Source organism: Streptomyces sp. NPDC031049 (assembly GCF_055571015.1).
Window position 1 is genome coordinate 226,652 of record NZ_JBVIGC010000010.1, and the last position, 57,052, is coordinate 283,703.

Genomic DNA, 57,052 nt, shown 5'->3' on the forward strand with positions numbered 1-57,052 from the left:
CAGCCGGGCGGCGAGCACCTCGCAGATCAGGTCGGGCACCTGGCCGCGGGGCCGCTGGCCCTTCAACCACCGTGCGACGGCGGTGTGTTCGTATCTGAGCGCGAGCCCGCGTGCCCGTCCCGCCTGGTTGACGTGGGCGGCCAGGCCCGCGTGCGAGATCCCGGCCTCGTCCAGGATCGCGTCGAGCAGAGTGTTGGGCTGCATGGGTGCTCCCCGATGGCTCGGTGCCGTAGAGCGTAGTGCGGGCGTCTTCACACGGGGTGTGAACGGAGTGCGCGAATCCGCAGCGTGCGCGCGCTGTTGCGGAGAGTTCCGAACCGGTTGACTGAAATGCCTCGCAAGAGGCCGGCCGGGCCGCCGGCTCCCCCTCGTACAGTGCGGTGGCCCGTTCTCAGAGCCGTCCGTCCGGCTGCCTGCCCGACACTCCGTGGCCGGACGGACGGCGGCCGGCGCCCCCGGACAGGGCCTGGGGCCGCGCGCCGTCGGCCAACGGCGGCCCGTCGCCCACGGGTGCGCCGTGGTTCCTCGCGCGGTGGTCGGCGCCGCTGCCGGCACCGTCGTCGGCCAGCACCAGCAGGGCGACGTCGTCGCCCGGCGCACCGCGCGTGTGGTGCAGCAGGGCGGTGAACGTGCGGTGCAGGACGGCAGCGGGCGAGCCGGGCTCCGCACGCACGGCGTCGGCGAGTACGTCCGGCAGGGGAAAGAACCGGCCACGCGCGTCGCGGGCGTCCTCCGCGCCGTCGGTGTGGAGAAGGAGGGCCTCGCCGGGCCCCAGGCTCCCGCAGGGGACGTCGGCCAGGTCGACGGGGAGCGGGAGGAGACCGAGCGGCGGCAAGGGGTCGGCACGGGCCACGGGTTCGACCCGGGTGCCGTGCAGCAGATACGGCCACGGATGGCCGCAGTTCAGCGCCCGCACCACCCTGTCCGGGCGGATCTCCAGCAGCAGGACGGTCACGAACTCCTCGGCCGCGGTACCGGCCGCCGTCTCGCGCAGGTACCGGGCGTGGGCGCGTTCCAGCCGGCGCAGCACACCGCCGAGGTGCGGCTCGTCGTGCACGGCCTCGCGGAAGCTGCCGAGGACGGCGGCGGCCGGGCCGGCGGCACCGAGCCCGTGCCCGCGCACATCCCCCATGATCACCCGCACGCCGTGCTCGGTGCCGACGACGTCGTAGAGATCACCGCCGATCCGCGCACCGGGGTCGGCGGAGAGCTGTGCCACGGCGACGTCCAGACCGCCGACGCGCGGCGGCAGCGGGCGCAGCAGCACCCCCTGGGCGGCGCCCGCGACCCGGCGTGCCTGCCGCAGTTCGCGCAGCAGAGTGCACCGGACGTGGAGCACCAACCCCGTGCCGACGGCGAAGAACACCGCGCTGGTGACGATTCTCGCCCCGAGCCCGTCCTGCTGGGCGAGCGGGCAGGCCAGGTTGTACGTGACGGCCGTGGCGCCCCAGACGGTGGGCAGCCCGAACGCGAGCACCCGACCCGGAGCCCTGGCCCTGAGGTGAATCATGCCGTGGCCCCCCAGTCAGGCCCAGACAGAATCGGACCGGCCCCGTGGGGCCGGTCCGATTCTGTCCATGGGCCGGCCCGAGAGGGCCAGATCACCGACGAAGCTCACCCGGACGAGTGACGTGCCCCCAACGGGGCGGCCGGGGCCCGGGGAACCGCGCGCTCACCCACCGCCCGGCGGCACCGGCGATCCACGCGGTCCCCCACGGCGCTCACCCGCGCAGCACGGCCCCCGTACGCTCGCCCGCGAGCGCCACCGCCGCGTCCCTCGCGGCCGACGCCTCGTCCACGGTCAGCGTCCGGTCACCGGCCCGGAACCGCAGCGCGTACGCCAGGGACTTCCGCCCCTCGCCCAGCTGCTCGGCGTTCTCGTACACGTCGAACAGCCGGATGCCCTCCAGCAGTTCGCCGGCCCCGTCGCGCAGCGCCGCCTCGACCTCCGCGGCCGGGACGAAGGCGTCGACGACGAGGGCGACGTCCTGCGTGGCGACCGGGTACGTGGAGATGCCCGGCGCCTGCGGGGTGTCGTCACCGGCCCGCGCCACGGCGTCGAGGTCCAGCTCCATCGCGCAGGTGCGCGACGGCAGGCCGAGCGTCTTGAGCACGCGCGGGTGCAGCTCGCCCGCGTGGCCCACCACCCGCTCGGCGCCGTCCACCACGACCGTCAGCTCGGCGCAGCGGCCCGGGTGCCACGGCCCGTACTGGCCCTTGCGGACGATCAGCTCGGCACCGGCCTCGCGGGCGACGGTCCGGGCGGCCTCGACCGCGTCGGCCCAGTCGGCCGGGCGGCCCTTGCCCCACCAGCCGGCCTGCTCACGGGCCCCGGCCAGGACGACGGCGACGTGCCGCGGCTGCTCGGGCAGCGCGGCGTTCAGCGCCGCGAGGTCCTCCTCGCCGGGCCGCCGGTCGACGGGCAGGGCCGCGGCGACGCGGCGCTCCTCGCGCGGCCGGAAGACCAGTCCGGTCTCGAACAGCGCGAGGTCGTGGCTGCCGCGGCCGTCGTTGCGGCGCAGCGCGCCGAGCAGGCCCGGCAGCAGCGACGTACGCAGCGCGGGCTCCTCGTCGTTGAGCGGGTTGACCAGCTTCACGACGCGGCGCGCCGGGTCGTCGGCCTCCAGGCCGAGCTGGTCGAAGACCTGCTCGGAGACGAACGGGTAGTTCGGCGCCTCGACGTATCCGGCGCCGGCCAGGGCCCGGCCGACGCGGCGGTGCAGCCGCTGGCGCCCGGTCAGGCCGAAGCCGGCGGGCGGCTTGGGCAGGGTGGAGGGCAGGTTCTCATAGCCCTCGAGCCGGATGACCTCCTCGGCGAGGTCGTTGGGGTCGGTGAGGTCGGGCCGCCAGGACGGGACGGTGACGATCAGCTCGTCCTGCCCGTACACATCGCAGCCGACCTCCTGGAGGCGGCGTACGACGGTCTCGCGGCCGTAGGTCACGCCCGCGACCTTGTCGGGGTGGTCGGCCGGGACGGTGATCGTGTGCGGCGCGGAGGGCGCGCTGACCTCGGTGACCCCGGCCTCGGCGGACCCGCCCGCGAGCAGCACCAGCAGGTCGACGGTGCGCTGGGCGGCGGCCGCCGCGGCCTGCGGGTCGACGCCGCGCTCGAAGCGGCGGGAGGCCTCGGAGGACAGCTTGTGGCGGCGGGCGGTGCGCGCGACGGACACCTGGTCGAAGTGGGCGGCCTCGATCACCACGTCCGTCGTGGCCGCCGCGGCGCCCTCGGCGTCCGTGCGGTCGGCGATCTCGGTGTTGGCGCCGCCCATGACGCCGGCGAGGCCGATCGGGCCGCGGTCGTCGGTGATGACCAGGTCCTCGGCGTGCAGCGTCCGCTCGACGCCGTCGAGGGTGACGATCTTCTCGCCCTCCTCGGCGCGGCGTACGCCGATCGTGCCCTGGACCAGGCCGCGGTCGTAGGCGTGCAGCGGCTGGCCCAGCTCCATCATCACGTAGTTGGTGACGTCGACGGCGAGCGAGATCGGGCGCATGCCGACCTTCTGGAGGCGCCGCTGGAGCCAGATCGGCGAGCGGGCCTCGGGGCTCAGGCCGGTGACCGTGCGGGCGGTGAAGCGGTCGCAGCCGATGGGGTCGGCGATCTTCACCGGGTAGCCGTAGGCGTTCGGGCCGGGTACGTCGAGCAGGGCCGGGTCGCGCAGCGGCAGGCCGTAGGCGATGGCGGTCTCGCGGGCGACGCCGCGGATGGACAGGCAGTCGCCGCGGTTGGCGGTGACGGCGATGTCCAGGACCTCGTCGACCAGCTCCAGCAGTTCGATGGCGTCGCGGCCGACCTCGGTCTCCGGCGGCAGCACGATGATGCCGTGCGTCCCGTCGTCGCCCATGCCCAGCTCGTCGCTGGAGCAGATCATGCCGTGCGAGACCTTGCCGTAGGTCTTGCGGGCGGAGATCGAGAAGCCGCCGGGCAGGGTGGCGCCGGGCAGGACCACGACGACCTTGTCGCCGACCGCGAAGTTGCGGGCGCCGCAGACGATCTCCTGCGGTTCGCCGGTTCCGTTGGCCTGCCCGACGTCGACGGTGCAGAAGCGGATCGGCTTCTTGAAGCCCTCCAGCTCCTCGATGGTCAGCACCTGGCCGACGACCAGCGGGCCCTTGAGGTCGGCGCCGAGGTGCTCGACGGTCTCGACCTCCAGGCCGGCCGAAATCAGCTTGGCCTGCACGTCCCGACCGGTCTCCGTCTCCGGCAGGTCGACGTACTCCCGCAGCCAAGAAAGCGGGACCCGCATCAGATCTCCATCCCGAACGGCCGGGTGAACCGGACGTCACCCTCGACCATGTCTCGCATGTCTTCGACGTTGTGGCGGAACATCAGCATCCGCTCGATGCCGAACCCGAAGGCGAAGCCGCTGTACTTCTCCGGGTCGACACCGCAGGCCCGCAGCACGCGGGGGTTGACCATGCCGCAGCCGCCCAGCTCGATCCAGCCCTCGGACGAGCAGGTGCGGCAGGGCCGGTCGGGGTTGCCGACGGAGGCGCCGCGGCAGACGTAGCACACCATGTCCATCTCGGCGGACGGCTCGGTGAAGGGGAAGAAGTTCGGCCGCAGCCGGGTCGTCATGCCCTCGCCGAACAGCGACTGGACCATGTGGTCCAGGGTGCCCTTGAGGTCGGCCATGGTCAGGCCCTCGTCGACGGCGAGCAGCTCGACCTGGTGGAAGACCGGGGTGTGCGTGGCGTCCAGCTCGTCGGTGCGGTACACGCGGCCGGGGCAGATCACGTAGACCGGCAGCTCGCGGTCGAGCAGCGAGCGGACCTGCACGGGCGAGGTGTGGGTGCGCAGCACGACGCCGGACCCGGCGCCCTCGGGGCCTTCGACGAAGAAGGTGTCGGCCTCACCGCGGGCGGGGTGGTCGGGGCCGATGTTGAGGGCGTCGAAGTTGAACCACTCGGCCTCGGCCTCGGGGCCCTCGGCGACCTCGTAGCCCATGGCCACGAAGATGTCCTCGATCCGCTCGGACAGCGTCGTCAGCGGGTGGCGGGCGCCGGCCGGGACACGGTCGTAGGGCAGCGTGACGTCCACGGCCTCCTCGACCAGGACGCGCGCGTCGCGCTCGGCCTCCAGCTCGGCCTGGCGGGCGGCCAGGGCCTTGTTCACCGCGCCGCGGGCCTGGCCGACGCGCTTGCCGGCCTCGGCCTTGGCGTGCGGGGGCAGGGCGCCGATCTCACGGTTGGCCAGCGCCAGCGGGGAGGTGCCGCCGGTGTGGGCGACCTTGGCCTCCTGGAGCGCGTCGAGGGAGTCCGCGGCGGCGAAGGCGGCGAGCGCCTCGTCCCGCATGCGCTCGATCTCTTCCGGTTTCAAGGCCTCGACCTCGACAGGGTCGTACGACTTATTGGGTGCCGACATCTCTTCCCGTGCTTCCGATTGTCCCCCAGCTACCGCTGGGAGGTGCCCCCGGCTGACGTCCTCGTCACCGGCTGGCCACCAGGCGTGGGCCGTGTGCAGGACACAAAGGTGCCAAAGGCCGAGTCTAACGGGGCGGGGGTGTGCGGATGAGCCCGCGGGCCTCAGGCCAGGTAGGCCGGAGCGCTCACGGGCAACGTAAATCGGAACTCGGCGCCGCCGCCGGGGGCGCGGCCGACCGTGATGGTGCCGCCGTGGGCCTCGACGATGCCCTTGACGATGTACAGCCCGAGGCCGGTGCCGCCGCGCTTGCTGCCCCGCCAGAAGCGGGTGAAGACGCGGTTCATGGACTCCTCCGGGATGCCGGGCCCCTCGTCGCTCACCGTGACCGACGTGCCGGCGTCCTCTCCCTCGCGGGGTGACGCCGTGGCCGTGATGTCGATGGTGACGGTTCCGTCGCCGTGGCGCACGGCATTTTCCAGGAGGTTGCTCAGCACCTGGTCGATCTTGTCGGGGTCGGCCCACAGGGTGGGCAGCGGCTGGGAGAGCCGGAGCAGGAAGCGGTCGGCGGGCTGGCCGGCGGCGACGTAGGCCTGGATGTGGCGGCCGACGGCGGCCCCGATGTCGACGGGCTGGCGGCGCACCTCTAGGCGTCCGCTGTCGATCCGCGAGATGTCGAGGAGTTCGGCGATGAGCCGGGTGACCCGGTCGGCGTCGGCGTCGACGGTCTCCAGCATCAGCCGCTTCTGGTCGTCCGTGAAGCGCTCCCACTTGGCCAGCAGGGTGGCCGTGAAGCCCTTGACGGAGGTGAGCGGGGAGCGCAGCTCGTGGGCGACGGTGGCGATCAGCTCGGCGTGGCTGCGCTCGGTGCGACGGCGGGCCTCGGTGTCGCGCAGGGTGACGACGAGGCGGTGCAGGGGGCCGGTGGGGCGGGTGCGGACGTAGCGGGCGGCGACCAGCACTTCCCGTCCGCCGGGCAGGAGCAGGTTCCGCTCCGGCTGCCGGACCCGGATGGCGAGGCCGCCGTAGGGATCGGTGAGCTGCCACCAGCGCCGCCCCTCGAGGTCCTCTAACGGCAGGGCCGCCTCCAGGCGCCGGCCGAGGGTGTCGGCGGCGCGCCGGGCGGTGATGCGCTCGGCGGCGGCGTTGAAGCAGATCACCCGCCCGTGCTCGTCGGCGACGACGAGGCCGTCGGGCAGCTGGTCGGGGTCGAGACCGAGGTCGGCGAGATCACCGTGCCGGCGAGGCGTGGGCGGGCGCCGCGCCTGACGTGCTCCCGGTGCGCTGCTCGTGCCGACGTGCATCCCCGTACCCCACCTCTCGACCGCGCAGGGGCCCCGAGCTGGTCACCCTACTAGCTCCCGGTGACGGAGCGGCACCCTCCGGCGGCGCGCTGTGCACGCGCCGACGCGTAGAGACATACGGCGGCGGCGGTCGCGAGGTTCAGGCTCTCGGCCCGGCCGTGGATGGGGACCCGGACGACGGCGTCGGCGAGGGCGCGGGTCTCCTCCGGCAGCCCCCAGGCCTCGTTGCCGAAGACCCATGCCGTGGGCCCGCCCATGGTGCCCGCGTCCAGCTCGGCGTCGAGGTCGTCCTCGCCCGCGCCGTCGGCGGCGAGCACCCGGACGCCGGCCTCCCGCAGCCCGGCGACGGCCCGCTCGACGGGGACGCCGACGGCGACGGGCAGGTGGAAGAGGGAGCCGACGGAGGCCCGGACGGCCTTGGGGTTGTACAGGTCGACGGAGGCGTCGGTGAGGACGACGGCCTCGGCGCCGGCGGCGTCGGCGCAGCGCAGCACGGTGCCCGCGTTGCCGGGGTCGCGTACGTTGGCGAGGACGGCGACCAGCTTCGGGCGGGCGGCGAGGACGTCCTCGAAGGGCGTGTCCAGGAACCGGCAGATCCCTACCAGGCCCTGCGGGGTGACGGTGGTGGAGATGTCGGCGATCACCTGCTCGGCGGCGAGGTGCACGCGGGCCCCGGTGTCCCGGGCCGCGCCGATGATGTCGGCGTAGCGCTCGGCGGCCTCGACGGTGGCGAAGAGTTCGACCAGCGTGTCGGCGTACGCCGCCGCCTCCCGTACGGCCTGCGGCCCCTCGGCCAGGAACAGCCGCTCCTTGCCCCGGAAGTTCCGCTTGGCCAGCCGCCGCGCGGCGGAGACCCGGGGGGAACGGGGGGAGATCAGCTCAGGAGCAGCAACCATGGCGACGTACCTCCGGGGAAGCGCCCCGGAAGGGGCGCGGGGAACTGCGCGAGAAACCACGACGGACCGGCACCCGCGAGACGGCAGAAGACGGCAGACGCAAGCGGACCCGCGGGTGATCCCACGGGTCCGCACACTCACGTCGGCTCAGAGCCAGCGCAGCGTCACGCGGCCTTCGGCGCGTTGACGTCGCTCGGCAGCGCCTTCTGGGCGACCTCGACGAGCGCGGCGAACGCGTTCGGGTCGTTGACGGCCAGCTCGGCGAGGATCTTGCGGTCGACCTCGACGTTGGCGGCCTTCAGACCCTGGATGAAGCGGTTGTACGTGATGCCGTTGGCGCGGGCAGCGGCGTTGATGCGCTGGATCCACAGCTGACGGAAGTCGCCCTTGCGCTTCTTGCGGTCGTTGTAGTTGTAGACCAGCGAGTGGGTGACCTGCTCCTTGGCCTTGCGGTACAGGCGCGAGCGCTGACCGCGGTAGCCGGAGGCCTGCTCGAGGATCGCCCGGCGCTTCTTGTGGGCGTTGACTGCCCGCTTGACGCGTGCCACTTGTTAACTCCTTGTAGCGGGGCCGTGGGGGTCTTCACACGGCCCGAGAACGACTGGGTCCCGGTCCTGACGTACGGCGCTCACTGATCGGACGATCAGGCGCCGGGGCGTCACTTGCCGAGAAGCTTCTTGATCTTCTTGGCGTCGCCCGGGGCCATCTCGGCGTTGCCGGTGAGGCGACGCGTCACGCGGGACGACTTGTGCTCGAGCAGGTGGCGCTTGCCGGAGCGCTCACGGAGCACCTTGCCGGAGCCGGTGATCTTGAAGCGCTTACTGGCACCGCTGTGCGACTTGTTCTTCGGCATAGCGCCGTTCTCTCCTCGTCGGTGGCGCTCCGATGCCCGGTCGTGAAACCGGGCACGGTGGAGCGTCGCTCTTGTTTCGGTTACTGATGCCTGGGACTGGCGTCCCGGGGATCACGCCTCGGCAGGCTCCTCGGCGTCCGCAGGGTTCTGCGAGCGGCCGGGGTTGGCCTTCGCCTCCGCCTTGCGGGCTTCCTGCGCCTGACGGGCCTCGGCCATCGCCTCGGTCTTCTTCTTGTGCGGACCGAGGACCATGATCATGTTGCGGCCGTCCTGCTTCGGGTTCGACTCCACGAAGCCGAGGTCCTGGACGTCCTCCGCGAGCCGCTGGAGCAGCCGGTAGCCCAGCTCGGGCCGGGACTGCTCGCGACCACGGAACATGATCGTGATCTTGACCTTGTCGCCCTGCTTGAGGAACCGGACGACGTGACCCTTCTTGGTGTCATAGTCGTGCGGGTCGATCTTCGGCCGGAGCTTCATCTCCTTGATGACCGTGTGCGCCTGGTTCTTGCGCGCCTCACGGGCCTTCATGGCCGACTCGTACTTGAACTTCCCGTAGTCCATGAGCTTGCACACGGGCGGACGGGCGTTCGCCGCGACCTCTACGAGGTCGAGGTCGTACTCCTGCGCAAGCTCCAGGGCCTTGGCAAGCGGGACAATCCCGACCTGCTCGCCGCTGGGACCGACAAGTCGCACCTCGGGAACGCGAATCCGGTCGTTGATGCGGGGCTCGGCGCTGATGGATCCTCCTCGGTAGCACCACGCGACGGTCTGGCGGACAGCCGCGTAACGTCTGTGTTGTGAGACCTGACCGAGCCGAGGCAGCAAAAACGCCCCGGACGATCACGGGCGGGGCTCCTCGAACTACCGGAGCACCGCCGCGGGGATCGCGGGGCGCGCTTTCAAGGTCGGCCGCCGCCTCGGGGACGTCTGCCGCCTGACCGGTGACCCGCCGTCCGGAGGACGGCAAGGTGGGAGTTCGAAAGCCTCCACTTTGTGGGCCGGGCCCGCTGCCATGAGGCACGCGCGTCCGACCGGTCGTTGCTCCAGATTAGCAGCTCGCCGGGGGAACGGCGAACCGACACTGGGTGCGGGTCCGGCCCGGCCTGCGCCTATCGTGTGCGGCATGAGTGAGACCCCTCCTGAGAACCCCGACTTCGACGCCATGACCCGCGACATCGCCGAGGTCCCGGCGGTCGAGGTGATCGTGACGGTCGCCGTCAACCTGATGAGCGCCGCCGCGGTCAAGCTCGGTCTGACCGAGGAGGGGGATCGGCACAAGGACCTGGACGAGGCCCGCAAGCTGGTGCACGCGCTGGCCGGGCTGCTGGACGCGAGCGCGACCGAGATCAGCTCGTTCCACGCGGCGCCGCTGCGCGACGGCCTGAAGTCGCTCCAGCTGGCGTTCCGCGAGGCGTCGCTCGTGCCGGACGAGCCGGGACAGGGACCGGGCGAGAAGTACACGGGTCCCGTCTACGGGGGCTGAGCCGGCCGCCGGGCGGTCACAGGCTCGGGCTGAGCCGTTCACAGGGCCGGGCTGGGCCGTCACAGGGCCGGGCTGGGCCTTCGCGTACGGCTAGGCCTTCACGTACGTGTACGGCTAGGCCTTCACGTACAGGGGCTCGCCCGGTGGGACGGCCTCGGCCGGCAGCACCGCCAGGTCGAGGCCGCGCACCAGGCGGGCCCTGAGCGTCTCGTCGGCGGCGAGCCGCCGTGCCACGGCGCGGGCGGCCCCGGCGGCGGACGCGGCGGGGTCGAGGACGAGGGCGAGAGTGCCGTCGGCCTGTCCCGGCGCGAGGTGGGCGCGGAGCACGGCGGGCTCCGCGGCGACGGCGGCGCGCACGGCCGCGACGACCGCCGGGTCGGCGAGCGGGTCGACGGTCGTGCGTCCTTCGGCGAGGGCGAGCAGGACGGGGCCGGTCAGCTCGAACGGCACCGGCCCGGCCAGGTCCAGCACGACCGTGTCCGCCTTCTCGTGCGCCGCCGCTCGGAGCGCCTGGTGCAGGGGTACGGCGACGGGGCGCGCCGCCGGGTCCCAGCGGGCCAGGGAGTCGGTGGAGGTGAACGCCGGCAGGGCGGTGCGGCCGGCCGCCTTGAGGGTGGGCACGGCCATGTCGCTGGTCTTCTCGCGGCGCAGCCCGTTCTCGTCCTCCTCCACCTCGCCGAGCACGGCGACGACGGGGACGAGCAGCCGGGCGCCCTTGAGCGCCTCCAGCACCGGCGGGACGGCGGTGCGGTCCTCGGCCCAGGCGGCGAGCGCGGCGCTCAGCCGGGGGTCGGCGGAGCCGTCGTCGTCGGAGAAGCCGGGGTCGGGGATGTTCTTGTTCACCACGGCTCCGACCCTATCGGGGCCCGCCGGTCGCCCCGGCGGGGGCCATGGCCCTCGCAGAAGGCCCTAGAGGTCCTGGAACTCCCCGAGGCGGCGGCGCCGGCCGCGCCAGAGGACCACGGACGCGACCAGCAGGACGCCGCCGGCGCCGCCCGCCAGCGGGGCGGCCCAGTCCGAGGGGTCGTCGCCGGGGGTGTCGGTGTCCGGGCCGGGGCCGAAGTACTCGTCGCCGTACGCGGCCGAGGTGAGGCCCTGCGGCTTCAGGCGGCCGGCCGCCTCGATGGCCGCGGCCGGGTCGACGAAGCCGGAGCCGCGGGAGTCGTCGCGGCCGCCTTCGGGGGCGTTGCGCGCGGTGTCCTCCAGCAGCCGCTTGATCTGGGCCGGGGTGAGGTCGGGGTGGGCCGCCCGGACCAGGGCGGCGGCACCGGAGACGAAGGCGGCCGCGGCGCTGGTGCCCCAGCCCTCGTAGTACTTGCGGTCGGGGTCGGCGATGATCACGTCGACGCCGGGGGCGCTGACCGTGGCGTACCAGCGGCGGGTGGAGAAGGAGGCACGGGTGCCGTAGCGGTCGACGGCGGTGGCGGCGATCACCCCCGGGTAGGCGGCCGGGTAGGAGATGTGGTCGCCCTTCTCGCCGCCGTTGCCCGCGGAGGCGACGACGACCACGCCCTTGTCCAGGGCGTACTGGATGGCCTCGTCCTCGGCGGCCTCGGCGTGGGCGGAGGCGGAGTCGTCGCCGAGGGAGAGGTTGATGACGTCGGCGCCCTGGTCGGTGGCCCAGCGGATGCCCTCGGCGAGGGCGTTGCCGCGGGTCTTGCGGGCCTTGGCGCGGGCCGGGTCGCCGTCCTCCAGGATGACGCGGACGGGCAGGATCTTCGCTTCGGGAGCGATGCCCACGACGCCGTCGGCGTTGCCCGGGCCGTGGCCGTGGCCGGCGATGATCCCGGCCATCGCGGTGCCGTGCCGGGCCCAGGCGCGGTCGCCTTCGCCGGCGCCGAACCCGACCAGGTCCTTGCCGGTGAGGACGTTTCCGGCGAGGTCGGGGTGGTCGGCGTCGACGCCGGTGTCGAGGACGGCGACGGTGACGCCGGCGCCCCGGGTGGTCTGCCAGGCCTCGTCGATGTGCATGGCGTCCAGCGACCACTGCTTGGCGCGGATGCCGTCGGCGTGCGCGGTGGTGGCCGGGGCGAGGGCGACGGCGGCGGCGACCAGGAGGCCGAGGGCCGTGCGGCGGCGGGTCCTGGCGGCTGTCACGACGGCTGCTCCGTGGCCGGTTCGGCGGTCTTGCGCAGGCCGCGTTCGATGCGGTCGGCGAGGCCCTGGGCCTCATGGCCGAGGCCGGCCTGGGCGGGGGCGGCGGTCTCGCCGGAGGCCATGGCCTGTTCGGCGGGCTGCGGGTCGTCGACGGTGCGGCCGTCGGCCCAGCCGGAGACGGCGTAGACGACGACGGGGGCGTCGGTGAGGACGGAGACGGTCCACGCGGCGCGCTGGGGTGCGGCGAAGTCCGCGGCGACGGTGTCCTTCGCGGCGTACGGCAGCGGCATCAGGTCGGTACGGCGGTCCAGGCCCTCCCGGTCGAACCTGCGGGCCAGGGTGGTCATGGCGGCGGCGTCGGCCTTGGTGAACAGCAGGCCGACGGTGGTGACGTGGCTCTGGGTGGCGTCGGTGTAGGTGGCGCGCAGCAGGCGGGCGCAGCCCACGGGGGCGAGGGCCTTGCGCAGCAGCGGGTCGAAGGCGTCCGCGCAGCCGCCGTCGGGGGCGACGGCGATCCGGGTCCAGGTGCGGTCGGCGCCGCCCGGGCCGGCGCCGCGGCCCTCCACGGTGGGCGGGAACAGCTGGTCGACCGGCACGCTGTGCCACAGCTCGCCGGCCGCCGCGAAGCCGCTGCGGGCGCCGTCCTCGCCGGGCTCGCCGGTGAGCCAGCTGCCGGTGACGGCTCCGGCGACGAGTCCGAGGCCGAGCACGAGGCAGACACCGGCGGCGACGGCCTGCCCGCGCATCCGCCCGCCGAACGCCCGTGCCGTCCGTCCACGGTCGTATCCGCCCGGTTCCTCGCCGGGCACCGTCGGTGCCCCCCAGGACAGCGCCGGGTCGGGCCCCGGGACCGCACTCCGTTCACCACGGGGGCCGGCCTCGGTCCCGAACCGCGGGGACGCCTCGTCCCCGGCCGGGAACAGCGCGGGGGCGTGGGGGGCGTCCCCGTGGCCGGGCGCCACCCCGTACCCGGCACGGTCCCGCTCCGCGCGGGACTCGCCGCCTCGCCCGCCGGGCTCCTCGCCCGCCGAACGCTCGGAGCGACGGGCCGCCGCTCGGCCGACGGGGCCCGGCCGGCCGGGGGTGACGGCCCGCGAAGTCCCGTACGACACCGAGTCGTCGTACGACGCCGGGGCCCTCTCCGCCGCGGGACGGCCCCGGTCCGGCGGCGAGGCCCCTTCCGGTGTCGGGCCCCCGTCCGGCACCGAGCGCCCGTCGGAGGCGGCAGCCGTGTCGGAAGCGGTAGCCGGCTCCGGGGCGGAGCCCGCGCCGGGGCGGCCGGCCGGCTCGGCCTCGCCCCGGGACCACTCCGCGCCGGACGCGGCACCCGGCCGGCCGGGCTGACCGGGTGCCGATGGGCCGGGACGGCCGACGGACGGGTGGCCGGGCTGACCCGATGCCGAAGAGCCGGGCTGACCGACAACCGGACGGCCCGGCTCACCCGATGCCGGACGGCTGGGATGACCGGTCGCCGGGCGGCCGGGCCGGCCGGGTGCCGAGCGGTCGGGTTGGGCGGGGGCCGGAGGGGCGGGCTGAGGCGTTGTCGGGCGGTCGGCGGGGTGGGGAGGGGGTGTGTTCCGGTCGTCGGGCGGCCCGGAGGGGGAGGCCGGTGGGATCGGGCGGAGGCGGGTCGTCGTCTCCGACGGGTTCTCGGCGGGGGGCGCCGGACGGGGGTGGGCCGGCGCTGCCGGGCGGGACGGCTCCCCGGCCGTGCCGTCGCCCTCGTGGCGCGCGTTCCGGTCCGCCGCCGTCGGCAGGCCCACGGTCGGCGGCGCGTCCGGGAAGCGGGCGGAGGCACGCGGCGGGGGCGGGGAGGCGAGGCCTGCGCCGGAGGTGCGCGCGACCGACCGCGACGCGGAGGGGGACGGCGCGGAGGGCTCCGGGGCGGGACGGTGCGGTGCGGGGTCGCCCTGGGAGGTGGCGGCGGGCGGGGTGGCGGGGCGCGGTGGGGCCGCCGGGGGCGGCGGCGTCGCGGGGCGCGGGGGGAAGGAGGCGCGGGTGCGCGGCGCTTCCGTGCTCATGCACCCCCCGTTTCCTCGTGCCCGGGCCGTTGCTCGTGACGCGGTACGCGGTGCACGCTCCTCCCGGCACGCATACCCGCACGGACGGACCGCCATCCCGGAGCGGACGGTCCGGGCGCGGACGCCGGACCCGGTGCCCGGGCCGTTCCGCCGTGCGTGCGCGTCACTCTACGGCGTGATCCGGCGCGAGGGGGAACCAGTCCACGCCCCCGTGGCATTGGCCCGGATCGTCCCCCTACCCTGCGGTAATCCCTTCTGGCAGGCTGCGTCCATGACTGCGCGCGCCGCCGACCGGGCCCGTTACGACCGGGCCACCGCCCATCTCGACGCCCCGCTGGCCATCGTCGACCTGGAGGCCTTCGACGCCAACGCCGACGACCTGGTGCGCCGGGCCGGCGGGAAGCCGGTCCGGGTCGCCAGCAAGTCCGTGCGCTGCCGGGCGCTGCTCGAACGCGTCCTCGCCCGGGACGGTTTCGCGGGCGTCATGTCGTTCACGCTGGCCGAGTCCCTGTGGCTGGCGCGTTCCGGGACGGACGACGTGCTGCTCGCCTACCCGTCGGCGGACCGCGCCGGTTACGCGGAGCTGACCGCCGATCCGAAGCTCGCCGCCGCCGTGACCGTCATGGTCGACGATCCGGCGCAGCTGGACCTGATCGACGCGGCGCGCGACGGGGGGCGGGAGGAGGTCCGGGTCTGCCTGGAGCTGGACACCTCGCTGCGGCTGCTGGGCGGGCGGGTGCGGGTCGGGGCCCGCCGCTCGCCGCTGCACTCCCCCGCCGAAGTCGCCGGCCTGGCCCGGTCGGTGGCCCGGCGCCCGGGGTTCCGGGTCGTGGGGATCATGGCGTACGAGGGGCATGTCGCCGGGGTCGGGGACGCGGTGGCGGGCCGGCCGCTGCGGTCGCGCGCGATCCGGCTGATGCAGGCCGCGGCGCGCCGGGAGCTGGCGGAGCGCCGGGCGGCGGTGGTGCGGGCGGTCCGGGCGCTCGTGCCGGACCTGGAGTTCGTCAACGGCGGCGGCACGGGCAGTGTGCAGCACACGGCGGCGGAGGACGCGGTCACCGAGGTCGCCGCCGGTTCGGGGCTGTACGTGCCACGGCTGTTCGACAACTACACGTCGTTCCGGGGCCGTCCGGCGGCCCTGTTCGCCCAGCCCGTGGTGCGCCGGCCGGGCGTCGGGGTCGTGACCGTGCTCGGCGGCGGCTATCCCGCCTCCGGTGCGGCCGGACCCGACCGGTCGCCGGTGCCGTATCTGCCGGAGGGGCTGCGCTACGACCCGCAGGAGGGCGCCGGCGAGGTGCAGACGCCGCTGCTGGGGTCCGTCGCCGACGATCTGCTGATCGGGGACAAGGTGTGGTTCCGGCACGCGAAGGCCGGTGAGCTGTGCGAGCGGTTCGACGCGCTGCACCTGGTCGAGGGCGACGCGGTGACGGCGACCGTGCCGACGTACCGGGGTGAGGGGCGCACCTTTCTCTAGGGCGCACCCGGCCACCCCGGCCCCAGACCCCTGCCGGACGGGTCGGGCCGTCAGACCGACAGCCCGTCAGACCGGCACAGCCCGACAACCCGTCAGTCCGACAGCCCGACAGCCCGTCAGTCCGTCGGCCCCAGGCTGTTGCCCACGCCGCCGCCCGTCTCCGCGTCGCCGACCGGGCGGATCCCCTCCGTGATCTCGTCCATGTCGCTGAGCGGCGGGCCGTCCTCGCCGGCGTCGAAGACGTAGCGGACGAGGACCGGGGAGCCGGTGCCGACGCTGGAGGGGAACACCATGGACTGGACGTAGCCGCCGGGGCCCTCGGCGGTCCTGACCCGCCAGCGCACGAGGTACCCGGCGCGGCCGGCGACCGCGACCGGGCCGGCCTTGACGACCTCGTGGGACTCGATGCCGCCGAAAGGCTTGCCGCCGAGCAGGTCGCGGTCGTAGGCGTCCTCGGCCGCGTCCTCGATGTCCTGTTCGGCGAGCTTCTTCGGGGAGGTCTCGTCGTTCACCGTCACCGTGCGGGAGATGACCTTGCCGTGCCGGCACACGTTGTCGGTGCCGGGGCAGTCGTAGGTGCCGTCCGTGGTCATCATGACGTCGTCCTCGGCGATGTACTCCGGCTGGACCCAGCCGTCCGGCAGCGGGAAGGTGATGCCGTTGAGCTGGTCCTCCACGACGGCCGGGTCGTCGGCGGAGGGCTGGGAGGCGGACGGTGACGCGGTGGGCTCCCCGCTCGTCGGTGCCGCCCCGGTGGAAACGGTGGCAGGCGGCGGCTCCGTGGTGGTGCCGCCGTCGTCCTCGCCGAGGACGAGCGCGCCGACGACGATCGCCGCGACGAGGACGGCCGCGGCGGCGGTCACGGCGACGGCCCTGCCCCGCCCGGTGCCGTCCGGGGACGGTACGGGGCCGCCGGTGTACAGCGGCACGGTCGACGGCACCGGCTGCCGGCCCGGGAGCTCCGGGGCGCGCCGGTGCTCGGTCCAGGCCGTGCCGTCCCACCAGCGTTCCTGGTGCGGGGCCGACGGATCGCGGTACCAGCCGGGCGGGGGCGTCATGCTCATGCGGGAACTGTAAGGCGACGGCTACAGCGGCGTGACGTACGCCCCCGCGATCCCGCCGTCCACCAGGAAGTCGGTGGCGTTGACGAAGGAGGAGTCGTCGCTGGCCAGGAAGGCGACGGCGGCGGCGATCTCCTCGGCTTCGGCGAACCGGCCGAGCGGGATGTGGACCAGGCGGCGGGCGGCCCGCTCGGGGTCCTTGGCGAAGAGTTCCTGGAGGAGCGGGGTGTTGACCGGTCCGGGGCAGAGGGCGTTGACGCGGATGCCCTCCCGGGCGAACTGCACGCCCAGTTCCCGGGACATGGCGAGGACGCCGCCCTTGGAGGCGGTGTACGAGATCTGGCTGGTCGCCGCGCCCATCCGGGCCACGAACGACGCCGTGTTGATGATGGAGCCCCGGCCCTGGCGCCGCATGTAGGGGATGGCGGCCTTGCAGCACAGGTAGACGGAGGTGAGGTTGACCTCCTGGACCCGCTTCCAGGCCTCCAGGCCGGTCTCCAGGATGGAGTCGTCGTCGGGCGGGGAGATCCCGGCGTTGTTGAAGGCGACGTCGACGCTGCCGTAGGTGTCGTACGCCGTGCGGAACAGCGCCTCCACCTGCTCGGGGTCGGTGACGTCGACCTGCACGAAGGTCCCGCCGGTCTCCTCGGCGGCGGCCTTGCCGCGCGTCTCGTCCACGTCGCCGCAGACGACGTTCGCGCCCTCGGAGGCGAGCCGCCGGGCGGCGGCCAGCCCGATGCCGCTGCCGGCTCCGGTGACGACGGCGGTACGGCCGGTCAGGCGGCGGCAGATGATGTCCTCGGTCATGGGTGGTCAGGCCTCCGTGCTGATGAAGACGTTCTTGGTTTCGGTGAAGGCGGCCAGCGCGTCCGGGCCCAGCTCGCGGCCGATACCGGACTGCTTGAAGCCGCCGAACGGGGTCCAGTAGCGGACGCTGGCGTGGGAGTTGACGGACAGGTTCCCGGCGCGGACGGCCCCCGAGACGCGCAGCGCGCGGCCGACGTCCCGGGTCCACAGGGAGCCGGACAGGCCGTAGTCGGTGGCGTTGGCCAGGCGGATCGCGTCGGCCTCGTCCTCGAAGGGCAGCACGACGGCGACGGGGCCGAAGACCTCCTCGACGGCCACGCGCGCGTGGGGTTCGACGCCGGTGAGGACGGTGGGCGGGAACCAGAAGCCGGGGCCTTCGGGTGCCTTGCCGCGGATGCCCTCGGCGCCGTCGGGGACGTAGGAGCGGACGCGATCCAGCTGTCGTGCCGAGATCAGCGGGCCCATCTGCGTCTGCTCGTCGGCCGGGTCGCCGACCCGGACGGCCTCGATCGCGGGGGCGAGGAGGTCCAGGAACCGGTCGTACACGGACCGCTGGACGAGGATGCGGGTGCGGGCGCAGCAGTCCTGGCCGGAGTTGTCGAGGAAGGACATGGGGGCGGCGGCCGCGGCGGCCTCCAGGTCGGCGTCGGCGAAGACGATGTTGGGGCTCTTGCCGCCGAGTTCCAGGGTGACGCGCTTGAGCAGGGCCGAGCCCTTCGCCAGCACCTGTCTGCCCACGGCCGTGGACCCGGTGAAGACGATCTTCGCGACGCCCGGGTGCTCGACGAGGGCGTTGCCGGCGACGGGCCCGTGCCCGGGCAGCACCTGGAACAGGCCCTCCGGCAGCCCGGCCGCCAAGGCGAGTTCGGCCAGGCGCAGGGCGGTCAGCGGGGTGGTCTCGGCGGGCTTGAGGAGCACCGCGTTGCCCGCGGCGAGGGCGGGGGCGGTGCCCCAGGCGGCGATCGGCATGGGGAAGTTCCAGGGCGCGATGACGCCGACGACGCCGAGCGGTTCGAGGAGGGTGACGTCGAGGCCGCCGGGGACGGGGATCTGGCGGCCGGTGAGCCGCTCCACCCCGCCGGCGGCGTAGTCGAGCAGGTCGCGCACGTTGCCCGCCTCCCAGCGGGCGTTGCCGAGGGTGTGACCGGCCTCGCGGACCTCCAGCAGGGCCAGTTCCTCCAGGTGCGCGTCGACCGTGGCGGCGAAGCGGCGCAGCAGGCGGGCGCGGTCGCCGGGCGCGAGGGCGGCCCAGGCGGCCTGGGCCCGCTCGGCCCGTACGACGGCGGCGTCGACGTCGGCCGTGGTGGCGGCGGGGACGGTGGCGACGACCTCTTCGGTGGCGGGGTTCAGTACCCGCAGCTCATCGGACACGGGGCCTCACATGCGTTCGAAGGAGCGGCGCAGCTCCCAGTCGGTGACCGCGGCGTCGTAGGCGTCCACCTCGACGCGCGCCATGTTGCGGTAGTGCGCGACGACCTCGTCGCCGAAGGCGGCCTTGGCGACGGGGCTGTTCTCCCAGAGTTCGGCGGCCTCGCGCAGGGTGGTGGGGACGTGCTCGAAGTCGGCGGTGTAGGCGTTCCCGGGGCAGGCCTCGGGCAGTTCGAGCTTGTTCTCGATGCCGTACAGTCCGGCGGCCACCATGCCCGCGACCGCGAGGTGCGGGTTGACGTCGCCGCCGGGCAGCCGGTTCTCGAAGCGCAGGGAGCGGCCGTGGCCGACCACGCGCAGCGCGCAGGTGCGGTTGTCGTGGCCCCAGGCGACGGCCGTCGGGGCGAACGATCCCGGCTGGAAGCGCTTGTACGAGTTGATGTTCGGGGCGTAGAGCAGCGAGAAGTCCCGCAGCGCGGCGAGCTGGCCGGCGAGGAAGTGCCGCATGGTCTCGGACATGCCGCCCGGCCCGTCACCCGGCATGGCGCTCGCGCCGTGCTCGTCGGCGAGGGAGAGGTGGATGTGGCAGGAGTTGCCCTCGCGCGCGTCGTACTTGGCCATGAAGGTCAGACAGACGCCCTCCTGCGCGGCGATCTCCTTGGCGCCGGTCTTGTAGATCGCGTGCTGGTCGCAGGTGACCAGGGCCTCGTCGTAGCGGAAGGCGATCTCGTGCTGGCCGGGGTTGCACTCGCCCTTGGCGGACTCGACGGTGAGGCCGGCGGCGGCCATCTCGTTGCGGATGCGGCGCAGCAGGGGTTCGACGCGTCCGGTGCCGAGCACGGAGTAGTCGACGTTGTACTGATTGACCGGGGTGAGGCCGCGGTAGCCGGCGTCCCAGGCCTGCTCGTAGGTGTCCTTGAAGACGATGAACTCCAGCTCGGTGCCGACCTGTGCGGTGAGTCCCAGCTCGGCGAGGCGCTCCAGCTGGCGGCGCAGGATCTGCCGGGGCGCGGCGACGACCGGGGAGCCGTCGTTCCAGGCGAGGTCGGCGACGACCAGGGCGGTGCCCTCGTTCCAGGGCACGCGGCGCAGGGTGGTGAGGTCGGCGTGCATCGCGAAGTCGCCGTAGCCCCGGTCCCAGGAGGACATCTCGTAGCCGTCGACGGTGTTCATCTCGGCGTCCACGGCGAGGAGGTAGTTGCAGCCCTCGGTGCCGTGGTGGAGCACCTCGTCGAGGAAGAAGCGGGCGGCGAACCGCTTGCCCTGGAGCCGTCCTTGCATGTCGGGGAAGGCCAGGACGACAGTGTCGATCTCGCCGCCCGCGACGAGGACGTGCAGTTCCTCGACGGTGAGCGGGGGTGTGCGGTCTGCCACGGGGAGGCCTCCTTCGGGCTGCTGCGGTCAGCCGGGAGCCATAAGGTATTGCCGAGAACCATTGCTTGGGAAGGGGGTACGGCTGCATGTCGCAGGCGGACGCGGAGCGCGCGGCGGTCGAGGCGGGAACCGGGGGCGGGGACCGGGCGGCCCACGATGAGGACCGGGCGGCCGACGCCGGGGACCGGCTGGCGCCGGTGCTGCGGCCGGTGCGGGCGGGCAACGGTTTCGAGGAGGCCCTGGAGCAGATCCTCCAGGTGGTGCGGCTGGGGCTGGTGCCGGGAGGCGAGCGGCTGCCCTCGGAGCGCGAGCTGGCGGAGCGGCTGCGCATCAGCCGGGTGACCCTGCGCGAGGTGCTGAAGGTCCTCCAGGACCAGGGCCTGGTGGAGGCACGGCGCGGGCGGTACGGCGGCACGTTCGTGCTGCCGCGCACCGAGACGCCCGGCGAGGAGGAGCTGCGGCGCCGGCTGCGGGACGTGGACGTCGAAGACACGCTGCGCTTCCGCGAGGTGCTGGAGGTGGGCGCGGCGGAGCTGTGCGCGGGGCACGGGCTGACCGGCGAGCAGGCGGGGCGGCTGCGCGAGGCGCTGGCGCGCACCCACGACGCGCCGCTGACGGACTACCGCCGCCTGGACACGCTGCTGCACCTGACCCTGGCCGAGCTGTCCGGCTCGCCGACGCTGACCGCCCAGTACGCGGCCGTGCGGGCGAAGCTCAACGACCTGCTGGACTGCATCCCGCTGCTGGTGCGCAACCTGGAGCACTCCCAGCGCCAGCACACCGCGCTGGTGGAGGCGGTGCTGGACGGGGACGCCGACGGGGCGCGGGAGATGATGCGCGAACACTGCGCGGGGACCGCCGCGCTGCTGCGCGGCTTCCTCACCTGACGCCCCTCACCGGCGCCCCGGCCGCGGGCTCCGGGGCCCCGCCGGCCCACCCCGGCCGGCGCCGCCACCCCGGCCGGCGTCGTCCCGCGCTCGCGCGGGGCGCGATCGTTAACCGCTCCGTTACGCACGGGTCTTGATTTCCCCCCGGCGGCACCGCAAAGGTATGGGGCCATTCCATTGAGGTTCCGCCCGTGGGGAGTCGTGCCATGACCGTGGATTCCACCAAGCAGCGCTCCGCCGGCGAGGCGGACGACTATCTCGAACGCCGGGCCCTGCGCCGGGGCAGCGCCGGCTGGCTGCTGCTGACCGGCCTCGGCGTCGCCTACGTCGTCTCCGGGGACTACTCGGGCTGGAACTTCGGCCTCGCCGAGGGCGGTTTCGGCGGCCTCGCGATCGCCATGGTCCTGATGGGCCTGATGTACACCTGCATGGTCTTCGCCCTGGCCGAGCTGTCCTCGATCCTGCCCACGGCGGGCGGCGGCTACGGCTTCGCACGGCGGGCGCTCGGCCCCTGGGGCGGGTTCCTGACCGGTACGGCCATCCTCATCGAGTACGTCCTGGCGCCCGCCGCCATCTCCATCTTCATCGGTGACTACGTCGAGTCGCTCGGCCTGTTCGGCCTGGAGTCGGGCTGGCCGATCTACCTCGCCTGCTTCGTGATCTTCATCGGCATCCATCTGTGGGGCGTGGGCGAGGCCCTGCGCTTCAGCTTCGTCGTCACCGGCATCGCGGTCGCCGCGCTGCTGGTGTTCGCGGTCGGCGCCTTCGCGGAGTTCGACGCCTCGGGGCTCGACGACATCCCGGTGGACCCGGACGCGTTCGGGGCCAGCTCCTGGCTGCCGATGGGCCTGCTGGGCATCTGGGCCGCGTTCCCGTTCGGGATGTGGTTCTTCCTCGGCGTGGAGGGCGTGCCGCTGGCGGCCGAGGAGACCAGGGAGCCGGCCCGTACGCTCCCCCGGGCGATCCGCTGGTCGATGGGCATCCTGGTGCTGCTGGCCCTGATGACGTTCTTCGCCGCGGCGGGCGCGCGGGGCTCGGCGGCGATCCAGGAGGCGGGCAACCCCCTCGTCGAGGCGCTCCAGCCGGACGGAGAAGCCACGGCGCTGAGCCGCGTCGTCAACTACGCGGGCCTGGCCGGCCTGGTGGCCTCGTTCTTCTCCCTGATCTACGCGGGCTCGCGCCAGCTGTTCGCGCTGTCCCGCGCGGGCTACCTGCCGAGGTTCCTGTCGCTGACCAGCAGGCGCAAGGCGCCCTACCTGGGCCTGCTGGTGCCGGGCGCGATCGGTTTCGCGCTGGCCGCCGGGACGGGGGACGGCGCGCGGATGCTGAACGTGGCGGTGTTCGGCGCCACGATCTCCTACGCGCTGATGTCCCTCTCCCACATCGTGCTGCGCCGCCGGGAACCGGGTCTGGAGCGGCCCTACCGCACGCCGGGCGGGGTGCTGACCTCTTCGGTCGCGCTGGCGCTGGCCTGCGCCGCGCTGGTGGCGACGTTCCTGGTGGACGTGACGGCGGCGTTCATCGCGCTCGCGGTGTACGCGGTGGCCGTGGCGTACTTCGCGCTGTACAGCCGCAGGCGGCTGGTGGCCAAGGCTCCGGAGGAGGAGTTCGCGGCACTGGCTGCGGCGGAGGCAGAGTTGGCACGGGACTGAGAGCGCGCGCGGGGCGACGCGGACATCGAGGAGGTCAGGGTGGCCAGGCCGCTGATCGGCGTGAGTACGTATCTGGAGAGCGGCGCGCGCTGGGGCGTGTGGGAGCTGGAGGCGGCGCTGCTGCCGTCCGGGTACCCGCGGCTGGTGCAGCGGGCGGGCGGCCTGGCCGCGATGCTGCCGCCGGACGCGCCCGAGCACGCGGCGGCGGCCGTCGCCCGCCTGGACGGCCTGGTGATCGCCGGCGGGCCGGACGTGGAGCCGGCCCGCTACGGCGCCGAGCCCGGCCCGCGCACCGGCCCGCCCGCACCGGCCCGGGACGCCTGGGAGCTGGCGCTCATCGAGGCGGCGCTGGCGGCACGGGTGCCGCTGCTGGGCATCTGCCGGGGCATGCAGCTGCTGAACGTCGCCCTGGGCGGCACGCTCGTCCAGCACATCGACGGTCACGCCGAGGTGGTCGGCGTGTTCGGGGGCCACCCGGTCGAGCCGGTGCCGGGGACGGTGTACGCGGGCATCGCCCCGGAGGAGGCGTTCGTCCCCACGTACCACCACCAGGCGGTGGACCGGCTCGGCCGGGGCCTGATCGCGTCGGCGCACGCGGCGGACGGGACCGTGGAGGCCGTGGAACTGCCGTCCGCCGAGAGCTGGGTCCTGGGCGTCCAGTGGCACCCGGAGATGGGCGAGGACGTACGGGTGATGCGGGCGCTGGTGGAGGCGGCGGGCGGCACCTGACCGATCCCCGGCGCGCGCCGGGACGGGAACGGCGCCGGGGTCACCCCGGCCCGGGACCGTCGCCGGGCCACTCCCGGACCCGGGATCACGAAGAGAGCCCCCATGGCACCGGGCACACCGGGCCACGGCACCGGGCACACCGGCCACAGCACCGGCCGCCCGGCCGGGCGCCGTGCGCCCGGTACCCGACCGGGCACACGGCAGGGACCGCCACCCGGACCAGCCCGCCCCGGATTCCCGTCCGCCCCCACCCCCGTCCGCCCACGGACGGACACCGGCCGAGTACCGGGACGGCAGGGCCGGTGCGCCGGACACGAACCGCCCCGCCGGACACGGACCGCCCCGCCGGGCGGGCGCCCCGGCCCGGTGGCCGGTGACAGCGGAGATGGGCGGACGCCGGCGTCGGCGGGATCGCGGCTACGCCCGGGTCAGGGACAGCAGGTGGCGGGCCGGGCCCGTCGGGCGGTGGCCGGTCGGCCAGACCGCGCGGAGGTCGCGGGCGAGGGCGACGTCCGCCAACGGCACCCGGACCAGGCGCCGCATCGAGAGCTCCTCGCCGACGGCGAGTTCGCTCAGGACGGCGGGGCCCGCGCCGCTCACCGCGGCGGCCTTCACGGCGGTGGTCGACGACAGCTCGATCAGGGGACGGGCCAGCCCGCCCAGCGCGGCGTCCAGCACCTGCCGGGTGCCCGAGCCCTTCTCGCGCAGGATCAGCGGGGTCGCCGCCAGCTCCGCCGCGGCCAGCGGCCGGCGCCGGCGGGCCCAGGGATGGCCCGGCGCGGTCACCACGATCAGCCGGTCGTGGGCGATGACCGCGGAGTCCAGCCCGGTCGGGACGCTCACCCCCTCCACGAACCCCAGGTCCGCCTCGTCGGCGAGCAGCCGCTCGGCCACCGCCGTGGAGTTCCCGGCGAGCAGGGACACCGCCGTGTCCGGCCGCTGGGCGCGCAGCGCCAGCAGCCAACCCGGCAGCAGGTACTCGGCGATCGTCATGCTCGCCGCCACCCGCAACCGCGAGTCCCTGCGGTCCCGCAGCGCCTGCGCGCCCGCGTCGAAGGCCTCGGCGGCCTCCACGATCCGCCGGGCCCAGTCGGTGACCAGGGCACCGGCGTCGGTGAGCCGGGAGCCCCGCGGCGAGCGGTCCACCAGGGCGACGCCCAGCTGGCGCTCCATGGAGCGGATGCGGCTGCTGGCCGCCGGCTGGGTGACGCCCAGCTCACGTGCCGCGCCACCGAGACTGCCCAGCCGCGCCACGGCCAGCAGCAGTTCCAGAGCGCCCAGATCCGGTACCCGGTGCGCCAGCGATCCGGCGCCCGCGCGGCCGACGGGTCCGGCGGGTCCGGTCTCCTCCACGTTGCTCATAACCCCAGCTTATGTCCTCATAGAGGCATGATCCCTGGTCAGGGGCGTCTCGCCCGGCGAGCGTAGAACCATGGTCACCGCAGCCCAGCCCCTCGCCCGTGCCGTCGTCCGCCCGCCCCGCGTCCCGGCCCTGCGCCACCTGGGGCCCAACTGGTACGCGTGCGTCATGGGCACCTCCGTCGTGGCCACCGCCGGCGCCGGGCTGCCCCTGCGCGTACCCGGGCTGCGCACGGCGTGCACGGCGGTGTGGGCGTTCTCCCTGCTGCTGCTCGTGGCGCTGCTCGCCGCCCGGGCGCTGCACTGGCGGCACCACCGCGACCAGGCCCGCGCCCACCTCCTCGACCCGGTGGCGGCGCCCTTCTACGGCTGTCTGTCGATGGCGCTGCTGGCGGTCGGCGGCGGCGCGCTCACCGTCGGCCGGGACTGGACCGGCCCGCGTGCGGCGGTCGGGCTGGGCGCCGTGCTGTTCACCACCGGGACCGTCGTCGGGCTGGCGGTGGCCGTCGCCGTGCCGTACCTGATGGCCGTACGCCATCGGGTGGAGCCGTCGCAGGCCAGCCCGGTGTGGCTGCTGCCGCTGGTGGCGCCGATGGTGTCCGCGGCCGTCGGGCCCCTGCTGATCGCCCATCTGCCGGCCGGTCAGCCGCGCCGGACCCTGCTGCTGGCCTGCGTCGCCCTGTTCGGGGCGAGCCTGCTCGCCACCCTGGCGATGCTGCCGGTGGTGTTCGCGCGGCTGGTCACGGGCGGCCCGCTGCCGCTCGCACTGACTCCGTCCCTGTTCCTGGTGCTGGGCCCGCTCGGCCAGTCCACCACCGCCGTCGGCCAGTTCGCGGACGCCGCCCCCGGCGTCGTACCGGCACCGTACGACCGCGGTTTCGAGGCCCTCGCCGTGCTCTACGGCGTCCCCGTGACGGGCTTCGCGCTGCTGTGGCTCGCCCTCGCCACCGCACACGTCGTCCGGGCCCGCCGTCAGGGCATGCGCTTCTCGATGACCTGGTGGGCGTTCACGTTCCCGGTGGGCACGTGTGTCACCGGCGCCGAGTCGCTGGCCCGGCACACGGGGCTGGCGGTGTACGACGGGCTCGGCGTCGCGCTGTACGTCGTCCTCGTCACCGCCTGGGCGGTCGCGGCCGTGGGGACCGGGCGCGGGCTGGTCAGCGGAGCGCTGCTCGCAGCCCCTCGCCCAGCACCCTCGGCGCCTCGGCCAGCGACGGCCCGTACCAGGTGAGGTGCCGGCCGTCGACCAGGGCGCACGGCAGGCCCGGGAAGGCCTCGGGGCCGTCGTCGGCGGTGAAGCGGTACGGCTCGTCGGGGAGCACGACGACGTCCGGGCGGGCGGCTCGCAGCTCGTCGACGGGAACCCTCGGATAGCGCTCCGCGTGGCCGGCGTAGAGCTGGTCGACGCCGAGGCGGGCCAGGACGTCGCCGGCGAAGGTGTCCCGGCCCAGCACCATCCACGGCCGGCGCCAGATCGGCACGACGGCCCTGACGCGGTGCACCGGCGGGGGCGGCGCCGCCCAGGCCGCTTCCGCCTCCGCCAGCCAGGGCGGCCGGGGGTCCGCTCCGCAGGCGGTGAGCACCCGGGTCAGTTCGGCGAAGGCCTGCGGCACCGTGCGCACCTCGGTGACCAGCACCTCGACGCCCGCTTCACGCAGGGTGGCCAGGTCGTCGGCGCGGTTCTCCTCCTCGTTGGCGATCACCAGGTCGGGGGCGAGGGAGACGATGCGCCCGGTCTCCGGGTTCTTGGTCCCGCCGACCCGGACGACGTCCAGGTCGGCCGGGTGCGTGCACCAGTCGGTGGCACCGACGAGGACACCGGGGAGCGTGCGGGCGACCGACTCCGTCAGCGACGGCACCAGGGAGACGACGCGCACCGGCGGCTCACCCGTGCGGCCGGTCGCGGACGGCCTCGATGTGCTCGGCGACGGCGACGACGAGCAGCCGGGTGTCCGGCACCGTCGCCCGCCAGCGGTGCCGCACCCCGCCGGTGAGGTACAGCGTGTCACCGCGCCCCAGCCGGTAGGCGCGGCCCTCGGCCTCGATCTCCACCGCGCCCTCGGCGACGTACATCAACTGGTCGTTGCGGTACTGGAGTTCCCGGCCGGCGTCGTGGTCCCCGGTGAACTCCAGGGCGTGCATCTGGTGGTGGCCGCGGACCAGCGAGCGCACCCGGGGCCGGAAACCCGGCTCGGGCTCCTCGGAGCGGACCACGTCCACGCTGCACGCGGGATCGGCGGCGGCGAGCAGTTCCACGGCGGTGGTGCGCAGGGCGTCGGCCACCTTCTCCAGGGAGCCGCGGCTGGGCCGGGCCCGGTCGTTCTCGACCTGGCTGAGGAAGGGCACCGACAGGCCGCTGCGCTCGGCCACGACGGCGAGGGTGAGCTCCAGGGCGCGGCGACGCCGCCGCACGGCCGCGCCCACGCGGAGGGGCTGTTCTTTGTGGTCGCCCATCGCTCCGGCTCCCTCCTTCACGCCTCGTCGTGCCGTCCCCGGGCCCGTGACCGGGCGCCGTTCTCCTGATGAGTTCTCTGCACCCTACGCATGTTCGGCAAACCGTTTCATGCGCCCGTCACATCGATGTCGCGCCCTGGCGGCTTCGATCCGACGGTTCGCGCCACGGTTGTGGTCCGCGGACCGGCCCGGGTGAGCCGGGTCTGCGAATCTACCGGGTTCCCCGGCCGTGTCCCATACCCTCTCCCGACTCGGCTCGGGCGGGGGCATAGCGCTCCGTGGTTGTCCGGATCCTTACCGTTGTCCCGGCGGAGCACGGGAACGCCGCCCCACCGGGCGTACGAAAAGGGGCGGGCCCCCGCGCCGGAACGCGTGGGGGCCCGCCCTCGATGACGCGGCGACGGTGCCGGTGACGGCCGCGACTAGGAGGCCGTCATCCGCTCGGCCACCTCCGGATGCTCCTCGAGCCAGGCGGCGACCGCCTTCTCCTCGTTGCCCTGGCCGCGGTTCTTGATCTCCGCCTCCAGGGTGGCGAGCTCCTCCTCGCTCATCGAGAAGTTCTTGATCCACTCGGTGAGCTGCGGGTACTGCTCGGGGAACTTCTTGCTGGCGATCGTGTGGATCTTGTTGTTCTCGCCCCAGGCCTTCTTCGGGTCCGCGACCTTGGTCAGGTCGTACTCGGCGTAGGCCCAGTGGGGCGACCACAGGGTGACCGCGATCGGCTTCTTCTGGGCGTAGGCGCGCTTGAGCTCGGCCAGCATCGCCGGCGTGGAGCCGTCGACGACCTCGTACTCGTCCTGGAGGCCGTAGGCGGGCAGGACGCTCTTCTTGAGCAGGTTCATCTCACCGGTGCCCGGCTCGATGCCGATGATCCGCCCGTCGAAGAGGTCGGCCTTGCCCTTGAGGTCCGCCATGGACTTGACGTCCTTGACGTACGCGGGCACGGCGATCTCCAGCGAGGTCGGCTCGTACCAGCTGCCCAGGTCGGAGAGGTCGTCCTTGCTCTTCTCCCAGTAGTTCTTCTGGGCGTGCGGCAGCCAGGCGTCGAAGTTGAGGTCGAGGTCACCGGAGGCCAGGCCGGTGTAGACGGGGCCGACCTCCATCTGCTTGAGGTTCAGCTTGTAGCCGCGCCGCTCCAGGACGTTCTTCCACAGGTAGGTGACGGCGATGTCCTCGTCCCAGGGGAACCAGGCCACGTCCAGCGGACGCTTGGCCTCCGCCGGGGTGGCGCCGGAGCCGCCCTCGACCGGGGCCCACTGGTCGACCAGGCCCGGGTTGTCCTTCAGCCAGGCGCGCACGGCGTCCTGCTGCTTGCCCTTGCCCGCCTTGTTGATCTCGGCTTCGAGGCTGGTGAGCTGCTTCTCGTTCATCGTGAAGTTCTTCAGCCACTTGGCGACGGTCGGGTTGTCGCCGCCGAAGCCCTTGCGGGACAGCGTGTGCACGCCGTCGCCCTCGCCCCAGGCGCCCTCGGGGTCCTTCAGCTTCTTCAGCTCGTAGTCGTTGTACGCCCAGTGCGGGGACCAGAGCGTGACGACGATCGGCTCCTTCTTGCTGTAGGCCCGCTTCAGCTCGGCCAGCATCGCCGGCGTGGAGCTGTCGACGACCTTGTACTCCTTGTCGAGGCCGTACTCCTTGAGGACCTTGCTCTTCAGCAGGGCCATCTCACCGGCGCTGGGCTCGATGCCGGTGATCTTGCCGCCGAACAGGTCGGCCTTGCCCTTGAGGTCGGCCAGGGAGTCGACGTCCTCCATGTACGCGGGGACGGTCAGCTCCAGCGAGGTCGGGCCGTACCAGGAGCCGAGGTCCTCGAGCTGCGCGCCGTACTTCTTCCAGTACTGGGAGTGGGTCGTCGGCAGCCAGGCGTCGGTCTGGAAGTCGACGTTGCCCTGCGAGAGCGCGGTGTACAGCGGCCCGGCCTCGAACTGCTTGGCCTCCACCTCGTAGCCGCGCCGCTCCAGGATCTCCTTCCACAGGAAGGTCGAGGCGACGCCCTCGTCCCAGGGGATGTAGCCGATGCTGATCTTCTTGCCCTGGCCGACGTTCTTGCCGCCCGCGGCCGTCCGCTCGGCGGCGCCGCCGCCGAACATGCCCATGCCGCCGGCGACGAGGCCGAGGACCACGACGCCGATCACGGCGACCTGGGGACGGGGCCGGTAGGACCAGATCTTCAGGTTCTTGGCCGCGCGGGCCCTGGCGGCGGCGCGGCGGCCCAGCGGGGACACCTCGGTGCCCAGGGCGCTGGTCATCCGGTCCAGGTAGATCGCCAGGATCACGATGGCGACACCGGCCTCGGAGCCGAGGCCCACGTTCAGCTGGCCGATGGACTCCATGACCGCTCCGCCGAGCCCGCCGGTGCCGACCATGCCGGCGATCGCGGCCATGGACAGGCCGAGCATGATGACCTGGTTGACGCCCGCCATCACGGTGGGCAGCGCCAGCGGGAGCTGGACGCGCAGCAGGGTGTTGCGCGGGGTGGTGCCGAACGCCTCGGCGGCCTCCACCAGCTCCTTGTCGACCTGGCGGATGCCCAGCTCGGTCATGCGCACGCCCGGGGCGAGCGCGAAGATCAGGGTGGCGACGATGCCCGGGGCGGAGCCGGTGCCGAAGAACAGGATCGCCGGAATGAGGTAGATCATCGCCGGCAGGGTCTGCATGAAGTCCAGGACCGGCCGGACGAACGAGCTGACCCGGTCCGAGCGCGCCGCCCAGATGCCCAGGGGCACCGAGACGGCCAGCGCGATGACCGTGGCCACCAGCAGCAGCGCCAGCGTCACCATCGCGTCCTCCCACAGCCCGAGGGAGTCGATGAAGGCGAAGCCCGCGAAGGAGAGGACGCCGGCGACGGTGCCGCGCAGCCAGAAGGCCAGCACGGCGAAGATCCCGGCGAGCAGCAGCGGCTCGGGCGCCTGGAGGACGGCGTTGATGCCGTCGTAGGCGCCGGTGAAGACGCCCTTGCAGAAGGTGAAGAACCAGGAAACGTTGTCGAGCAGCCAGTCGACCGTGCTGTTGACCCAGTCGCCGAGCGGAATCCTAGGCACGGGCCATCACCTTCTCGCCGCCCTTGTCCTTCGGGGTCGCGCAGGAGCCCTGGGGGGCCTGCTCGTCGCCGATGAACCCGACCAGGCGCTGCCGCGGCACGACGCCGACGAGCGCGTCGGCGTCGTCGACCACGGCCACGGGGTGCGGCACGCGGGCGCTGATCGCGCACAGCTCGGTGAACGGCGTCAGGGGCGTCGCGGTCTCGCAGTCGCAGTCGGCCTCGTCGCCGCGCAGGTCGGTGTCCATCACGGCACCGGCGGTCAGCACGCGGGAGCGGTCGACGTCCTGGGTGAAGGAGGCGACGTAGTCGTTGGCGGGCCGCAGAAGGATGTCCTGCGCGGTGCCGATCTGCACGATCCGGCCGTCGCGCATGACGGCGATGCGGTCGCCGAGGCGCATGGCCTCGTTGAGGTCGTGGGTGATGAAGACGATCGTCTTCTTCAGGGTCTTCTGGAGCTCGAGGAGCTGGTCCTGCATGTCGCGGCGGATCAGCGGGTCGAGCGCGCTGAAGGACTCGTCCATCAGCAGCAGGTCGGCGTCGGTGGCGAGCGCGCGGGCGAGGCCGACGCGCTGCTGCATGCCGCCGGACAGCTCGTCCGGCCAGGACTTCTCCCAGCCGGCCAGGCCGCACAGGGCGAGCGCCTCGTCGGCGCGGCGTTCGCGCTCGGCGCGGGGCACGCCCTGCACTTCCAGGCCGTAGGCGGCGTTGTCGCGGACGCTGCGGTGCGGGAAGAGCGCGAAGTGCTGGAAGACCATGCTGATCTTCTTGGAGCGGACCTCGCGCAGCCGGCGGTCGCTCAGCTCGGTCAGGTCCTCGCCGCCGAAGCGGACATGGCCCGAGGTCGGCTCCAGCAGGCCGTTGAGCATGCGCAGCAGGGTGGACTTGCCGGACCCCGAAAGGCCCATGACGACGAATATCTCACCGGGCTCGACGGTGAAGGAGGCGTCGATCACGGCGGCCGTGGTGCCGTCCGCGCGCAGCTCCTCCCGTTCGGCTCCCTGGCGCAGTCGCTCGACTGCCTGGTCCGGTTTTCTGCCGAACACCTTGTAGAGATGCTCGGCCTCTAGCCTCGCTGACACGCTTACCTCTTGCCTCGGGGACAGGGACACAGGAAAACGAAGACTGGCTAACAGTTGAAGTTTTCAACCAGCATCGACCCGGCTGCGCGCCTGCCCCGATCCTTACCGGCCAAACACAACAGTGATCGGCTTCACACGTCCCGCACGACCGGCGTCCCGGGCCTGCGGCATGATGCGGAGGGTGACCGGACGACTGATGCTTCTCGACACCGCCTCCCTCTACTTCCGCGCCTACTTCGGGGTCCCGGAGTCCGTGAAGGCGCCCGACGGCTCGCCCGTGAACGCCGTGCGCGGGCTGCTCGACTTCATCGACCGCCTCGTCAAGGACCACCGCCCGGACCACCTGGTGGCCTGCATGGACGCGGACTGGCGCCCGCACTGGCGGGTCGAGCTGATCCCCTCGTACAAGGCGCACCGCGTCGCCGAGGAGCACGCGGGGGAACCGGACGAGGAGGAGGTGCCCGACACGCTGTCGCCGCAGGTGCCGGTCATCGAGGCCGTCCTCGACGCACTCGGCATCGCCCGCGTCGGTGTGCCCGGCTACGAGGCCGACGACGTGATCGGCACCTACACGGCGCGGGCCACCGGCCCGGTCGACATCGTCACCGGCGACCGCGACCTGTACCAGCTCGTCGACGACGCCCGCGGGGTGCGCGTGCTGTACCCGCTCAAGGGCGTGGGCACGCTCCAGCTCACCGACGAGGCGGTGCTGCGGGAGAAGTACGGCGTCGACGGCCGCGGCTACGCGGACCTCGCGCTGCTGCGGGGCGACCCGAGCGACGGTCTGCCCGGGGTGGCAGGCGTCGGCGAGAAGACGGCGGCCAAGCTGCTGGCCGAGTTCGGGGACCTGGCCGGCATCCTGGCCGCGGTCGACGACCCGCGCGCCAAGCTCACCCCCACCCAGCGCAAGCGCCTGACCGAGGCGCGGCCCTACCTCGCCGTGGCCCCCAAGGTCGTCCGCGTCGCCGACGACGTGCCGCTGCCCGAGGTCGATACCGCACTCCCGCGCGCTCCCCGCGACCGCGCGACCCTCGAGGCACTGACCGCCCGCTGGGGCCTGGGCGGCTCACTGGAGCGGCTGCTGACGACGCTCTCCGCCTGAGCGGGCCGACCGCCCGCGCACGCTCGCGGGTCGCGCGGTGCGGCGGCGGTGCATCAGGACTCCCGGCCCCGGGAACGCGTACGGTGCGTTTCTCGCGTCTCTCCGGCGACGGGAAGCCCAGCGGCACCTCACGCCCGCCGTGTCCGCGCGACACCGGCACTAGGGGAAGGTGCTAACTTAGGTAAACCTAACTCAGGTGAGCCTAACTCAGGGACCTCAGGGACAGGGAGGCCGTCATGGCAGACCGACCGGCACGCACGCCGCGGAAGCCGTACTCCGCGCAGGTCGTCCGCACCGAGCGGCTGACCCCGCACATGCAGCGCGTGGTCCTCGGCGGCGAGTCACTCGCCGGTTTCTCGGCGGACAGCTGCACCGACCACTATGTGAAGCTCCTCTTCCCCTCCGGGGGCGCGACCTACCCGGACCCCTTCGACCTGGAGCGGATCCGTGAGGAGTTCCCGCGCGAGCAGTGGCCGGTGACGCGGACGTACACCGTGCGCCGGTGGGACCCGCGGCAGCGGGAGCTGACCCTGGACTTCGTGGTGCACGGCGACGAGGGGCTGGCCGGGCCCTGGGCCCTGCGCGCCCGGCCGGGAGAGACCGTGCACTTCCTGGGCCCCGGCGGCGCCTACGCCCCCGACCCCGCCGCCGACTGGCATCTGCTCGCCGGGGACGAGAGCGCGCTGCCCGCGATCGCGCGTTCCCTGGAGGCCCTGCCGGACGGGGTCCGCTGCCACGCCTTCGTGGAGGTGGCGGGTCCCGAGGAGGAACAGAAGATCGACTCCCCCGCGGAGATCGTCTGGCTGCACCGCGGGAACCGCCCGGTCGGCCAGGCGCTCGTGGAGGCCGTGCGGGCCCTGGACTTCCCCGAGGGCCGGGTGCACGCGTTCGTGCACGGCGAGGCGAGCTGTGTGAAGGAGCTGCGCCGGCTGCTGCGGGTCGAGCACCAGGTCCCGCGCGAGGACCTGTCCGTCTCCGGCTACTGGCGGCTCGGCCACAACGAGGACGGCTGGCAGGCCTCGAAGCGCGATTGGAACGCCCGAATCGAGGCCGAGCAGGAAAGCACGCAGCGGAACCGCACGGCACCGGCTTCCGCGGCGTAGCGGGGCTCTCCCGGAACGGCACGGCCGGTGGCTTCCGGAACGGCGCCGTCGGTCACCTCGGCCGCCCGGCTTGCGGAGTGGCGCCGGGCACGAGGCCGGCCGGTCGGCCCGCACGCCTGGTACCACCTCCGCCACCGGCGACAGCCGGCACCACCGCGTCCTGGCCCGCCGCACCTCGGCACGCCGCACTGCCGCGTCCCGGACCGCCACGCCCCGGCACGCCGCACCACCCCGCCCTGGCACGCCGCACCTCGGCACCCCGCGCGGCCGCGTCCCGGCACGCCGTACCACGGCGTGCCCGCGCCTCCGCCGGGCCGTGGTTGCCCGGCCTCGCGGACCCGCTCGTACCCTGGCTCGCGATGAGACGCCGACGCACCCCTCCGCCTCCCCCTCCGCTCCCCCAGCGCGACGGGGTCGACCCGGTGCGCCTGCGGCTGCCCGCCGGGGGGCCGTGGGCGACGGTGGGCGAACATCTGGTGGAGCGGTTGTCCGGCGCGGCACCGGGGGCCGTCGTCCGGATGCTGGACGAGGGGCTCGTCGTCGGCGCGGACGGACGCCCGGTGAGCGCGGACGCCCCGTACCGTCCGGGGACCCACGTGTGGTTCCACCGCGACCTGCCCGCCGAGATCCCCGTGCCCTTCCCCGTCGGCGTCGTCCATCGCGACGAGCACATCGTCGTCGCCGACAAGCCGCACTTCCTGGCCACCACACCGCGCGGCAGCCACGTCACCGAGACCGCGCTCGCACGGCTCCGCCGGGAACTGGGCATCCCCACGCTGACCGCCGCGCACCGCCTGGACCGGCTGACCGCCGGCCTGCTGCTGTTCACCGTCCGGCCCGAGGAGCGCGGCGCGTACCAGACGATGTTCCGCGACCGCCGGGTGCGCAAGGAGTACGAGGCCGTCGCCCCCTGTGATCCCGGGCTCGCCCTGCCCCGGACGGTACGCAGCCGGATCGTGAAGGAATGCGGGGTCCCGGCCGCCCGGGAGGTGGCGGGCGAGCCGAACGCCGAGAGCCTGATCGAGCTGTTGGAGCAGCGGGCGGGACCGGCCGGCACGCTGGGGCGGTACCGGCTGGTGCCCGCGACCGGGCAGACGCATCAACTGCGCGTGCACATGAGCGCCCTCGGCGTGCCGATCCTCGGCGATCCGCTCTACCCCGAGGTGACCGCCCCCGGGCCCGCCGGTGACTTCCGGCGCCCGCTGCAACTGCTGGCGCGGGCGCTGGAGTTCACCGATCCGGTCACCGGGCGCGAGCACCGGTTCCGCAGCGGCCGGACGCTGGGCGCCTGGGCCTCCTACGACGGCTGGGCCTCGGGTCAGTAGCCGCGCCACCAGCGCAGGAAGCGCTGCCACGCCCCACGCGGCCGTGCAGGAGCCGCCGGCGACGCTCCATCCGCCACCGGCACCGGCTGCGGCTGCGGCGCGGCGGCGTCCGATCGCTGCACGGCCGGGTCCGGCTGCGATGCCACGGCGCCCGGCGCCGGCTGCGACGCCCCGGCCTGGGCGGGCAGCACGGACGGCACCGAGGCGGGCTCGGCGGACGGCGGCGGCACCGTCGCCGGCTCCGGCAGCGGCGCGCCCAGGTGCCAGATGCTCGGCCGCATCGGAACCGGGGAGTGGCTCGGCGCCATCGTCACCTCCTGCTGCGCCTTGGGTTCGAACCGCACCGGCAGTTCCACCAGATGCCGGGACGCGATCGAGGACCGCCAGCGCAGGTCCTCCTCGTCGCAGGCGATCTGCACGTCCGGCAGCCGCATCAGCAGCGCGTCCACTCCCGCGTCGGCGATGACACGGCCGATGTCCTGGCCCGGGCACTCGTGGGGCCCGCCGCCGAAGGCGAGATGGGACCGGTTGCCCTGCATGCCGGCGGACAGGTCGGGCCGGATGCGCGGGTCGACGTTGCCCGGCGCGATGCCCAGCAGCAGCCCATCGCCCTGGCGGATGCGCTGGCCGCCCAGCTCCGTGTCCTGCTTGGCGAAGTAGGCGAAGATGGTGCTGAACGGCGGCTCGTCCCACAGGGACTGCTCGACCGCCTCGGGCACGGTCATCTCGCCGCCGCTGAGCCGGGCCCGGAACCGCGGATCGGTGAGCACCACCCGCAGCACGTTGGAGATGAGGTTGACGGTCGCCTCGTAGGCGGCGAAGAGGACGAGCCGCAGATGCTCGCGGACCTCGTCGTCGGTGAGCCGCGCCGGGTGGTTGATGAGGTGGGAGGTGAAGTCCTCGGCGGGCTGGGCGCGTCGGCGGGTGGTGTGCCGCTCCAGCACCTCCATGACGTACGAGTGGCTGGCGATCGCCGTGTCGGTGCCCTTGAGCGCGTCCCGGGCGGCCTCCACGAGGCGTTCGTTGTACTCGCCGGACATGCCGAGGATCTCGCACATCACGCCCATCGGCAGATGCTCCGCGAACTGTCCGACCAGGTCGGCGCGGCCCTGCTCGCAGAAGCGGTTGACGAGGATCTGGCTGTGCCGGCGGATGTGGCGGCGCAGTCCGCGGTAGTCGATCGTGGACATGGCGCCGGTGACCGCTCCGCGCAGCCGCTTGTGCTCGTCGCCCTCGGCGTGGGAGGCGATGGGCTGCCAGGCGATGTGCGGCATCAACGGGTGGTCCGGCTTGACCATGCCCTCCTTGAGCGGCGTCCAGATCCGGCTGTCCCGGGTGAACTTCGCCGGTGTCGACACCAGGTGCAGGTTCTCGGCGTGCCCGAGGACCACCCACATCGGCACGTCGTCGTGGAGCAGTACGGGCGCCACCGGGCCGTGTTCGGCCCGCAGCTTCTCGTACAGCTCCTCCAGGTCCTCCACCTCGTACAGCCGGTGCAGGCCTCCGGGGCCGAGGCCGTGCGCGGGGCAGCCGGGGGGTGGGCCGGGGACGGGGTCGCCCGGTCGGGTCGGGGTGTGGGATTCAGCCGTCACAGTGGTCGCTCCGAAGCTGATGGGAGAGCTGAGCAGAGTCGGGGGCGCGGGTCAGGTGAGCGCGCCCGTCAGGGCGAGGGAGTGCAGGAAACGCATCAGGGTCATCAGGGCGTCGCGGCTGGAGGCCCGGCGGCGCACGTCGCACTCGAAGATCGGGATCTCCTCGGACAGGTCCAGGGCCGTGCGCAGTTCCTCGACGGGATAACGGGGCGCGTCCGGGAAGGTGTTGACGGCCACGACGAACGGCACGCCACGCTCCTCCAGCCGTCCCATCACGTCGAAGCTGACCTCCAGCCGGCGGGTGTCCACCAGCACGACCGCGCCGAGGGCACCTTCGAACAGCCCGTTCCACAGGAACCAGAAGCGCTCCTGGCCCGGGGTGCCGAAGAGGTAGAGCACGAGCTGGTCGGTGATGCTGATGCGGCCGAAGTCCATGGCGACGGTGGTGGCCGTCTTGGAGGCGGAGCCGTAGTTGTCGTCGACCCCGATGCCGGCCTGAGTCATGGTCTCTTCGGTGGTCAGCGGTCTGATCTCGCTCACCGAGCCGACCATCGTGGTCTTGCCGACACCGAAGCCGCCCACGATGACGATCTTCACGGCGGCCTCGGCCGACTGCGGAAGCCGGTCCTCCGCGCGTGGGCCCGGAATCGTGTCAGAGCTTTTGAAGTCCATGCATCACCGCTTCGAGGAGGGATCGGTCGGCGACCTTCTGGCGGACGATGGGGGCGCGCGCCTGGACCAGTTCCGCCGTGAGCAGATCGGTGAGCAGCACGGTCACCACGCTGAACGGCAGGTTCAGGTAGGCCGACAGCTCCGCGACGGACAGGGGCGCGACGCACAGCCGGAGCAGGGCGGCCTGTTCCGGTGTGGCGGAGGCCGGCGGGGTGTCGGAGCGCGCCACGATCAGCGTCACCAGGTCTATCTCGGCACGCCCGCCGTCGCCGTCGCCGATCACGTACAGCCGCTCGGGATTCTTCTTCTCGCCTTCCTTGGGCGGCGGGCTCTCCGAGGGGGGCGGGGCGGGAGGCTCGGGTTCGCGCTGTCGCCTCTGGCGTCGGGGAGGAGTCATACGGTCTGCCCGTTGCGCCGGGCCGGACTGGTCAGGTGCGGGCCGATGCGGGCGACGAGGTCGCGCATGCGGTTGCTCATCATGCCGGGCTCGCAGCGGATGTCCGAGAGCACGGCGAGATAGGCGTTGGCGCCCGCGGCCATCAGATAGAAGTAGCCGCCGTTGATCTCGATGATGACCAGCTTCATCTTGCCGTCGCTGGTCGGGATCTCCTCGGCGACGGCCCCGGCGAGGCTCTGCAGGCCCGCGCAGGCGGCGGCGACGCGGTCGGCGGCGTCGGGGTCGCCGGAGTAGCGGGCGATGCGCAGCCCGTCGGCGGACAGCACCACGATCATCTCGATGCCGGGAACGCCGTCGTAGAGCTGCTTGAGCATCCAGTCGAACTTGCCCTGCTGCTGGATCACTTGTGGTCCCCCTCGTCGTCGGCCGGGGCGTGGGCCGGCTCATTGGGCGGCTGGGTGAATGCGTTCGGGTCCGGGTCGCCCTTGAGTCCCTCCCAGAAGGCCTCGACCCACAGCCCGGGCGGGGTGTCGTCCTCCTCCTTCTCCGGCTCGGGCTCGGGTTCCGGAGTCGACCAGGCGGCGTTCCGGGCGCGTTCGGCGGCCTGCCGGGCCTCGCGCTCGGCGTCCTCCCGTTCCCACTTGGCCTGCTCGGCGAGCCGCTGGCTGAGCGGCATCTTGACCCGGCTGCGGCGCTGCGGCAGGCCGCCCGCCGTCCACTCGGTGACCTCGGGGACATCGTCCTCCAGGGAGACCGTCGCGGGGATCTTCGGACTGGTCGGGCGGCGCTTCTTGGGCCGGCGCTGAGGGCCCGGAAGGGCGTCGGGGCCGGGGGACGGCAGGGAGGTCGCCCCGATGCCGTGGGCCAGTCCGACGCCGGGCTCGGTGGTCATCATCTCGCTCGGCACGACGAGGATGGCACGCACTCCGCCGTACGCGGAGGCCCGCAGCGAGACCTGCATGTTGAACGCCGCGCACAGACGGCCGACGACGGCGAGGCCCAGGCGGGGGTTGCCGCTGATGTCCGCGAGGTCGGTGCCCGCCTTGGCGCTCTCCAGCATGCCTTCGATCCGCAGACGGGCGTCCTCGCTGAGGTTGACGCCGGCGTCCTCGATCTCGATGGCGACGCCGGTCTGCACCTCGGTGGCGGTGACGTGGACCTTGGTGTTCGGCGGCGAGTAGCGCGTGGCGTTGTCCAGCAGCTCCGCGGCCGCGTGGATGACCGGCTCGACCGAGGTGCCCTTGATGTTGACCTTGGCGATGGAGGACAGGTCGATGCGGCGGTACTCCAGGATCCGGGACATGGCGCCGCGGAGCACGCTGTAGAGGGCGACCGGGGAGGGCCACTGCCGGCCGGGCCGGCCGCCGCCGATGACGGCGATGGAGTCGGCGAGCCGGCCGATCAGCGCGTTGCCGTGGTCGATGCGCAGGAGGTCGTCGAAGACCTCGGGGTTGCGGCCGTGGTCCTCCTCCATCTCTCGGAGTTCGTTCGCCTGCTGGTGGACGATGGCCTGCACACGGCGGGCGATGTCGACGAAGGAGCGCTGCGAGGCCTCCAGCGCCGTGTCCTCGTGGTCGATGATGTCGAGGACGCGGCGCAGCAGGGCGAGCTGCGGCTCGCCGAGGGTGGTGTAGGAGGGGTCGAGCACGTCCAGGCGCGCCATCACGTCCCGTGGGTGGTTGCCCTGCCGCATGTAGGCGAGTGCGTGGGGCAGGATCTCGCGGCCGAGGCGGACCAGTTCCGCGTCGTGACCGGCGATCCGCCGCTCCAGTTGCGCGGTGTGACGGGCGTGTTCGACGCGCAGGGCGCGCAGGGCCCGGCCGCGGCGCACGGCTTCGGCGGCCGCCGCGGTCACCAGGACCGTGGCGACGGCACCACAGATGCCGACGGCGATGCGGGCCGGCTCCGTCACCACGGCGACGGCGGCCCCGGTTGCCGCCGCCATCAGTATCGCGGGCAGCAACAGCGCGCTCACGAAGGGGAGTTCACGGCTGTCTGGAGGGGGAGCAACACTCACCATGTAGGCCCTCTGAAAAGGAGTCGGCTGGGGATGGGGGAGCTTGCAGGGGGGTATGTCATGGGATCGAAGGGGTGGTTCAGGAGATAGGGGAACAAGCGCGCGAATCTCCTCAACTCGGCGCGCTGCGGGCGAGCTTAGTCCGAGCGGATCATCGCCGTGTCATATTCGGCAAGCACCTGAAACGGGCACCGGGGAAGGGGTAACCTCGGGCCCATTTGCACGCTTCGGAGCCGTTCGAACACTCAAAGTATGCGTGTACGGCCGTGCGATTGTCACTCACCGTAACGAGTGAACCGGCGGTCCCGGACATGACGCGGGCGCCCGAGCGACTGTGCTCGGGCGCCCGACGAACCTGGCGCCGACCGACGAACCTGGCGCCGACCGGCAACTCTCCGCACCGACCGGCCGCTACCGCACCGACGGGCGACTCCCGCACCGACCGGCGGGCCTCTGCGCCGGCATGCGGGCTGCTGTCCCGCCGACGGCTCCTACCCCACCGACGAGTAGGCCACCACGCCGCGCAGCAGTCCGTCGACCGCCTTGCGCGCGTTCTTCGGGACCGTCGAGCCCTCGGCGGGCGCGGCCGCGGCGATCTGGCCGAGGACGTCGATGACCTGCTTGCACCAGCGCACGAAGTCGCCCGCCGGCATCTCCGCCTCGCGCAGCACCTCGTCCAGCCCCTTGCCCGACGCCCACATGTAGGCGGCCCAGGCGAAGCCGAGGTCGGGCTCGCGCTGGCCCACCCCCTCGGTCTGGCTGATCCGGAACTCCTCCTCCAGGGCGTCCAGCCGGCCCCAGATGCGCACCGTCTCCCCGAGGGCCACCTTCGCCTTGCCCGAGGGCAGCTTGGGCGCCATCGCGTCGTCGGCGGTCCGCGACTCGAACACCAACGCCGAGACACAGGCGGCCAGTTCGGCCGGGCCGAGCCCCTCCCAGACCCGCTCGCGCAGGCACTCGCTGGCCAGCAGGTCCAGCTCGCCGTAGAGCCGGGCGAGCCGCTTGCCGTGCTCGGTGACCTCGTCCCCGCGCAGGTAGTCCAGCTCGGTGAGCAGGGCGACGATGCGGTCGAAGGTGCGCGCGATGGTGTTCGTACGGCCCTCGATGCGGCGTTCCAGCTGGGAGGTGTCGCGCAGCAGCCGGTGGTAGCGCTCGGCCCAGCGGGCGTGGTCCTCACGGTCGCTGCACCCGTGGCAGGGGTGGGCACGGATGGCCTTGCGCAGCCGGGAGATCTCCCGGTCGTCGGCGGCCTGCGAGCGCCGCTTGCGGTGCCGCTCGGGCGGGATGTGCCCGGCCTTGGTGCGCAGCGCCGAGGCGAGGTCGCGCCGGGACTGCGGGGAGCGCGGGTTGAAGGACTTGGGGATCCTCATCCGCTCCAGCGGCTCCACGGGCACCGGGAAGTCCATCGATGCCAGCCGCTTGACCTGACGCTCGGCGGTCAGGACCAGCGGGCGCGGGCCGTCGTGGTACTCCAGGCCGCGGTGGCCGTTGGTCCGGCCGGCCGGCAGGCCCGGGTCCAGGACCAGGGCCAGGCCCGCGTACTTGCCGGTGGGGACGTGGATGACGTCACCGGGCTTCAGCTTCTCCAGGGCGACGGCGGCCTCGGCGCGCCGCTGGGCCGCGCCCTGCCGGGCCAGCTCCGTCTCCCGGTCCTTCAGCTCGCGCCGCAGCCGCGCGTACTCCTCGAAGTCGCCGAGGTGGCAGGTCATGGAGGCCTTGTAGCCCTCCAGACCCTCCTCGTTGCGCTGCACCTGCCGGGAGATCCCGACGACCGACCGGTCCGCCTGGAACTGGGCGAAGGAGGTCTCCAGCAGCTCCCGCGAGCGGTGCCGGCCGAACTGCTCGACCAGGTTGACCGCCATGTTGTACGACGGCTTGAAGCTGGAGCGCAGCGGATAGGTCCGCGTGCCGGCCAGTCCCGCGAGGTGCTCGGGGTTCATACCGCGCTGCCACAGCACCACCGCGTGGCCCTCGATGTCGATGCCGCGGCGGCCGGCCCGCCCGGTGAGCTGGGTGAACTCACCGGGGGTGATGTCGGCGTGCTGCTCGCCGTTCCACTTGACGAGCTTCTCCAGGACCACGGAGCGGGCCGGCATGTTGATGCCGAGGGCGAGGGTCTCGGTCGCGAAGACGGCCTTGACCAGGCCCCGCACGAACAGCTCCTCGACGACCTCCTTGAAGGTCGGCAGCATGCCCGCGTGGTGGGCCGCTATGCCCCGCTCCAGGCCCTCCAGCCACTCGTAGTAGCCCAGGACGTGCAGGTCCTCGGACGGGATGCTGGCCGTGCGCTCCTCGACCAGGGCGCGGACCTCCGCCCGCTCGTCCTGGTCGTTGAGCCGCAGGCCCGCGTACAGGCACTGCTCGACGGCGGCCTCGCAGGCGGCGCGGCTGAAGATGAAGGTGATCGCGGGCAGCAGTGCCTCGGCGTCGAGCCGCTCGATGACCTCGGGCCGGCTCGGCGTCCAGATCCGCGAGCGCTGTCTGCGTTCCCGCTCCCGCTCGGCCTCCCGCATCGACCGGCCGCGTCTGCGGTCCTGGTAGGACGGGCGGCTCGCCTCCATGCGCGCCATGCGCATCAGGTCGGGGTTGACCGCCTTCTTCTGGCCCTCGCCTTCCTCGAACAGGTCGTACATCCGCCGGCCGGCCAGCACGTGCTGGAACAGCGGCACGGGCCGGTGCTCGGAGACGATCACCTCGGTGTCGCCACGGACGGTGTCGAGCCAGTCACCGAACTCCTCGGCGTTGGACACGGTCGCCGACAGTGACACGAGGGTCACCGACTCGGGGAGGTGGATGATCACCTCTTCCCAGACGGCACCGCGGAAGCGGTCGGAGAGGTAGTGCACCTCGTCCATGACCACGTAGCCCAGGCCCAGGAGGGTCTGCGAGCCCGCGTACAGCATGTTGCGCAGCACCTCGGTGGTCATCACGACCACCGGGGCGCCGGAGTTCAGGCTGTTGTCCCCGGTGAGCAGGCCCACCTTGTCCGTGCCGTAGCGGCGGCACAGATCGGCGTACTTCTGGTTGGACAGCGCCTTGATCGGCGTGGTGTAGAAGCACTTCTTGCCCTGCTGGAGGGCGAGGTGGACGGCGAACTCGCCCACGATCGTCTTGCCGGAGCCGGTGGGCGCGGCCACCAGCACGCCCTTCCCCGCCTCGAGGGCCTGGCAGGCCTCGATCTGGAAGGGGTCGAGGCCGAAGTCGTACATCTCGCGGAAGGAGGCGAGCGCGGTGGCCTGCTCGGCAGCGCGCCTGCGGGCTGCCGCGTACCGCTCGGCCGGTGAGAGATCCTCTGTCATCGTGCTTTCGAGCGTACCGGGCCGCACCGACAACAGGACGATCATTATCCGGATCGGCCGACGGCGGTACCACGGCCGTCGGGCAGGGTGCCCGGACAGCGCCCCGCCCCGGGCGCGGTGCGGTCCGGGGCGGCAGCGGAGTGCGGCGGGCTACGGGCCTCAGGTCACGTCGTCGTAGCCGTTGACCCGGTCCGTGCGGGACTGCTCGGGCAGCGCCGGGCTCGTCGTCACGGGCTCGATCGCGCCGATGTCCTCGGGGGTGAGATCCAGCTCGGAGGCCTCGTCGTCGGCCGGGCCGAGGGCCTCGCGGCGGCGACTGCGGCGGTCGTTCAGCAGCGCGATGGCGACGGCCGTGAAGTACAGCAGCCAGATCGGGCCGGCCAGGCCCAGCATGGAGACCGGGTCCGTGCTCGGCGTGGCGATGGCCGCGAACACGGTGATACCCATGATCATCCCGCGCCACCAGCCGAGCATCCGCTGGCCGCTCAGCACCCCGCTGAAGTTGAGCATCACCAGCAGCAGCGGAAGCTCGAAGGAGAGGCCGAAGACGACGACCATGCGCGTGACGAGGTCCAGCAGCTCGTCCAGCGGCAGCAGGTTGTCGACGCCGAACGGGGTGAACTCGATCAGCACCTTCGCGGTGGTGGGCAGGACCAGGTAGGCGAAGAAGGCACCGCCGAGGAAGAGCGGCACGCCCGTGCCGACGAAGACGTAGGCGTACTTCTTCTCGTGCTTGTGCAGGCCAGGGGCGACGAAGGCCCACAGCTGGTACAGCCAGATCGGGGAGGCCAGCACGACGCCGGCCATCAGGGACACCTTCAGGGCCAGTGTGAAGGGCGCCAGCAGACCGTTGATGGTGATCCGGGCGCAGCTCTCGCCGTCGGCCGCCTTCGCCAGCTCTTCGAAGGACTCCTTGCACCCGACCGAGTCGAGGATCGGTTCGGTGAAGAAGTTGATGATGTCGTTGTAGAAGAAGGCGGCGGCCACGGCGACGACCACGATCCCCAGCAGGGCTTTCGCGAGCCGGTTGCGCAGCTCACGAAGATGTTCCGCCAGGGGCATCCGCCCCTCCGGGTCCCTCTCCCTCTTGCGGGCAGACTTCAGCAACCCACGTTCCCATCTCGTGCGGCGGGCCGGAGGTCACCGGCCCTGCGTCAGCGCTTGGTCGTGTCCGTCGGCTCGGTGACCGGACGCGAGCTGGTCACGTCGCCGGGGGCCGCCTGGATGGTGCGCTGGGACGGGGACTGCTCGCCGGGGTTCGGCGGGTCGGCGGGGGCGGAGGACTTGTTGTCCTCCTTCATCGCCTTGGCCTCGCTCTTGAGGATGCGCGCGGACTTGCCGAGCGACCGCGCCATGTCCGGAAGCTTCTTCGCGCCGAACAGCAGGATGATGACGACGAGAATGAGAATGATCTCGGGGGCTCCGAGCTTTCCGAACATAAGTCTTTACCTTCTCACCGAGGCGGCTGGGTGGGGGCGCTGTCCGACCGGTCGGACATGTGTCCGATCGATCGTGTTGTGCAGCGATCGTAACGCCGAGGGGTAAACGTCAGGCAATCCCCGTGCATATCCCGTGCGTACTCCCGTCCGTGCCCGGGCCTCGTTCTCCGGGCCGCGGTTCAGCGTACCCGGACGCGGTGGCGCGGTGACAGGGCGCGGGCGCTCACAGCGCGTCGGCGGACCGGGCCGCGCTCGCCGCCGCCCGTTCCAGGTCCTCCGCCGCCCGGTTGATCCGGCGGGCCGAGTCGGTCACCTGCCGGCCCAGTCGCTGCGCCTCGACGAACACCCGCACGGCGAGCACCGCGAGGACGGCGAGGCCCATGAATCCCACGGCTACCGCGAACATCGGCCAGAACATGACGGGAAGCCTAGACCTTTCGGCAGGCCCGGGCCTAAACGCGGCCCCGGGCCTGAGCGGTGGAGTGCAGCCGCAGCGTCCTGACCCCGCCGCCCGTGAGGAGTTCCACGATGCGCTCCCCCGCCGGTTTGCGGACGGCGACGCCGCACTCGGGGCAGGTGAACGAGTAGAACGTCGTACGGCTGCTGGCGCCGATGGCCAGCCGCAGGGCGCTCGCGGCCAGCTCGAAGCGGCCCCGGCAGTCGGGGCAGCCCGCCCGGAAGACGACGGGGGTGACGCTTCTCATCCCGGCGAACGCCGCCGCCACCGACATCCCCGCCCCTCCCGCCGACTCGCTCACAGCCCTCGCTCCAGTGTGTCGTCCTGCCCGGCCCGCACCGCGTGCCCGGCCGGTGCCGGCGTCCGCTCGCCGGCTCCGTCCGGCGCCGGTTCGTCGTAGGCGGCCAGTGCCTCGCGGGCGGCCTGGCGGGCGCTCTCGGCGAGGGCGGCCGGGGCGACGATCCGGCCGTCCCGCCCGAGCCGCAGGGCCAGGCGTCTGAGGGACGCCGGGTCGGGCGTGCGCAGCGTGATGCGCAGGCCGCCGTCGGGGAGTTCCTCGGCGCTGTCGTGCGGGTAGTACTCGGCGACCCAGCGACCGCCGGGGCCGACCTCCACGACGACCTCCGGGTCCTCCGCGGCGGGCTGCACCAGCGCCTCGGACAGGTCCCGCAGCTCGATCTCCGGCGGTGCCGACGGCTCGTCCAGGATCTTGATCTCGGCGACCCGGTCGAGCCGGAAGGTGCGCCGCGCCTCGGAGCGGCGGCACCAGGCCTCCACATACGTGTGCCCGACGCTGACCAGGCGGATCGGGTCGATCTCGCGCTCGGTGACCTCGTCACGGGCCGGCGAGTAGTACCTGATCCACAGGCGGCGGCGCTCGGAGATGGCGCGGTCGACGTCGGCGAAGACGCCGCCCTCGGACTCGAAGGTGACGGACAGCCGGGAGCTGGCGCCGGCCGCCTCTCCGGCCGCGGCCTCCACCTTGGCCGTCGCCCGCAGCAGTGCCTGCCGGTCGCTCTCGCGCAGACCGGGCAGGGTCGCCACGGCCCGGGCGGCCACCAGCAGCGCGGTGGCCTCGTCGGCGGCGAGCCGCAGCGGCTCGGCGGCGTCCGCGCCGAGGGCGGCCGGGTTGTGCCACCAGATGCGCTCGCCGTCGGTGTCGATGTCGAGGAGGTCGCCGCCGCGGAAGCTGGTGCCGCACATGGGCAGCACGTCGAGGTCGGAGACCAGCTCGTCCTCGGTGATGCCGAAGGCACGCGCCACGTCCTCGACCCGGGCGCCGGGGCGCTCGCGCAGATACGTCACCAAGGACAGCATCCGCCGGGTCTGGTCGATGGCGTTCACGGGCCTGACCGGTTTGCCTGCCACTGTGTTGTCCGCTCCCCCTCAGCCCTTGGCGACGGCACGCAGCCGGTCCACCACGTCGGCCCGCAGCTCGGCCGGCTCGACGACCACCACGTCCGGCCCGAACTCCACCAGCCAGGCGTCGAGTCCGTGCCCGTACGGAATCTCCAACTCGTCCCAGCCGTCGCCGAGTTCCCGGACGACGGTGGCCTTCGCCCGAAGGGGGTACCCCGATCCGGTCCGCAGCCGGATCAGCGCGGAACGGTCGGCGGTCTCCCCCGCCCAGCTCGCGACCGTCTCGCGGACGGTGACGACGTCCGGCACGGGAGCGGTGAAGCGCCCGCCGCGCGAGCGGACCCTGCCGGTGATCCGGGAGAGCCGGAAGACGCGCTCCGCGCCGCGGTCGCGGTCGAAGCCCGCCAGGTACCAGTGGCCCCGCCAGCACTCCAGCGCCCATGGCTCGACGTGCCGGGTCTCCGGACGGGCGGCGGTGGCCTTGCGGTAGTCGAAGACCACGGCGCGGCGGTCGCGGCAGGCCAGCATCAGCGGTTCGAAGGCGGCCTCGTGCACCGGGATGCGCGGCTCCAGCGCGCTGTGCGCCTCGTAGGGGTCGACGTCCTCGGGCAGTCCGGCCGCGCGGAGCTTCTGGAGGGCGCCGCTGGCCGCACCGGCCAGCCGGGCCTGCTGCCAGACCTTGGCGGCCAGGCCCAGGGCCGCGGCCTCCTCGGCGTCCAGCGTGATGGGCGGCAGGCGGTTGCTGTCGCGGCGGGCGAGGTAGCCGACCTCGCCGTCCAGGTTCTCGACGGTCTCGATGACCAGGCCCAGCTCGCGCAGGTCGTCCTTGTCCCGCTCGAACATGCGGTTGAACGAGTCGTCCGAGCCCGCCGCGCCGTTCTCCGGCCCGAAGGCCTCGACGTACGCCTCGATGGAATGGCGCAGCTCGTGCTTGCTCAACGGCCGCCGCGTCCCGAGCAGGCACAGCGCCAGGTTCATCAGCCGCTCGGCCTTGGCAATGGCCATCGACGCCCTTCTCCCTATGGTGCTTACAACGGATGACCGTACCGCTCCGCGAGGGCGCGGCAAAAGCCGAGGGCCCATGCCCGGACAGGCATGGGCCCCAGGTGATCGGGTCCGGTCAGGAACCGTTCGGACTCCTGCTCAGACGCCGAGAAGGTCGACCACGAAGATCAGGGTCTCACCGGGCTTGATCGCCGGGGTCGGGCTCTGGTCACCGTAGGCGAGGTGCGCCGGAATGGTCAGCTGGCGGCGGCCGCCGACCTTCATGCCCTGCACGCCCCGGTCCCAGCCCGCGATGACCCGGCCGGCGCCCAGCGGGAAGCGGAACGGAGTGCCGCGGTTCCAGCTGGCGTCGAACTCCTCGCCCGTGCTGAAGGCGACGCCGACGTAGTGGACGGTGACGGTCTGGCCCGCCTGCGCCACGGGGCCGTCGCCCTCCCAGATGTCCTTGATCTCCAGGTCCGCCGGGGGCTCGCCGCCCGGGAAGTCGATCTCGGGCTTGTCGATGCTCACGTGTTCAGCTCCTGCTTGTCTGCGAAAAGGCAACGCGTGCCAGTCTGTCATCCCCGGGGCGTCAGAGCTTCGCCAGGATGTCGACGGCGAAGACCAGGGTGGAGTCCTTCTTGATGTCGCTGCCCTGCGGCGGGTTGTCGCCGTAGCCCAGGTCGGGCGGGACGACGACGAGGACGCGGCTGCCGACCTTCTTGCCGGTCAGGCCCTGCGCCCAGCCCTTGACGACCTGCTGGAGCGAGAACGACGCCAGCTGCTTGCGCTGGTACGTCGAGTCGAACTCCTTGCCGCCGTCCCAGAGCACGCCCTTGTACTGCACGAGCACGCTGTCCTGGGCGCCGACCTCGGCGCCGTCGCCCTCGATGACGTAGTTCGCCACGAGCTTCTTCGGCGCGTCGGCCTTGGGCACCTCGATGGAGGGCGCCTTGCCGTCGGTGTCGGTGCCGACCTTCGGCAGGGCGGCGTCGTCCTGGGGGACCTCCTTGCCCTTGGCCGAGCTCTTGGCGTTGAAGGTGTCCTGGAGGTCGACGACGAACACCAGGGTGTCGTCGCCCTTGATGCCCGCCTGCTCGTTGCCCTGCGTGCCGTAACCCCAGGTGGGGGGCACGGAGAACTCGACGCGGCTGCCGGTCTTCTTGCCCGCGAGCGCGTACCGCCAGCCGTCGATGATGCTGCCCTGGGCGAGCTGGATGACGATGGGCGTCTTGCGGTCGTAGGAGTTGTCGAACACCTTGGCGCTGGCCCAGATCTGGCCGAGGTAGTTGGCCACGACGAAGTCGTTCTCCGCGACGGTCTTGCCGTTGCCGGCGATGGCGGTCTTCACCGCGAGCTGGTCCGACGGGTCGCCGCTGCCCTTGGCGACGGTGGGCTTCTGGTCGAACCGGGTGCCGGCCGTGATCGCGGGGAGCGGGCCGTCGACGATCTTCGGCGCGGGCGGCGCGGAGGTGTCCGGGGCCGAGGGCGAGGCGCTGTCGCTTGCCTTGCTCGAGTCGGACCCTTCGTCGCCGCATGCGGCGAGCGTGACCAGTCCGGCGGGTACGGCGATGAGGAGTGAGCGTCGGCGCACGGTGGGGGCCTCGTAATCGGTCGGTCGTCGTGGATGGCGTGCGCGCAACTCTACGGCGTGAGCAGGGCGCCGCACGGAAAACGTACGGCGCCCGTGTGGCGTTCCGGACTTCCGTGCGGGCGGGCGTGTCGCCCGTCACCCGGCCGGAGTCCGGCTCACATGCCGGCGATCAGCTTCTCCACCCGGTCGTCCACGGAGCGGAACGGGTCCTTGCACAACACCGTGCGCTGGGCCTGGTCGTTGAGCTTGAGGTGGACCCAGTCGACGGTGAAGTCCCGGCGCTGTTCCTGGGCCCGCCGGATGAAGTCGCCGCGCAGCCGGGCCCGAGTGGTCTGCGGCGGGACGGACTTGCCTTCGAAGATCTTCAGGTCGTTGCAGACCCGGGCCGCCTGGCCCTTCTTCTCCAGCAGGTAGTACAGGCCACGACGCCGGTGGATGTCGTGGTAGGCGAGGTCTATCTGGGCGACCCGCGGGTGCGACATGGTCATGTTGTGCTTGGTGCGGTACCGCTCCAGGAGCTTGTACTTCATGACCCAGTCGATCTCGGTGTCGATGCGGTCGAGGTCCTCGGTCTCGATCGCCTCCAGGGTGCGGCCCCACAGCTCCAGCACCCGCTCCACCGTGCCGGTGCGGATGCCGCGGCGCTCGCAGAAGTCCACGGCCTTCTCGTAGTACTCCCGCTGCACCTCGAGCGCCGAGGCCTCGCGCCCGCTGGCCAACCGGACCTTGCGGCGGCCGGTGATGTCGTGGCTGACCTCGCGGATGGCCCGGATCGGGTTCTCCAGCGTGAGGTCCCGCATGACGGTGCCGGCCTCGATCATGCGCAGCACCAGGTCGGTGGCGCCGACCTTGAGCAGCATCGTCGTCTCGGACATGTTCGAGTCGCCGACGATCACGTGGAGCCGGCGGTAGCGCTCGGCGTCGGCGTGCGGCTCGTCGCGCGTGTTGATGATCGGCCGGGACCTGGTCGTGGCCGAGGACACACCCTCCCAGATGTGCTCGGCCCGCTGGCTGACGCAGTACACGGCGCCGCGCGGCGTCTGGAGCACCTTGCCGGCACCGCACAGCAGCTGCCTGGTGACCAGGAACGGGATGAGGATGTCCGCGAGCCGCGAGAACTCCCCGTGCCGGGCCACCAGGTAGTTCTCGTGGCAGCCGTAGGAGTTGCCCGCCGAGTCGGTGTTGTTCTTGAAGAGGTAGACGTCGCCCGCGATGCCCTCCTCGTGCAGGCGTCGTTCCGCGTCTACCAGGAGTCCTTCCAGAATGCGCTCGCCCGCCTTGTCGTGGGTGACGAGTTCGATCACGTTGTCACATTCGGGTGTCGCGTATTCCGGATGTGACCCCACGTCGAGATAGAGGCGGGCGCCGTTGCGCAGAAAGACGTTGCTGCTGCGGCCCCATGACACGACACGGCGGAAGAGGTACCGCGCCACCTCGTCAGGCGACAGGCGGCGCTGTCCCCTGAACGTGCACGTGACGCCGTACTCGTTCTCCAGCCCGAAAATGCGGCGGTCCATGACTGAACATTACGCCCGATCCCCTGAACTGAAACGGGGTTCGACGGCACGGTTTGGATCATTTTCCGATGAAGCCGCAACCACCGCTCCCCCGGCGGGAGCTGCGAGGACCCGTCCGGTGGCCAGCAGCACCAGCAGCGACGCGGCCCCGGCGGCGCCCGGCACGGCGAAGCCCCACAGCGCCCCGCCCGTCTCGACGACCGGCCCCGCGAGCCCGGTGCCCATCGACGCGCCCACGGTGAACGTCGTCACCAGCCAGGAGAACGCCTCGGTCACCGTCCCGCGCGGGGCGTGCCGGTCGACGAGGACGAACGCGCAGGCGATGGCGGGCGCGAGGAACAGTCCGGCCACCACGGTGAGCAGCACCATCGGCACCACGCCCGGCATCAGCATCAGCGGCAGGTAACAGACCGCCAGAAGGGCCACGAGCACGCTCAGTCGCCGCGCGGGCTCACCGGCCCACCGGCGGGCCCCGTACACCGTGCCGCCGATCAGCGCGCCGAGGCCCACACCGGCCATCAGCCAGCCGTAGACGGCGTCCCCGCCGTGCTCGTCCGCGTACGGGACCGCGGCCACCGTGATGGAGCCCAGCGCGCTGCCCACGAACAGGAACGCGGCGAGCAGGGCCAGCAGTCCCGGCGAGCGCAGCGCGCCGAGCCAGTGCGCCTCGCGCGGGGCGGAGCGCCACGCGCGCGAGGGGGGCGACACGACCACGGACAGCGCGCCGAGCACGCCCACCGCGTTCAGCACCAGCAGCGCGGCCTGCTCCGACCACACCGACACGCACACCGTGACCAGCAGTGGCCCGACGGTGAACATCACCTCCTGGGCCACGGCGTCCATGGCGTACGCCGTGTGCACCTGGTCCTCCTTGCGCAGGACGCTGGGCCAGAGCGCCCGCAGACCGCCCTCCAGCGGTGGCGTGAACAGCCCGGCGAGCGCCACGGCCGCGACGGCGACCGCGAGCGGCTCGATGCCCCAGAAGGCGAAGAGGGCCATCGCCGCGCCCGAGGCGAGGGCGGCGGGCAGCTGCACCCGGGGCTGGCCGTACAGGTCCACCAGCCGGCCCAGCACGGGCTGGCCCACGGCGTTGGCGACGCCGTACACGGCCGCGAGCGCGCCCGCGAGGCTGTACGAACCGCCCTCGGCTCGTACGAACAGCACGATCGCGATGGCGGCGGTGGCGTTGGGCAGCCGGCCCACCAGCGTGCCGGCCAGCAACCGGACGGCGTGCCGCGCCCGGAGGATCTCCAGATACCCCGTGACCATGCGCGCTCCCCTCGCCGACCACCGACGTTGTACGTATAACTTCAGGCTCCATACGTACCATGTCGCTGTTCACCAGTCCAGACGAAGGAGCGGGCCCGCGGTGGCACGAGCAGGCACACGTCCGACGAGCCGGGACGTCGCCCAGGCCGCCGGGGTCTCCCAGGCCGCGGTCTCCCTGGTCCTCGGCGACAAGTGGCGCGGACGCGTCTCCGAGACGACGGCCCGGCGGGTGCGCAAGGCCGCCGAGGACCTGGGCTACCGGCCCAATCTAGCGGCGCGCAACCTGCGGCTGGGCCACACCCGGACGGTTCTGCTGGTGGTCCCGGCCCTGACCACGGAGTTCTTCGCCGGTGTCTACACGGGCGCGGCGCGGGTCGCCGCCGAGCACGGCTTCGGTGTGGTCCTCTACCCGTCCCCCGAGGGCATCGGCCCGGCCCGGGACCCGTTCGCCTCGGCCCAGGCCGCTCTGGACGGTGTGATCGCGTCCTCCATGGCCGCCGACGCGCTGACCGCGATCCGCGGCGACCAGCTTCCCCTGGTCATGCTGGACAGCGATCCCGAGGGCAGTCTGGGGGCGGCGACCGTCAACCTGGACATCGCCGACGGCATCCGGCAGGTCGCGGACCATCTGCTGGCCCTGGGCCACCGGCGGGTGCTGCACCTCGCGGCGGACGTGGCCTCGTGGACCTTCGAGGTACGCGCGCGGGAACTGGCGGCTCGGCTGGCCTCGGTGCCCGGCACGGAGCTGGGCACCGTCCGTGCGCCGATCGCGATCGACGACGCGCGCACGGCCGTGGAGACCGCGCTGTCCGGCGGCGGTGCCCGTCCGACGGCCGTGGTCTGCGACGACGACAAGCTCGCCGCCGGGGCGTACAAGGCGCTGCGGCGGCTGGGGCTGCGGGTGCCGGACGACGTCTCCGTCACGGGTCTGGACGACCTCGCCCTGGCCACGGCGATCGATCCCGAGCTGACCACGGTCCGCCTGGACGCGGAGCTGTTCGGCGAGCGCGGCATGCGGGCTCTTCTGGCCGTCCTGTCGGGCCAGGAGCCCGAGGGCGGGGACATCCCGGTGGAACTGGTGGTACGGGGTTCCACGGCACCGGCACGCTGACGGGTTCCGGCCGACTGGAACCCGGCACTGCCCTGACCTGGGGGCGCCGCCGGCACCCACGAGATGTCGCCGACGGTTCGACAGTGCCCGGCGCTGGGGCTGACGTGGGGGGCGTTGCGCAGCCCGGCGGAACGGGGCGCCTCCCCCAGAGGGGGCGCCCCCAGCGCCCACCCGTGCCGCCCTGGGGGCACCTCCCAGGCCGTTCAGGCACTGGGGGAGGCACGACTGCCCGCGGATTGCGGGGCCCTGCCCGCGGCTGGGCGGCGCGGCTGCGCGCGGATTGCGCAGCCGGCCGCGGCAGGCGCCCGCGCGCAAGCCGCGACCAGCCGGGGCGCTGTCCCGCAGACGCGTATGGCGCGCAACCAGGCAGGGGGCTGTGCGCTGCCCGCAGACGCGTACGGCGCGCAAGCAGGCAGAGGCTGGGCGCTACCCGCAGTCGCCCGCGGCGGGGAGGGGTCGTGGCGGGGGGTCTCCGCCCGCAGCGGTTGTCGCGTCAACACGGGGGCCTTCCAGTCGGCCGATTCCGCGACGTTCCGAGGACGGAGACCCCCCGGCACGGCCCCGCACCACCCACCGGACCCAAGGCGCTACGCGCACCCCCACCCAAGCCGCAGCGGCGCCGCAGGCATCCACCCGCGGCGCCGCACCAGAGCAACCAGCAACCAGCAACCAGCACACGACACGCAACCGGCACACGACGCGCAACCAGCACCCGGGAACCGGCACACGGCACGCAACCGGCGCCCGGCAGGCGGCCCGGCTGCTGCGTCCGCGTTACTCCTCCGTGTCCTCCGCCTCGTCGTCGGCGCCGGCCCCCGACTCCCCGGCCCCCGAGGCCGTGGAGAGCAGGCGGGACAGCTGACCGCCGACGATGCGCTTGAACTTGCGCTTCTGCGGACGCGTACGGTCCAGCACCGCGACCTCGAGCCGCTCCGCCGGAATCTCCCGCTGGCTTCCGTTCGTGTCCCGGGACAGCGCCTGCACCGCCAGCTGCAACGCCTCCGCCAGCGTCATCCCGTCCCGGTGCTGCTGGTCGAGGTAACCGCTGATCTGCTCGGCGTTGCCGCCCACGGCCACCGAGCCGTGCTCGTCCACGATCGAGCCGTCGTGCGGCAGCCGGTAGATCTGGTCGCCCTCGGGCGTCTCCCCGACCTCGGCGACGACCAGCTCCACCTCGTACGGCTTCTCACCGGCGCTGGAGAAGATCGTGCCCAGCGTCTGCGCGTACACGTTCGCCAGACCGCGGGCGGTCACGTCCTCCCGGTCGTAGGTGTAACCCCGCAGGTCGGCATAGCGCACGCCGCCGATCCGCAGGTTCTCGTACTCGTTGTACTTGCCGGCGGCGGCGAAGCCGATCCGGTCGTAGATCTCGCTGAACTTGTGCAGCGCACGGGACGGATTCTCACCGACGAACACGATGCCGTCGGCGTACTGGAGCACGACCAGGCTGCGGCCGCGGGCGATGCCCTTGCGGGCGTATTCCGCCCGGTCGGCCATGGCCTGCTGGGGTGAGACATAGAACGGCGTCGACACCGGTTATCCGTCCCTTTCTGTCGAAGTCACTGGATCACCTGACAACAAAGCAACCGCGCCGCGCCGGCTACAGCAGCGCCGCCCGCGGACCGTCCGGCTGCTCCAGCCGCCGCTCCAGCACCGAGCGGGCGATCTCGGAGGACTCCTCCTCGGTCAGCCGGCGGAAGCCGTCCTCGGTGATCACGGTGACGATCGGGTAGATCCGGCGGGCGACATCGGGACCGCCGGTCGCCGAGTCGTCGTCTGCCGCGTCGTAGAGAGCCTGCACCACCAGCGTCGTGGCCTGCTCCTCGCTCAGATCCTCCCGGAAGAGCTTCTTCATGGCACCGCGGGCGAAGATCGAGCCGGAGCCCGTCGCCGCGTAGCCCTGCTCCTCCGACCGGCCGCCCGTCACGTCGTACGAGAAGATCCGGCCCTTGCCCCGGTCCACGTCGTACCCCGCGAACAGCGGGACCACGGCCAGACCCTGCATCGCCATGCCCAGGTTCGACCGGATCATGGTCGACAGGCGGTTGGCCTTGCCCTCCAGCGACAGCTGGGCGCCCTCGACCTTCTCGAAGTGCTCCAGCTCCAGCTGGAACAGCTTCACCATCTCCACGGCGAGACCCGCCGTACCGGCGATGCCCACCGCGGAGTACTCGTCGGCCGGGAACACCTTCTCGATGTCCCGCTGCGCGATGACGTTGCCCATGGTGGCCCGCCGGTCGCCGGCGAGCACGACCCCGCCGGGGAACGTCACGGCCACGATCGTGGTGCCGTGGGGCGCCTCGACCACGCCCTGCACCGGGGGCAGCTGCCGGTTGCCCGGGAGCAGCTCCGGCTGGTGCTCCCCGAGGAAGTCCATGAACGAAGAGGATCCAGGCGTCAGGAAGGCAGCCGGCAGACGCCCGGTGCTACGAGTGTTGGCTTCCACGCGATTCCTTCCACGTAGGCGGCAGCCCGCCGTGAGCCGCCGGGCCGATTACGAAACCGAAACCGCCCCGGCCTGGCGGCCGGAGCACGGTATGCCACGGACCCTACCCGCCCGTCGGCGGTGATCCACATACTCCGCGGAAACCCCGGATTCCCTGGCCGCCGAGGCCGCCAGGGCCACCGGCGGGACCGCGGACGTCGCGCGCGGCGCGGTGCCCCCGCACCGCGCGCGACGTCTCACATGTCGTTCGTTCGTTTCTCTCTCGGCCCGTCGACCGGCCCGTCGACCTTCGAAGTGAAGGCAGAAGCGGCTTACTGACCGCCCTTTTGCACGAAGGACCGCACGAAGTCCTCGGCGTTCTCCTCGAGGACGTCGTCGATCTCGTCCAGTACGGAGTCCACGTCGTCGCTCAGCTTCTCCTGGCGCTCCTTGAGGTCCTCCGAGGCCTGCGCGTCCTGCGCCTGCTCCTCGACCTCCTCCGTGGAACGCGTGGCCTTCTGCTGCCCGCCGCCGGTGTCCTTGGTCGCCATAACCCTCACCCCGCTCGGTTCGCCCGACACAGTTGCTCGGTTCAAGATCAGACCCTACAAGCCGGGTCCGACAACGGCCCCGTACTTGCTCCAACGTACGGGGACCACCTTGATGATTCCCGGGCCCGGGAGTTTCCACCCTGCCCGGCCGACTGCACTCGCGTACCCTCAGCCACCGGAAAGCACCCTGACCAGGTCCTCCGCGGTGCGGCAGCGGTCCAGCAGCTCCTTGACGTGATTACGCGTTCCGCGAAGCGGTTCCAGGGTCGGCACCCGCTGGAGCGAGTCCCGGCCCGGCAGATCGAAGATCACCGAGTCCCAGGAGGCCGCCGCCACGTCGTCCGCGTACTGCTCCAGGCACCGGCCGCGGAAGTACGCCCGCGTGTCCTCCGGCGGCTTCGTACGGGCCCGCTCCACCTCGGCATCGTCCAGCAGCCGCTTCATCCGCCCGCGGGCCGCGAGACGGTTGTACAGGCCCTTCTCGGGGCGTACGTCGGCGTACTGGAGGTCGACCAGATGGAGCCTCGGGGCGTCCCAGTCCACGCCGTCGCGGCGCCGGTAGCCCTCCATCAGCTCGCGCTTGGCCACCCAGTCCAGCTCGCCGGCCAGGCTCATCGGGTCGTTCTCCAGGCGGTTGAGCGTGTCCTCCCACCGGGCCAGGACGTCCTTGGTCTGGTCGTCGGCGTCCGCCCCGAACCGTTCCTCCACGTACTTGCGGGACAGCTCGTAGTACTCCATCTGGAGCTGGACGGCGGTGAGCGTCCGCCCGCTGCGCAGGGTGACCAGCCGCTTCAGGGACGGGTCGTGGGAGACCTGGTGCAGCGTGCGCACGGGCTGGTCGACGGCGAGGTCCACCGCGATGAAGCCGTCCTCGATCATGGACAGGACCAGGGAGGTGGTGCCCAGCTTCAGGTAGGTCGAGATCTCGGACAGGTTCGCGTCGCCGATGATCACGTGCAGCCTGCGGTACTTCTCGGCGTCGGCGTGCGGCTCGTCGCGGGTGTTGATGATCGGGCGCTTCAGCGTCGTCTCGAGGCCGACCTCGACCTCGAAGTAGTCGGCGCGCTGGCTGAGCTGGAAGCCGTGCTCGTGGCCGTCCTGGCCGATGCCGACGCGGCCGGCGCCGGCGAAGACCTGGCGGGAGACGAAGAACGGCGTCAGGTGGCGCACGATGTCCGAGAAGGGGGTCGCCCGCTTCATCAGGTAGTTCTCGTGCGTGCCGTAGGAGGCGCCCTTGTTGTCGGTGTTGTTCTTGTAGAGGTGGATCGGCTGGGCCCCGGGGAGCTGGGCCGCCCGTTCGGCCGCCTCGGCCATGATCCGTTCGCCGGCCTTGTCCCACAGGACGGCGTCCCGGGGGTTGGTGACCTCCGGCGCGCTGTACTCGGGGTGGGCGTGGTCGACGTAGAGCCGTGCTCCGTTGGTGAGGATCACGTTGGCCAGGCCGATGTCCTCGTCGGTGAGCTGGCTGGCGTCGGCGGCCTCGCGGGCGAGGTCGAAGCCTCGCGCGTCCCGCAGCGGGTTCTCCTCCTCGAAGTCCCAGCG

At 72.8% G+C, this 57,052-nt stretch carries 51 protein-coding genes (2 of these 51 cut by a window edge); 10 read left to right on the forward strand and 41 right to left on the reverse strand.

Annotation, left to right across the window (positions count from 1 at the left end; translation table 11 throughout):
* The 9 genes from ACZ45Q_RS19045 to infC all read right to left on the reverse strand — a co-directional run.
* Positions 1-204, reverse strand: the 5' end (the start) of a protein-coding gene (locus tag ACZ45Q_RS19045; protein WP_468262348.1) for a transcriptional regulator. It extends 1,137 nt beyond the left edge of the window; the window shows 204 of its 1,341 coding nt (coding positions 1-204); its start codon is at positions 202-204; its stop codon lies beyond the left edge, outside the window.
* Positions 205-391: 187 nt separating this feature from the next.
* Positions 392-1,510, reverse strand: coding sequence for a PP2C family protein-serine/threonine phosphatase (locus tag ACZ45Q_RS19050; protein WP_468262351.1), 1,119 nt, complete (start codon positions 1,508-1,510; stop codon positions 392-394).
* 211 nt (positions 1,511-1,721) lie between these two features.
* Positions 1,722-4,244, reverse strand: a complete 2,523-nt coding sequence (gene pheT, locus ACZ45Q_RS19055) for a phenylalanine--tRNA ligase subunit beta (RefSeq protein ID WP_468262353.1) — start codon at positions 4,242-4,244, stop codon at positions 1,722-1,724.
* Positions 4,244-5,362 (reverse strand): phenylalanine--tRNA ligase subunit alpha, encoded by a 1,119-nt coding sequence (pheS, locus tag ACZ45Q_RS19060; protein ID WP_468262356.1) that lies wholly within the window; start codon positions 5,360-5,362, stop codon positions 4,244-4,246. The genes pheT and pheS overlap by 1 nt, the downstream gene beginning before the upstream one ends.
* Before the next feature lie 161 nt (positions 5,363-5,523).
* Positions 5,524-6,663 (reverse strand): sensor histidine kinase, encoded by a 1,140-nt coding sequence (locus ACZ45Q_RS19065; RefSeq protein ID WP_468262359.1) that lies wholly within the window; start codon positions 6,661-6,663, stop codon positions 5,524-5,526.
* Between the two features lie 50 nt (positions 6,664-6,713).
* Positions 6,714-7,559, reverse strand: a complete 846-nt coding sequence (locus ACZ45Q_RS19070) for a TrmH family RNA methyltransferase (protein WP_468262362.1) — start codon at positions 7,557-7,559, stop codon at positions 6,714-6,716.
* A gap of 164 nt (positions 7,560-7,723) precedes the next feature.
* Complete coding sequence (gene rplT, locus ACZ45Q_RS19075) at positions 7,724-8,107, reverse strand: 50S ribosomal protein L20 (RefSeq protein ID WP_003977226.1); 384 nt, start codon at positions 8,105-8,107, stop codon at positions 7,724-7,726.
* Positions 8,108-8,217: 110 nt separating this feature from the next.
* The gene (rpmI, locus tag ACZ45Q_RS19080) at positions 8,218-8,412 is read right to left on the reverse strand and encodes a 50S ribosomal protein L35 (protein ID WP_030577024.1); all 195 of its coding nucleotides are present in this window, start codon (positions 8,410-8,412) and stop codon (positions 8,218-8,220) included.
* 111 nt (positions 8,413-8,523) lie between these two features.
* Positions 8,524-9,150, reverse strand: coding sequence for a translation initiation factor IF-3 (gene infC, locus ACZ45Q_RS19085; protein ID WP_468262518.1), 627 nt, complete (start codon positions 9,148-9,150; stop codon positions 8,524-8,526).
* A 385-nt stretch (positions 9,151-9,535) separates the two neighbouring features.
* Between infC and ACZ45Q_RS19090 the strand changes: the two genes are divergently transcribed.
* Positions 9,536-9,895 (forward strand): DUF1844 domain-containing protein, encoded by a 360-nt coding sequence (locus ACZ45Q_RS19090; protein ID WP_468262365.1) that lies wholly within the window; start codon positions 9,536-9,538, stop codon positions 9,893-9,895.
* A gap of 114 nt (positions 9,896-10,009) precedes the next feature.
* Here the strand turns inward: ACZ45Q_RS19090 and ACZ45Q_RS19095 are convergent, their stop codons facing one another.
* The 3 genes from ACZ45Q_RS19095 to ACZ45Q_RS19105 all read right to left on the reverse strand — a co-directional run bounded on the left by ACZ45Q_RS19095 (position 10,010) and on the right by ACZ45Q_RS19105 (position 12,822).
* Positions 10,010-10,741 (reverse strand): SseB family protein, encoded by a 732-nt coding sequence (locus ACZ45Q_RS19095; protein WP_468262368.1) that lies wholly within the window; start codon positions 10,739-10,741, stop codon positions 10,010-10,012.
* Between the two features lie 63 nt (positions 10,742-10,804).
* The gene (mycP, locus tag ACZ45Q_RS19100) at positions 10,805-11,992 is read right to left on the reverse strand and encodes a type VII secretion-associated serine protease mycosin (protein WP_468262371.1); all 1,188 of its coding nucleotides are present in this window, start codon (positions 11,990-11,992) and stop codon (positions 10,805-10,807) included.
* Positions 11,989-12,822, reverse strand: a complete 834-nt coding sequence (locus tag ACZ45Q_RS19105) for a hypothetical protein (protein ID WP_468262521.1) — start codon at positions 12,820-12,822, stop codon at positions 11,989-11,991. The genes mycP and ACZ45Q_RS19105 overlap by 4 nt, the downstream gene beginning before the upstream one ends.
* A gap of 1,462 nt (positions 12,823-14,284) precedes the next feature.
* Between ACZ45Q_RS19105 and ACZ45Q_RS19110 the strand changes: the two genes are divergently transcribed.
* Entirely contained in the window at positions 14,285-15,487 is a 1,203-nt protein-coding gene (locus tag ACZ45Q_RS19110; RefSeq protein WP_468262373.1) for an amino acid deaminase/aldolase, read from the forward strand.
* Between the two features lie 116 nt (positions 15,488-15,603).
* Here ACZ45Q_RS19110 and ACZ45Q_RS19115 read toward each other — a convergent pair whose 3' ends face one another.
* The 4 genes from ACZ45Q_RS19115 to ACZ45Q_RS19130 are packed head-to-tail and all read right to left on the reverse strand — an operon-like array spanning position 15,604 to position 20,097.
* The gene (locus ACZ45Q_RS19115) at positions 15,604-16,545 is read right to left on the reverse strand and encodes a DUF2510 domain-containing protein (protein ID WP_468262524.1); all 942 of its coding nucleotides are present in this window, start codon (positions 16,543-16,545) and stop codon (positions 15,604-15,606) included.
* Positions 16,546-16,572: 27 nt separating this feature from the next.
* Entirely contained in the window at positions 16,573-17,355 is a 783-nt protein-coding gene (locus tag ACZ45Q_RS19120; RefSeq protein WP_468262376.1) for a 3-oxoacyl-ACP reductase, read from the reverse strand.
* Between the two features lie 6 nt (positions 17,356-17,361).
* Entirely contained in the window at positions 17,362-18,726 is a 1,365-nt protein-coding gene (locus ACZ45Q_RS19125) for an aldehyde dehydrogenase family protein (protein WP_468262379.1), read from the reverse strand.
* 6 nt (positions 18,727-18,732) lie between these two features.
* On the reverse strand, positions 18,733-20,097 hold the full coding sequence (locus ACZ45Q_RS19130) for a glutamine synthetase family protein (RefSeq protein ID WP_468262382.1): 1,365 nt from the start codon (positions 20,095-20,097) through the stop codon (positions 18,733-18,735).
* An 86-nt stretch (positions 20,098-20,183) separates the two neighbouring features.
* Between ACZ45Q_RS19130 and ACZ45Q_RS19135 the strand changes: the two genes are divergently transcribed.
* From ACZ45Q_RS19135 to ACZ45Q_RS19145, 3 genes are all read left to right on the forward strand, one after another.
* On the forward strand, positions 20,184-20,984 hold the full coding sequence (locus ACZ45Q_RS19135; RefSeq protein WP_468262385.1) for a FadR/GntR family transcriptional regulator: 801 nt from the start codon (positions 20,184-20,186) through the stop codon (positions 20,982-20,984).
* Between the two features lie 206 nt (positions 20,985-21,190).
* The gene (eat, locus tag ACZ45Q_RS19140; protein ID WP_468262388.1) at positions 21,191-22,636 is read left to right on the forward strand and encodes an ethanolamine permease; all 1,446 of its coding nucleotides are present in this window, start codon (positions 21,191-21,193) and stop codon (positions 22,634-22,636) included.
* A gap of 39 nt (positions 22,637-22,675) precedes the next feature.
* On the forward strand, positions 22,676-23,365 hold the full coding sequence (locus ACZ45Q_RS19145) for a gamma-glutamyl-gamma-aminobutyrate hydrolase family protein (RefSeq protein WP_468262391.1): 690 nt from the start codon (positions 22,676-22,678) through the stop codon (positions 23,363-23,365).
* Between the two features lie 417 nt (positions 23,366-23,782).
* Here the strand turns inward: ACZ45Q_RS19145 and ACZ45Q_RS19150 are convergent, their stop codons facing one another.
* Complete coding sequence (locus ACZ45Q_RS19150; protein ID WP_468262394.1) at positions 23,783-24,727, reverse strand: LysR family transcriptional regulator; 945 nt, start codon at positions 24,725-24,727, stop codon at positions 23,783-23,785.
* Positions 24,728-24,797: 70 nt separating this feature from the next.
* Between ACZ45Q_RS19150 and ACZ45Q_RS19155 the strand changes: the two genes are divergently transcribed.
* Positions 24,798-25,955 (forward strand): TDT family transporter, encoded by a 1,158-nt coding sequence (locus ACZ45Q_RS19155; RefSeq protein ID WP_468262397.1) that lies wholly within the window; start codon positions 24,798-24,800, stop codon positions 25,953-25,955.
* On the opposite strand, the gene ACZ45Q_RS19160 is transcribed toward ACZ45Q_RS19155, so the two are convergent.
* The 4 genes from ACZ45Q_RS19160 to ACZ45Q_RS19175 form a co-directional block, all read right to left on the reverse strand.
* Positions 25,882-26,601: a helical backbone metal receptor gene (locus ACZ45Q_RS19160; RefSeq protein WP_468262400.1), complete on the reverse strand. Its 720-nt coding sequence runs from the start codon at positions 26,599-26,601 to the stop codon at positions 25,882-25,884. The genes ACZ45Q_RS19155 and ACZ45Q_RS19160 overlap by 74 nt on opposite strands.
* Positions 26,602-26,608: 7 nt before the next feature.
* Positions 26,609-27,178 (reverse strand): helix-turn-helix domain-containing protein, encoded by a 570-nt coding sequence (locus ACZ45Q_RS19165; RefSeq protein ID WP_468262403.1) that lies wholly within the window; start codon positions 27,176-27,178, stop codon positions 26,609-26,611.
* 422 nt (positions 27,179-27,600) lie between these two features.
* The gene (locus tag ACZ45Q_RS19170; protein ID WP_468262406.1) at positions 27,601-30,216 is read right to left on the reverse strand and encodes an ABC transporter permease/substrate binding protein; all 2,616 of its coding nucleotides are present in this window, start codon (positions 30,214-30,216) and stop codon (positions 27,601-27,603) included.
* The gene (locus ACZ45Q_RS19175) at positions 30,209-31,297 is read right to left on the reverse strand and encodes a quaternary amine ABC transporter ATP-binding protein (protein ID WP_468262409.1); all 1,089 of its coding nucleotides are present in this window, start codon (positions 31,295-31,297) and stop codon (positions 30,209-30,211) included. Before ACZ45Q_RS19175 ends, ACZ45Q_RS19170 begins: the two co-directional genes overlap by 8 nt.
* A gap of 181 nt (positions 31,298-31,478) precedes the next feature.
* On the opposite strand from ACZ45Q_RS19175, the gene ACZ45Q_RS19180 reads away from it, so the two are divergent.
* The 3 genes from ACZ45Q_RS19180 to ACZ45Q_RS19190 all read left to right on the forward strand — a co-directional run bounded on the left by ACZ45Q_RS19180 (position 31,479) and on the right by ACZ45Q_RS19190 (position 34,827).
* A complete protein-coding gene (locus ACZ45Q_RS19180; protein ID WP_468262411.1) occupies positions 31,479-32,399 on the forward strand; it encodes a 5'-3' exonuclease in 921 nt (306 codons plus the stop codon).
* Positions 32,400-32,635: 236 nt separating this feature from the next.
* Positions 32,636-33,502, forward strand: a complete 867-nt coding sequence (locus ACZ45Q_RS19185; protein WP_468262413.1) for a siderophore-interacting protein — start codon at positions 32,636-32,638, stop codon at positions 33,500-33,502.
* Between the two features lie 359 nt (positions 33,503-33,861).
* Positions 33,862-34,827, forward strand: coding sequence for an RluA family pseudouridine synthase (locus ACZ45Q_RS19190; protein WP_468262415.1), 966 nt, complete (start codon positions 33,862-33,864; stop codon positions 34,825-34,827).
* On the opposite strand, the gene ACZ45Q_RS19195 is transcribed toward ACZ45Q_RS19190, so the two are convergent.
* From ACZ45Q_RS19195 to ACZ45Q_RS19270, 16 genes are all read right to left on the reverse strand, one after another.
* Positions 34,821-36,419, reverse strand: a complete 1,599-nt coding sequence (locus ACZ45Q_RS19195) for a cytochrome P450 (protein WP_468262418.1) — start codon at positions 36,417-36,419, stop codon at positions 34,821-34,823. The two genes, ACZ45Q_RS19190 and ACZ45Q_RS19195, sit on opposite strands and share 7 nt — an antisense overlap.
* A 51-nt stretch (positions 36,420-36,470) precedes the next feature.
* Positions 36,471-37,091 carry a GTP-binding protein gene (locus tag ACZ45Q_RS19200; RefSeq protein ID WP_468262421.1) on the reverse strand — a complete coding sequence of 207 codons (621 nt, stop codon included), beginning with the start codon at positions 37,089-37,091 and terminating at the stop codon, positions 36,471-36,473.
* Positions 37,072-37,488 carry a DUF742 domain-containing protein gene (locus tag ACZ45Q_RS19205; protein ID WP_468262424.1) on the reverse strand — a complete coding sequence of 139 codons (417 nt, stop codon included), beginning with the start codon at positions 37,486-37,488 and terminating at the stop codon, positions 37,072-37,074. Before ACZ45Q_RS19205 ends, ACZ45Q_RS19200 begins: the two co-directional genes overlap by 20 nt.
* Positions 37,485-37,892, reverse strand: coding sequence for a roadblock/LC7 domain-containing protein (locus tag ACZ45Q_RS19210; protein ID WP_416528038.1), 408 nt, complete (start codon positions 37,890-37,892; stop codon positions 37,485-37,487). The genes ACZ45Q_RS19205 and ACZ45Q_RS19210 overlap by 4 nt, the downstream gene beginning before the upstream one ends.
* Positions 37,889-39,508, reverse strand: a complete 1,620-nt coding sequence (locus ACZ45Q_RS19215) for a sensor histidine kinase (RefSeq protein WP_468262427.1) — start codon at positions 39,506-39,508, stop codon at positions 37,889-37,891. The genes ACZ45Q_RS19210 and ACZ45Q_RS19215 overlap by 4 nt, the downstream gene beginning before the upstream one ends.
* Before the next feature lie 488 nt (positions 39,509-39,996).
* Positions 39,997-42,849 (reverse strand): DEAD/DEAH box helicase, encoded by a 2,853-nt coding sequence (locus tag ACZ45Q_RS19220; RefSeq protein WP_468262429.1) that lies wholly within the window; start codon positions 42,847-42,849, stop codon positions 39,997-39,999.
* Between the two features lie 114 nt (positions 42,850-42,963).
* Positions 42,964-43,911 (reverse strand): twin-arginine translocase subunit TatC, encoded by a 948-nt coding sequence (tatC, locus tag ACZ45Q_RS19225; protein ID WP_468262432.1) that lies wholly within the window; start codon positions 43,909-43,911, stop codon positions 42,964-42,966.
* Positions 43,912-43,958: 47 nt separating this feature from the next.
* Positions 43,959-44,243 carry a Sec-independent protein translocase subunit TatA gene (gene tatA, locus ACZ45Q_RS19230; protein WP_468262435.1) on the reverse strand — a complete coding sequence of 95 codons (285 nt, stop codon included), beginning with the start codon at positions 44,241-44,243 and terminating at the stop codon, positions 43,959-43,961.
* A gap of 223 nt (positions 44,244-44,466) precedes the next feature.
* Positions 44,467-44,661, reverse strand: a complete 195-nt coding sequence (locus ACZ45Q_RS19235; protein WP_468262438.1) for a hypothetical protein — start codon at positions 44,659-44,661, stop codon at positions 44,467-44,469.
* Between the two features lie 34 nt (positions 44,662-44,695).
* The gene (locus ACZ45Q_RS19240) at positions 44,696-45,001 is read right to left on the reverse strand and encodes a hypothetical protein (protein ID WP_468262440.1); all 306 of its coding nucleotides are present in this window, start codon (positions 44,999-45,001) and stop codon (positions 44,696-44,698) included.
* Positions 44,998-46,068: a helix-turn-helix transcriptional regulator gene (locus ACZ45Q_RS19245; protein WP_468262443.1), complete on the reverse strand. Its 1,071-nt coding sequence runs from the start codon at positions 46,066-46,068 to the stop codon at positions 44,998-45,000. Before ACZ45Q_RS19245 ends, ACZ45Q_RS19240 begins: the two co-directional genes overlap by 4 nt.
* Before the next feature lie 18 nt (positions 46,069-46,086).
* Positions 46,087-47,064: a helix-turn-helix transcriptional regulator gene (locus tag ACZ45Q_RS19250; RefSeq protein ID WP_468262446.1), complete on the reverse strand. Its 978-nt coding sequence runs from the start codon at positions 47,062-47,064 to the stop codon at positions 46,087-46,089.
* Positions 47,065-47,202: 138 nt separating this feature from the next.
* The gene (locus ACZ45Q_RS19255) at positions 47,203-47,574 is read right to left on the reverse strand and encodes an FKBP-type peptidyl-prolyl cis-trans isomerase (protein ID WP_468262449.1); all 372 of its coding nucleotides are present in this window, start codon (positions 47,572-47,574) and stop codon (positions 47,203-47,205) included.
* A gap of 61 nt (positions 47,575-47,635) precedes the next feature.
* Positions 47,636-48,637 carry an FKBP-type peptidyl-prolyl cis-trans isomerase gene (locus ACZ45Q_RS19260; protein WP_468262452.1) on the reverse strand — a complete coding sequence of 334 codons (1,002 nt, stop codon included), beginning with the start codon at positions 48,635-48,637 and terminating at the stop codon, positions 47,636-47,638.
* Positions 48,638-48,792: 155 nt separating this feature from the next.
* On the reverse strand, positions 48,793-50,154 hold the full coding sequence (gene pafA, locus ACZ45Q_RS19265; protein WP_468262455.1) for a Pup--protein ligase: 1,362 nt from the start codon (positions 50,152-50,154) through the stop codon (positions 48,793-48,795).
* A gap of 9 nt (positions 50,155-50,163) precedes the next feature.
* Positions 50,164-51,423 carry an MFS transporter gene (locus ACZ45Q_RS19270; RefSeq protein WP_468262458.1) on the reverse strand — a complete coding sequence of 420 codons (1,260 nt, stop codon included), beginning with the start codon at positions 51,421-51,423 and terminating at the stop codon, positions 50,164-50,166.
* A 100-nt stretch (positions 51,424-51,523) separates the two neighbouring features.
* Here ACZ45Q_RS19270 and ACZ45Q_RS19275 point away from each other — a divergent pair, with 100 nt between their 5' ends.
* Positions 51,524-52,534 (forward strand): LacI family DNA-binding transcriptional regulator, encoded by a 1,011-nt coding sequence (locus tag ACZ45Q_RS19275; protein ID WP_468262461.1) that lies wholly within the window; start codon positions 51,524-51,526, stop codon positions 52,532-52,534.
* Positions 52,535-53,308: 774 nt separating this feature from the next.
* Here the strand turns inward: ACZ45Q_RS19275 and prcA are convergent.
* The 4 genes from prcA to dop all read right to left on the reverse strand — a co-directional run.
* Complete coding sequence (gene prcA / locus ACZ45Q_RS19280) at positions 53,309-54,067, reverse strand: proteasome subunit alpha (RefSeq protein ID WP_468262463.1); 759 nt, start codon at positions 54,065-54,067, stop codon at positions 53,309-53,311.
* 67 nt (positions 54,068-54,134) lie between these two features.
* Positions 54,135-54,980, reverse strand: a complete 846-nt coding sequence (gene prcB, locus ACZ45Q_RS19285) for a proteasome subunit beta (protein ID WP_468262465.1) — start codon at positions 54,978-54,980, stop codon at positions 54,135-54,137.
* A 311-nt stretch (positions 54,981-55,291) separates the two neighbouring features.
* Entirely contained in the window at positions 55,292-55,510 is a 219-nt protein-coding gene (locus tag ACZ45Q_RS19290; RefSeq protein ID WP_016325855.1) for a ubiquitin-like protein Pup, read from the reverse strand.
* A 168-nt stretch (positions 55,511-55,678) separates the two neighbouring features.
* Positions 55,679-57,052, reverse strand: the 3' portion of a protein-coding gene (dop, locus tag ACZ45Q_RS19295) for a depupylase/deamidase Dop (RefSeq protein WP_468262470.1). It continues 138 nt past the right edge of the window; the window shows 1,374 of its 1,512 coding nt (coding positions 139-1,512); its start codon lies off the right edge, out of view; its stop codon occupies positions 55,679-55,681.

Excerpts from the sequence above, each read along its gene's own strand:
- ACZ45Q_RS19050 (WP_468262351.1), bottom strand. The coding sequence starts at position 1,510 with ATGATTCACCTCAGGGCCAGGGCTCCGGGTCGGGTGCTCGCGTTCGGG.
- pheT (WP_468262353.1), bottom strand. The coding sequence starts at position 4,244 with ATGCGGGTCCCGCTTTCTTGGCTGCGGGAGTACGTCGACCTGCCGGAG.
- pheS (WP_468262356.1), bottom strand. The coding sequence starts at position 5,362 with ATGTCGGCACCCAATAAGTCGTACGACCCTGTCGAGGTCGAGGCCTTG.
- ACZ45Q_RS19065 (WP_468262359.1), bottom strand. The coding sequence starts at position 6,663 with ATGCACGTCGGCACGAGCAGCGCACCGGGAGCACGTCAGGCGCGGCGC.
- ACZ45Q_RS19070 (WP_468262362.1), bottom strand. The coding sequence starts at position 7,559 with ATGGTTGCTGCTCCTGAGCTGATCTCCCCCCGTTCCCCCCGGGTCTCC.
- rpmI (WP_030577024.1), bottom strand. The coding sequence starts at position 8,412 with ATGCCGAAGAACAAGTCGCACAGCGGTGCCAGTAAGCGCTTCAAGATC.
- ACZ45Q_RS19090 (WP_468262365.1), top strand. The coding sequence starts at position 9,536 with ATGAGTGAGACCCCTCCTGAGAACCCCGACTTCGACGCCATGACCCGC.
- ACZ45Q_RS19110 (WP_468262373.1), top strand. The coding sequence starts at position 14,285 with ATGACTGCGCGCGCCGCCGACCGGGCCCGTTACGACCGGGCCACCGCC.
- ACZ45Q_RS19115 (WP_468262524.1), bottom strand. The coding sequence starts at position 16,545 with ATGACGCCCCCGCCCGGCTGGTACCGCGATCCGTCGGCCCCGCACCAG.
- ACZ45Q_RS19120 (WP_468262376.1), bottom strand. The coding sequence starts at position 17,355 with ATGACCGAGGACATCATCTGCCGCCGCCTGACCGGCCGTACCGCCGTC.
- ACZ45Q_RS19135 (WP_468262385.1), top strand. The coding sequence starts at position 20,184 with ATGTCGCAGGCGGACGCGGAGCGCGCGGCGGTCGAGGCGGGAACCGGG.
- eat (WP_468262388.1), top strand. The coding sequence starts at position 21,191 with ATGACCGTGGATTCCACCAAGCAGCGCTCCGCCGGCGAGGCGGACGAC.
- ACZ45Q_RS19150 (WP_468262394.1), bottom strand. The coding sequence starts at position 24,727 with ATGAGCAACGTGGAGGAGACCGGACCCGCCGGACCCGTCGGCCGCGCG.
- ACZ45Q_RS19155 (WP_468262397.1), top strand. The coding sequence starts at position 24,798 with ATGGTCACCGCAGCCCAGCCCCTCGCCCGTGCCGTCGTCCGCCCGCCC.
- ACZ45Q_RS19165 (WP_468262403.1), bottom strand. The coding sequence starts at position 27,178 with ATGGGCGACCACAAAGAACAGCCCCTCCGCGTGGGCGCGGCCGTGCGG.
- ACZ45Q_RS19185 (WP_468262413.1), top strand. The coding sequence starts at position 32,636 with ATGGCAGACCGACCGGCACGCACGCCGCGGAAGCCGTACTCCGCGCAG.
- ACZ45Q_RS19190 (WP_468262415.1), top strand. The coding sequence starts at position 33,862 with ATGAGACGCCGACGCACCCCTCCGCCTCCCCCTCCGCTCCCCCAGCGC.
- ACZ45Q_RS19200 (WP_468262421.1), bottom strand. The coding sequence starts at position 37,091 with ATGGACTTCAAAAGCTCTGACACGATTCCGGGCCCACGCGCGGAGGAC.
- ACZ45Q_RS19205 (WP_468262424.1), bottom strand. The coding sequence starts at position 37,488 with ATGACTCCTCCCCGACGCCAGAGGCGACAGCGCGAACCCGAGCCTCCC.
- ACZ45Q_RS19215 (WP_468262427.1), bottom strand. The coding sequence starts at position 39,508 with ATGGTGAGTGTTGCTCCCCCTCCAGACAGCCGTGAACTCCCCTTCGTG.
- ACZ45Q_RS19220 (WP_468262429.1), bottom strand. The coding sequence starts at position 42,849 with ATGATCGTCCTGTTGTCGGTGCGGCCCGGTACGCTCGAAAGCACGATG.
- tatA (WP_468262435.1), bottom strand. The coding sequence starts at position 44,243 with ATGTTCGGAAAGCTCGGAGCCCCCGAGATCATTCTCATTCTCGTCGTC.
- ACZ45Q_RS19235 (WP_468262438.1), bottom strand. The coding sequence starts at position 44,661 with ATGTTCTGGCCGATGTTCGCGGTAGCCGTGGGATTCATGGGCCTCGCC.
- ACZ45Q_RS19250 (WP_468262446.1), bottom strand. The coding sequence starts at position 47,064 with ATGGCCATTGCCAAGGCCGAGCGGCTGATGAACCTGGCGCTGTGCCTG.
- pafA (WP_468262455.1), bottom strand. The coding sequence starts at position 50,154 with ATGGACCGCCGCATTTTCGGGCTGGAGAACGAGTACGGCGTCACGTGC.
- ACZ45Q_RS19270 (WP_468262458.1), bottom strand. The coding sequence starts at position 51,423 with ATGGTCACGGGGTATCTGGAGATCCTCCGGGCGCGGCACGCCGTCCGG.
- ACZ45Q_RS19290 (WP_016325855.1), bottom strand. The coding sequence starts at position 55,510 with ATGGCGACCAAGGACACCGGCGGCGGGCAGCAGAAGGCCACGCGTTCC.